Below are 57,671 nucleotides of genomic sequence, written 5' to 3'. Positions count from 1 at the left end.
AAAAAATGATGTCACTATAGTCAATCACAATATGTTTATCGTTCTGAGTAATTGTAAAGGTTCGGGTTATATCATTGTTTAATGATGTATATTTGCTATTTACATCTAAAAGACATTCGTGAATTTTAGCTTTTATATGTTCTGTAGTGTCTTTTATAATAAAATCAAGAGCTTCTGCTTTATATTGAAAAGTCAGGAAACTCATTTCGGAATGAGATGTAATAAATACAATGAAACAACGCGGTTGGATTTGGCGGATTTTTTGTGCGAGCATTAAGCCATTCATATCGGATTTTAAGTCAATATCAAGAAAAAAAAGCCCTGTGTTTTCTGCGTTCGTAAGTTCTTTTAATATCGTGTGCGGATCAGGTGTAGCTTGAATAATTTGCATATCAAATCCTTCCATGAGGATAAAATTAGATATGCAGCTCCGCAAAATATTTAAATGTTTCTTATTATCTTCACAGATGAAAATATCAATCATATCCATTTTACTCCTTTTTTATGTGTTTTATTAAATTATACAATAAACGCTATCATTATTAAAGAAAAAGATTATGCGTTATCTATTATAGAAAAACCGTAGGTGAATTAACAGTTATTCTGTTGATATGAACGGTTATTATAAAAACATAATAGTTTCTTATTATAAGACTATAATTAAATTTATAAAGCGAGGAAGGTGGATAATAAGAATGGAAAAAATAGCAAACCAAATTATAAAATATTTAGATGACGATCGAACCTCCTGGGATGATCTTGATCGGATGCGTATGAATCTAGGGATTCAAGTACTAATGCATAATATTATTATGATTGGAACAATACTTTTGATAGCTCATATCTCAGGAATATTATGGGAGGCAATGTTCCTTCTGTTTTTATATGGAACACTAAAAATGTGTGCTGGTGGAATACATTTTAAACGAAGCTCTTTTTGCCTAATAGGAACTGGTATATTTGTAGAAGGTGGTGTGTTTATATCAAAACAGTTAAATACACCATTATCTTGTATTATTATTATTTACCTGATTTGTCTTGGTGTCTTAGCTATAATTGGACCGCAAGGCACTGAAAATAATCCGATTTCTCCTTTGTTATATGAGAAATTGAAAAAAAGAACTATATTTTTGGTGTTAATATATATGTTAGGAACTATTATCATAGCGGTCAGCATGGATATTATATTATATATACCATTTATTGCCGTAGTATTTGAAACGTTATCTCTTCTTCCTTTGCATATAAAAAGCAGGATTGTTTGATCCTGCTTTTTATATATTTTTTTTAGACACTTGAAGGCGCTGCACAAAATATTTATCTTGTATTTCAGTATCTAAAAATACGTGATTATATTTTGAAATGATTTCATGAGCATTATAGAGTCCAATTCCGCGATTATGCCCTTTTGTAGATACATTTGGTTTTGCTAATGTAGCATACGGAATTCCTTTGTCCAAAAAAGTATTGGAAATAATAAAAATGTATTCAGCATCCAGATTTATTAATGCAAAGCGGATAGAAGGATAAGCTGTTTCTAATGTAGCTTCAATTGCGTTATCAAGAAAAATCCCAGCGATGCGACATAAATCTAATGTATTCATAGGGAGTGAAATTACTTCATCAGTAACTTCTATACTGACATCAATGTTTAATTCTATTGCATATAACAACTTAGATGATAGGATGCTTTTAAGTTCAGTGATTTTAATATTCATAAGTTGATTAATATGTGCAGTATTTTTGGTGATTTTCCTACTCAGTGGAAGAATTTCTTTATTAAAATAGGAACGTAATCCTTCCATATCATTTGCTTCAAAATATTCAGACATAGAAAGCATAATATTTGAATAATCGTGCTTAAAGGAGCGTAATGAAGAATACATGCTTTCTATTTGATTAGTATATTCTTGAAGTCTATTGTAAGAATCCTGTTTCATGTTAAGGTGTATTTTTTCAACATGAGTTTTTACAATAGTTATGATTAAAATAGTACTGATGATGAAATAGCATGCAAATAATATACAATTAAACATTATGATTTTACGGTTGTATCCAATTGATTCTCCGATTATTATATTGAACAAAAAAATAAATAAACAAGTAGCCAGATTTGCCGTAATCAACAATAAAAGTTGTTTGGAAAGCTTCACGTGTATTCTACGTAGAACTAGATGAAAAAGATGGCTTATTATGGGGCAGACACAGGCTAAAAGTCCAATATATGAAATTATATAAATAATATAGTAGATTGTGTGGGATTGTAGGTCTGTAATAGGATATACATAGGTATCCCATAGTAAAGAATATAGATTATCCCACAAAACGCAAAAGAGATAGGTCGCAATAAATATACAGGCGTTTATTAATGGCTCAGGAGCAATCCAGTAAATAAAAATGCATGTACTTAAAATTAATACAATTACACCAATATTGCCGAGAACAAATCCAATCATGAGAATATTTATTAGTAAAATAAAAAAAAGGAGTGCCTTTTGTTTGAATTTTAGTTTGAATGGCAAAAAACAACAAATAGGAATTAAATAGGAAAAAACACTTAATATATATGGAAGTATTTGAATTACGTGCATCTTATTATTACCTTTCAATTTGGATTATTTTGATTAGTTTTATTATATTACTTGGATTTTTTGAAATCAACAGTTATTACTGAAAAATCGTTTGTTTTTGGAGAATATAGCACACTTTTTCTATTGAAAATACATTTTATTCCTAAAATATGAATTTGCTAAAAACATAGGGTATACTTTAGATATCAAATAGAGATTTGAGATGAAAGGGGACAATAACATGAAGAAAAATGTAAAAAGTACTATTGGTAACTTGGCAATTAACTTAGGAAAACATGCAGTTGGAAAATGTATGATTCCAGGTATGTTTGATCCTAAAATTCCGGATGAAATAAAAGGGGACAAACAAAATACACGTGTAGTTTTTAGAAAAGATACATAATTAATTTGCTGACCTATAAATATTTTACTAGAAACGTTTATTTATCAGCAAAGGACATTTTTTCTGATTTTATAGAAAAAATATTTAATTGTTTCTTATGGTAAAAAGCTATTATGACGTCGAGTAGCTTTTTATAAATAATACCTTAGAGGAGGAAAACAATGGCTGAATTAAAAATTGAAAAAATCCAGGAAAAGGAAAAAGTCGAAGTTTTATCACAGTGTGGCTCTGGAACGAGTATTTATTCTGCAAACAATTGTTCTACACAGGCACATCCTTATGGACAGATTGATCCATGCCACAGTGATTGTAAACCGACAAAGAAGTGTAAAAAGTGTGGAAAATGGGCAGCAAATGCGGCAACATCAGCATACTATTAATGTAATGTGACCACATGGTGCCAAAAGTATTATACAAAGATGCGGAAAATTTTAAATACGCATTTCCAGTATATACTTTTGGCACTTCCCATATTTAAGAAAAAGAAGTTTGGTAGGGAGGTAGAAGGCGTATGTTTTCTGTTGATACACGAATTCTAAGGTATAAAGAAAAAAGAATATTACTAAATACTTCTAATGGGTTATGGATTAGAGTTTCTCAAAAGGTTTATAATCTTTTTGTTCTTGTAGAAAAAGAAGGACTTTCATTTAATCAGTTGCTAGAATCTTTATATGATGAAGAAGATAGAGAATATATGAAGTCCGTTTATAATAAAATGATAGAAATTGGCATAGTTGAAAAAACAGAAGGCGAAGTAAGAGGTAATCGTACAGTACTTTTTGAAATCACAAGGAGATGCAATTTGCATTGCCGGCATTGTTGCGTAAACGCAGAAAGAGAAACAGATTACGAAATGTCATTTGATAATCTTGTAATGGCTTTAAATAGAATTATTAACTGGAAACCGAAACAGATATCGCTTACTGGTGGTGAACCATTGGTGAGAAAAGACATATTTGATATTTTGAAATACCTTAACAAAAAATTTAATGGCAGAGTGACATTATCCACAAATGGTACTCTGATTAATGAGGAAAATGTGGGTGTTTTGATTCGATATTTAGATCAAATTGATATCAGCATAGATGGCGTAGATGAAGCAACATGTAGCAGAATCAGAGGTCGGGGCGTATTTGAGCAGATTATTCAGACAGTTCATTTGCTTCATGAAAAAGGATTTTATGAAATAACACTGTCAATGATTTCAGATAAATTTCATAGAAAAATGGAAGAAGAATTCTATCGAATGAATGAAGAACTAGGAACAACTCCGATTGTGCGTTCATTTGCACCTGTGGGAAGAGGAAAAGAATCAGGAGGATTTTTGGAGCATGATCAATATTATAGTCCAATTCCTGCAATAAATAAGCCTGTCATTCAGGCATGTTCCTGTAAAGCGGGAGAAGAAAAACTTCTTATTAATTACAGGGGGAATATTTATCCGTGTCAGTATTTCGTACAGGATGAATTTTGCATGGGAAATATTTTAGAAAATCAGGATTTCCCTTTTGAAATAAATATGAATATGGCTGCAGTGTGGAATTATTTTCCACAGAATTATGAAAAATGTAGCACATGTCCGGTAAATATTTTTTGTTGGCCGTGTCCAGGGGAATTGTATCTTTATTCGGATTTAAATCAGACAGATAATTTTGAAAAAATATGTAAATTCCAAAAGAAGTTTTTGTATAAAAAAATTTGGGATGAGGATGTGTTGGTATGATGAAACTAAATAGTAATGTCGCATGTATAGAATATAAAAACAAGGTGATTCTGGCAAATAAACTAACTGGAATGTGGCTGAGAATTACAAAAGAAATCTATAATTACTTTATTAAAGCATTGGAATTAAATTATGAAAGAAAGGATTTTGTTCGCTCTTTTATGAGAGAGGAAGATCAAATATATATAGGAAAACTGCTAGACAAAATGGAAGAAATCGGTATTCTTGGAGATGCGGAATTTTTTTTCCAAAAAAGTGTTGCATTTGAGATTACAAATCGTTGTAATCTAACTTGCATGCACTGTTGTTTTAGCGCTGGTAAGCAGGGCGAAGAGATGACAACACAAAGAGTTACAGAAATTTTACAAAAGATTATCAAATGGCAACCAGATAAAATAACGATAACAGGTGGAGAACCACTGTTGCGTAATGATTTATTGGAACATCTAAAGTTTTTACGGGAAGCTTTTGAGGGAATTATCATATTAGCAACAAATGGTACCTTAATTCACAAAGGAAATGTATCTGATATTATTCAGTATATTGATCGGATAGATATTAGTGTAGATGGAGTCGATGAGGAAAGCAGCAGAAAAATTAGAGGAAGGGGTGTATTTGCAAAAGTTTTAAAAAGTGTTGAGCTGTTAAAACTGAATGGATTTGATTCAATTTCGTTGTCAATGGTATTAACAGAGGATAACGAGAAGTTGGAAGAGCAATTTCTGGATTTGAATCGGAAACTGGGCACATTTCCTGTTCTCAGAAGAATTTCATGGATTGGCAGGGCATTAGAAAATCAAAAACAACTTACCTCTAGTGGGGTTCTTTATGAACATGGTGCAGAAATCAAAAAAGATGAAAAATGTATGTGTACATATGGGAATTGCCAGAATTTGGTTTCAAAGTATCATATAAGATATGACGGATATGTATATGCCTGCCAGACAATTGAAGACAGAAAATATAGTTTAGGTCATATTGATCAGATTTCAGAGTTCGATAAAATTACAAATAATAATTTAATGCTCATGATTGAAGATTTATTAAAATTCAATCATAAATGTCGCCGGTGTAAGGTAATGCCGTTTTGTTGGAAGTGCCCGGTAGAGATTATGGAATATACCAAAAATGGAAGCATGAGAGAGCATTGCAATACTGTACATGATAATTTGTTTCATGTTATATGGGAGGAATAAAATATGCAGGCATCATTTTGGCTGACATCTTCTTGCAATATGAAATGTGTTTACTGCTATGAAGGTGAAAATAAGAAGAAAGAAAAAATGAATAAGCAGGTAATTGATCAGGCTCTTAAGCTGGTAATCACACATATGAATACAATAAATGATAAGTATTTATGGATTGTTTTACATGGAGGCGAACCCTTTATGGCTTTCCGTGAAATGCAATATCTTGTAGCAAATGCAAAGGCTCTTGCAGCAGCGAGTGGGATTTCTATCAGCTTTTCTACGACATCAAATGGAACGCTATTAAATGATGAAATAATTTCATTTGTAACAGAAGAGATTGATGACTTTACAATAAGCATGGATGGAAAGGAGAGTACACAAAATTATTCAAGACCATTTGTAGATGGGACCCCATCTTTTGAAATTGTCGATAAAAATATAAGGAAAGTTTTACAGATTAAGCCGGATGTAAGAATACGGATGACATATAACCATAAAACAGTTAAAAACTTATTTGAAAATGTAAAGTATTTTGTGGATTTAGGTGTCCATTTGATTGTGCCTGTGCATGATTTCTACGATCGGAATTTTACAGATGAGGATTTGAAAGTCTTGAATTGTGAGATTAGAAAAATATGTGAGACATATAAAAATAACGAAGATTTATTGAATAATTGGAAGATACATAAACTTGGAATTTGTTCTGGCGGGATTACGAGTATGCATATAGATCCCAAAGGGGATATATATCCATGTATGTTAGCAGTTGGTAATCCAGAATTTCTAATTGGAGATATATATCACGGAATTGATACGAAGAAGAGGGATCATATACTTGCTTATTCAGACTGTACTATTCCAGAATGCGAAGGGTGTGATTTGTATAAATACTGTAGTGAAACAAGGTGTAGGATTATTAATAAAGTTGCTAACAATGATTATTTGAAACCATCACCATTAGCCTGCGGAGTAGAAAGAATGAAGTACAGAATATGTATGGAGAGTATGTAACGAAAATAGTATATGAAAGTGAAAGTAGCCGTTATTGATAGTGGAATCGAATTATACCACGAAGCATTTAAAAATAGCCATGTCAGCGGAACTAGGATTATAAAAAGGGGATGCTGTTTGGAAAAGAATGAGGATATTTATGACACAAGTGGTCATGGCACCGCTTGTGCTTCCATGATTGTTAGCGAATGCCCATATGTAGATATTGTGAGTATTGGAATACTGGATGGAAATGGAAAATCAAATCTCGCTGCATTGGAATTTGCATTGGAATCCCTTATAAATAGTGATGTATCTATAATTAATATGAGTTTGGCTTTCAATATATTAGTTGATCAGAAATTATATAGAATCCTGAAAAAGCTATCGGAACAAAATGTTACTATCATTGCATCAATGTCAAATGAAGGGAATGTCAGTTATCCAGCTGCTTATGATAATGTAATTGGAGTACGGGCCGGCATACTTGAAAAAGAATGTGGGTTTTGGTTCTCTAAAAGTGAATCGGTACAATGCATTATGGACTGTGTGACGCCTGTTGTTGCTGTTCCCTCAAATAAGTATATTATGATACCATCCTGCAATAGTATTGCGGCTGCTAGATTAACTGGCATTGTGAGTAAAATGTTTTGGGAGAAAAAAACTAATAAAATCAGTTATGAAACGGTATGTGACTGGTTATATGATAAAGCTTTGCGAAATGAATGGGGAGAGAGTGAGCTTTCCACTAGATTTCGAGTTCCAGAAAAGAATGATTGGTTTGTGGAAAATAACGATTCTATATTAAATGAAATGTATCAGGTTATAGGTCAATATTTTGAAAAAAGATTTTCTGACAAGCAGATTTGCGATATTGAACTGCTGACCAGAACCGGACCACTAAAAATGGAAATGGTTATTCCGTTTTTGGAATATGTGAAGAAAACTATGGATATAAAAATAGACTATTTAAAAGTAAATAGGTATCATTTACTTACGGTTGGAACTTTAGTGAAATACATAAAGTCACTTTGAAGATGGGAGTTACAATGAAAGAAAGCGTATGGTGAAAATATGAAAAAAAGATACAAACTGATTGGAAAATTTCTAAGGGAGTCGTTTAGGCAAAGCAAGATAAAAAGTATAATTTGCTGTCTGATAATGTTTGTGCTTACATTATTGAGTGTATTTTTGCCGATTATTCTACAGCGGATTATAGATGTAGCCATTGGAGGTAAAAATGCCAGTGCTTTATTTGTATACGGTGGGGTATATATGGCCGTTATGATAGCTATTGCCATATTAAATATGCTTCAGCAGTATAATCTTTCATATCTGAAGACAAAAATGACAATTCGGTATAAATATCTTCTTCTAAAAAAATTGAGCACTTTTTCCGGTGCATATTATTCAGAGCAGAAGTCGGGAGAAGTTTTAAATATTATAGATAATGATACCGACATGGTTGAAAATTATGGAATCGATCTTGTTTTTGATTTTGTAAGAAATGTTATTACCTCTCTTTTTGCTTTATCTATGTTAGTCCATATTCAAAGTACTATTTTATGCATCATTATTGGTATTCAGATTATTACCATTGTAGTACAGAGTAAGTTTAGCAGAGTGCTTGCAAACAAAACTGCTGAAGTTCGAGAACAATCAGGGAAAGTATATAACATCATCGAACAGTATATCAGCAACATATTAGAAATTGTCATTCTTAAAGCTCGGCGTTATTTTTTGATTCACTATCTTAAAAATGAAGGAGAGTTTGCAAGGAAAGGAATTCGGTTAGATGTATTATTTTCTGCAAGTAGCCAGTCAGCTACATTTTTATCTAGTTTGACTACTATTTTAGTTTACATTATTGGCGGAATGGAAATTATTAATGGAAGTATTCAATTTGGTGAGTTAATTGCGTTTCAACAGTACACTGCAATGTTCATCGGTCCGTGTATGGGCTTGCTTAAAATAAACGAAAGTATTCAGCGTGTGTGGGTATCTTTGGATAGAATTTATGGATTTCTGGAATCCTCTAGTACGATTGTTCAAAACAATAAGGGACTGAAAATTCCGGATCATGTTACACAAATTAATATGAAGAATGTGAACTTTAGTTATTCTAATAATAAGATTTTAAAAAATATAAATTACAAATTTAGACCAGGTAAAGTTTATGCTCTTGTTGGGGCAACAGGATGCGGAAAATCAACAATCATAAATCTTCTGTATAGACTCTGGGACGTGGAATCAGGAGAAATTACTATTAACGATAAGAATATAAAAGAATATAATTTATACTCTTTGAGGAAAAATATCGCGATTGTTTCACAGAACACTTTTTTGTTTGATGATACCATAGAAAATAATTTAACGCTTAATAATAATAGAATAAAAAAGGAGGACTATATTGAAACTTGTAAACGGATTGGTATTGATGAATTTATATCAAAATTACCGGATGGATATCAGACTCAGGTGGGAGAAAATGGCGTGAAACTCTCTGGAGGACAGCGTCAGCGAATTGCAATCGCACGTATGATTTTACAGTCTAAGGATATTCTTATTTTTGATGAAGCAACCTCTGCATTAGATAATATAACGCAGGAATATATTTTAGACAATCTTCGACAGTATTATGAAAATAGGATTGTTATAATGATAGCGCATAGACTTTCAACAATAAGGAAAGCAGACGAGATAGTAGTTTTGAATCAGGGAAAAATAGTAGAGATTGGAAATCATGAATCATTAATGCAAAAAAAACAATATTATTATCAGCTTGTAGAAGAAAGGAGTGTATAGTTATGAAATTATATTTACGATATATGAAAGAATATAAAAAGAATACTGTAACAGTATTTCTATGCTTTCTGTTAACTGTAGTGTTAATAAGCGGCCTTCTTATTTTAATGCATACCAACCATAGAGTAGAAGCGTTGCAGAATATGCTAACACACACTCCTGCAGACGTTAGAATTACAAGCCTAAATGAAAATCAGGTGGAAATATTAAGAAATGACAGCGATATTTCTAAAATGGCTATCTTTGAGAAACCAGAATACGTACTTTGCGATGAGAACAGGATTTACTTTCAATGTGGGGATGATTTAGGAATCACGCTTACAGGCAGACTTGAAAAAGGAAGAATGCCAGAAAATGAAACGGAAGTGGTTATGGAAAAGTGGGTGCTACTGAACCTTGGAAAAGAACCGGACATAAATCAGGAAATCACTTTGGAAAATGAGAACACAGGGGTCGTTCAAGAATTTACAATTGTTGGAATATTATCGGATGTATTGAGAAATAAACAAGTTGGATTATTGACGATGTATTCCTGTTTGGAAAAAGAATATAATGGTCCCTACATCAGCTATATAAATTATAAGAATAATTGGAACATTGAACATCAAAAAGAGAAAACCGCTGCAAAGCTAGATATTCCAGTGAAAAATATACAAACTAGCCCGGGAAGAGAGAACATGGAGGAATTATTATGTATAGATATAGTTGTCATTACTGCAATTCTTTTGTTCTTCTGTATTATTTTTTCGGGAATTTACCGTATACAGCTGATTGCGAGACAAGAGCAATATGGTGTTTTAAGAGCAATAGGGATTAAAAAAAATATTTTTAAGCAAAATATCTTATTAGAGTTAGGAATTATATATGTAGTAGCAGTACCATTGGGTGTAGGTATAGGCAATGGAATTGCTCGGGGCGTGATGAAACTATCTGGAGACGAAAAACAGATTATTTATTTGTATGGAGAAAGGGTACGCTTTGGAGTGATTGTTCCAGTTATACAGATTATAATTGGATTGCTTCTGCTAGCTGTAGCGATTTCCTGCGTAGGTTTGGTTGCTTGTCACAGCATTTATAAAAAATCAATTATAGAAGTGATTTCTAATGAAGTTGATCCTAATGTCCATAGAAGTAGTAAATTCCTTCGTATTGATAAAAGCAGCAGCAAACTTCGCACTTTTTGGATTTTGTCTTTAAAATATGTACTCCGTGATTTCAAAACTAGCATTTTTATGATGTTGACAATATGTATGGGAGTAAGTTTATTTTATGGGTTGTTTTATAAAGCACAAATAGCACATGATATTCATTATGAAACAAAAGAAATGTACTTTTTTAATGGAGAATATGCTATGAACGTATTGACATTCCAAACGGCAGATTATGGAATCTCAAGAGAGTCAATTAAAGAAATTCTCTCTTTAGATAAGGTCAAAGAGATAGAAACAGCTACAGGGCTTCCAATTCGTGTTGTAGATAATGGGGATGTGGAAAAAAATAATGAATATTTTAATGCTTCAAATGCGAAGAAAAAAGAAATTTATGGGTATTCAGATGATGGATTTGATGGAGAAGATCAAGTCTATAAGTCGGTACTGTATGGATATAATGATAATGCACTTGCAAAATTGCAAAAATATGTTATTGATGGGAAGTTTATTCCCGAAGAAATCAAAGAAAATGAGGTGATTCTTTGTGAAATGCGAGAAAGTGATGACAAAACCGGAATCCAAAAAGTAGGGTGGTATAAAGATGGCGAACCGTTATTTCAATATAAAGTCGGAGAGCAGATCAGTATAAAATATAGGGAAGACATGAAAACAGGTACGCAGGATTATGAAAGATTTTTGGATAATGTATCAGATTACACAACTAAGAAATACAAAATAGTGGCTGTTGTTTCATTCCCATATATTTCTGACGTGAAATATTCTCAATATCCGATTTTCATTACAAAGGATGCCTATATAGAAGGGTTGATTGGGGACTCAAAAATACAAAGTATGTATATAAATGGAAAAGAGAACTTGAGCGATGAAGAAAAAATACAATTAGAAAATCAGCTGATCAATATAGGCACAAAAAACTCCCAGGTTTCAACAAGAAGCTTGATTACTGAAAGAGACAAGGCGGATATGTTGTACCAAAAAGAGATTATTAACATTGTGGGAATTGCTCTGGTATTTTTGATATTAGCATTAACTAATATTGCAAATAATATGAAGTTTCGGGTGCAAACTAGAAAGCGTGAAAACTCCATTTTAAGAGCAATCGGATTAAAATACAAGGCGGTTGAAGAAATTGTTATCTTAGAAATTGCTAACATCTGTTTTGTGTCGTTTATTGGGGGGTATGGAGCTTCACAAATTATCAGCAGATATTTGTATAGTCAATCTGATTTGAAAAACTTTGGATATGTGTATAAATTTGATGTAGCGATTTACTTATTAGTATGCCTGTCTACATTGGCAGTTTGTGCATTTATATCTTATTGGATAGTAAAAAAATCCTCTAGTAAAAATATCATTGAGGACATGAACTATATTGAATAATTGGAGATTAATATTATAACTTTTGTGATTATATAGTTATTAATTAGTATTTTTTTCGGAGGTGAAAGAGTATGAACGTTATCGAAATAAGGAACTTAAGTAAGAAATATTCAAACAGTAGGAATGTTGAAGTTATGGCTTTAAGGCATGTGAACTTAAATATAGAAAAAGGAAGATTTGTTGCAATTGTAGGGCCAAGCGGAAGCGGTAAAAGCACTTTGCTGCATTTGATTGGTGGTTTGGATATGGCTACAGAAGGAAGTATAAAAGTAGATGGATTAGATATTATGAAGTTTTCAGAAAACGAAATGTCAGAATTTCATCGAAAAAAAATTGGCTTTGTTTTCCAAAAATTTAATTTGCTTCCTATGCTGAATGTAAGAGAGAATATAGTTCTGCCTCTTACTCTTGGGGGTGAAACCGTAGATGATGAATATATTGATGAATTGATACAGTTTCTTGGGCTGAGACAGAGAGAAAAGCATTTGCCAGGAGAATTGTCAGGCGGGCAGCAGCAAAGGGTAAGTATCGGGCGGGCACTGGCTACGAAAGCAGAGGTATTACTTGCCGATGAACCTACAGGAAATTTGGATCAAAATACTTCGTATGAAATTATGGAATATTTTCGTAATTTGAACAAAAAATATGGAAAAACAATTATTATGATTACACACGATATGAATCTGGCTCAGAATGCCGATGAGATCATACAAATTGTTGATGGGAGAATTATATAAAACAACAATTTTATGAGATGATTTTTTAGGGAGAAACTTTTAAGGATCTCCCTATTTTTTACGAACGATGTTTAATTTTGATTCTTCAGATTTAAATGTAAAACTATATCTTTACTGTTTTAGCTTACTACACTTATCTATCATGCGGTAAAAAGTTTGGGAATATCTACTCTGTACATAAGCGAAGATTTAGATGCAAATTATGGTGCCTATGATTTTATATACAAATAGTGACCTGAGAAAAGAAATTTTCTATTATTGATTATCGTGTATGAATGGAGCTGTTGAAATGGAATGTAAAAAAGAATGTAGACTGCTGTTAAATGACTTGAACAGTATTCTTTTAGAACAGTGTTTGGAGCAGAGAGTTAGTTGTGGATATTTGAATAGTCTAGTGCAGGAATTAGCAGAGTACATCAATCCATTACTGGACCTTTGCGAAAAGGCAGCGACAAGGACACTGAATATAGACAATGATTATCGCACTATGCGGGCACAATTGCAGAGCAATATCCGAAATCCGCTAAGCTGCATAAAAGCAAGTTGTTTTCTAATCAATTCACTTGCAGAAAAGGGAAATATCCAATCTGAAAAGCTCCAGGAGTATCTTCAAATTATAGAAAAGGCAGCGGAGGATATAGAGAGTACATTAAAATAACTGATAATTGAAGAAGTGCTGGGCGGGAAGTTTTCGTCCAGTATTTCTTTCTGGAATGAGAAAAGTTGAATTTACAAATCAAGAGGAGGCATACACATGAAGTATGTTTTTCCAGAATATAAAGAGAATGTAGTGTTGGGCAATGGGAAATTACAGTTAAATCCAATGTCCTATCAGGTTATCTACGAAGGAAAGGAGATAGACCTGACACCCAGGGAATTTGAAGTTTTATACCTACTGGCTTTAAAGCCAAACTGGGTAATGCCAAAGACAAATATTTATCATTCTGTATGGGGGATTTATTATCATGACGATCAGATACCATATAGAACAGTAGAATATGTGATATGGAAGATAAGAAAAAAGATGGGACATGATATTATCGAAACATTGGTCAATGTGGGGTATCGGTTGAAAAAGCTGTAGTTTCCTGGAGATATAATTGAGATGAAACGGTATGTTATTACGAATGGAGGATATATGATATGAATGAAAATAAGAAAAGTGCGAAACGGTACCACCAATTTATGATTACTGCTTTAAAGAAAAAAGTAAATGACATGAAAGATTCCGCTTATTCAGGATTGTATAGTGAAATAGCGTTTATCATTGGAATAGCAGTTATCATGATAGATACCTTTTTTCCACCAGAGGAAACGAAAGCTAATTGCGTATGGAAGATAATACTGATAGCTGTATCTATAGTCTGTATGTTTTATTTCGCTAAAAAAGTGAAAACAGTGAATGAAGTGGAAGAAGAGAAAAAGTTTTGGCCGAATTTTTTTATTCAATGGGCAACAAGTTTAGGGTATATAAATATGCCTGTAGCAATGATAGCTATTTTGGTAACATTTGATAAGGGCAAAGCATGGACATTATTTATGATGGGGGTTGCTGTAATTTTGACAGGTTTAACTTTAATAGAAGCACTTGTAAAAACTTCTAAAATTGTAAAAAGGTTGTAAGAGAAAATAAAATTGATTAAAAAATTGTATCACGTTTCCCAGCATCTTCACAATGCCATAGAACAGGTATGTGTAATAAAAGGGAACTGGAGTTTGGCGATGAGATGTATCACATAGAGGAAAAATAGAGCAGATATGAGGAGGACATAGCTGCTTTTACTATAGGGACTAATTGAAGATACAGAATTTAAAAAAGTTCATAATAAAGGTTAGACAGATTTACAGGAAATAGAATCTTTACATATCCTGTAAATCTGTTTTTATATCGGTATAAAATAATTTTGGACTTCCGTTTCTGACAATTTTATTAAGGAGCGTTCAGATACATTTTTCCCACAAATACAATACATATAATGGTCTTCTTGCCAGGTATAAAATAATTTAGATAAATCAGGATTTAAAGAGTTGCATTGGGTTGCAGTACCAGTAAGACCGATTCTAAGCATTTTATAATAGGCTTCTTTTTGCGTCCATATTTTGTAAAATCTAAAAATTCGTTCAACATCTGAGGCATTGTTAATGTATTGAATTTCCGGTTGACTGAAAATGAGATCCATAATATCAAATGGTGGATAAGATATTTTTTCTACATCGGCTCCAACTGGAGAATTAGCTGATATACAACTGATTATAGAACCATTTGAATGAGAAATACTGAAGTCATATTTAGGCTTAGATAAAAATAGCGGCTTGTGATTTTGAGAATATGAAAAGTATAATTCGGTATGCTTCAAACCAGATATAGTGCTTAATCCGATACGAGTAATAAGAGCAGAATAAAGAGAAAGTTTTTTGTCAAGTACATGAAAATATTGGTTTATTTTCTTTCTTCGTTCTTTGGAAACAAATTGCATTAAATCAGAATCTATATTTTTCCATTCGAGTGAAATAGTTGATAAATACAGCACTAGCACGAGTAAATCCTCCCTAAGTATAATAATGAGTAGTTTACCATAGGAACAGAAAAATTTCAAATGCAAAATGAGCATCTTATAAGGATAATGCAAAATGAGCATCTTATAAGGATATTTCTGTGTAATAAAGACAAAAATATGCAAGTAAATCCAAAATCGTCTATAAGAATATAAAATATGCTATGTTAAAAAAAGTATAAAAGATAGCGTAAGAAAAGGGAATATTCTATCTAATAATCTTATTTTTATAACATCATGTAATATGGAGGCAAGGAATGAAAACAGAAGAAGTTGTACACTTATTAGAAAATGTATACAAATATAATATATCAGAGCTTAGTATAAAAAGTGGAGATGAGAAGATTATCATCAAAAATGGCATTGATGAAAGGGCAGTTGATACTGTGGAAACTGTAACTGAAAGAATAGAGGGTGAAAGTAAAAATAGAATTGATGAAGAAAATATTATAAAATCACCCTTGGTGGGGCGTTTTTATGCAGCCCCTGCTGTCGGAAGTGATAATTATGTTAAAGTGGGAGATAAAGTAGAAGAGGGGCAAACACTTGCTATTATCGAAGCAATGAAATTAATGAATGAAATTAAGAGTGAATATAGCGGAACTATTAAAAGCATATTAGTAAAAAATGAAGAACTGGTGGAGTATGGACAGCCCTTATTTGTTTTAGTTTGAAAGGAGTTTTTATGTTTGAAAAAATACTTATTGCTAATAGAGGAGAAATAGCTGTACGAATTATAAAAGTATGTAAAGAGATGGGAATTAAGTCTGTAGCTATATATTCAGAGGCAGATAAAGACGCTTTACATACAAAAATGGCAGATGAGGCGATATGTATAGGACCTGCACCGTCAGGAGATAGTTATCTCAATATGGAAAATATTATTAGTGCAGCTGTAGGAACAGGAGCTCAGGCAATTCACCCAGGTTTTGGATTTTTATCAGAAAATAGTCTTTTTGCGGAAAAGTGCAAAGTATGTAATATTACATTCATTGGTCCAACACCAGAAGTGATTTGTAAAATGGGAAATAAAGTTGAAGCACGTAATATGATGAGAAATGCGGGAGTTCCGATTATATCAGGAAGCAGGACTCCCGTTTTTGATGTGTGTGAAGCAAAAAAAGTGGCATTAGAGCTTGGATTTCCAATTATGATAAAGGCAGCAGCAGGTGGTGGCGGAAAAGGTATGAGGATATCCAATACAGAAGATGATTTTAATGAAAACTTTGTAACAGCCCAGATGGAAGCTAATAGTTCATTTAGAGATGGAACGATGTATTTAGAAAGGTATATAGAAGCGCCAAATCATATAGAATTTCAAATACTTGCAGATAAATATGGAAATGTTATACAGTTGGGAGAAAGAGATTGTTCTATTCAAAGGCATCATCAGAAAATTATTGAAGAAGCTCCTAGCCCAAAACTATCGGTAAAATTAAGAAAAGAAATGGGAAATATAGCGATCAAAGTTGCAAAAATTGTAAACTACGAAGGTGCAGGTACAGTAGAATTCTTGCTTGATAAGTTCGGAAAGTATTATTTTATTGAAATGAATACACGTATTCAAGTAGAACATGGAATTACAGAGATGATATCTAATGTTGACATTGTTAAGGAACAGATAAAAATTGCAGCAGGCTATTCGCTTGAGTTTAAGCAAGAAAATATCTTATTGCAGGGTCATGCTATCGAATGTAGAATTAATGCGGAAAATCCGAAGATGGGTTTTGTCCCATGTCCTGGAAAAATTAATAATGTTTATTTTCCAAGTGGTAATGGTGTTCGCATTGATACTGCATTATTTAATGGTTGTAGTGTTTCACCTTTTTATGATTCTATGCTTGCAAAAATTATAGTGTATGATTCAGAACGAAAAAAGGCTATTAGAAAAATGAAAAATGTTTTAAAAAAAATAAAAATAGACGGAATTATAACTAATTTAGAATTTCAAAATGCTATTCTAAATCACCGCGATTTTGAAGAAGGGAATTTTACAACGGACTTTATTGTAGATAAGTTTAGCTGATAATAAAGAAATAAGAGGAATGACATTATGAATGACAAAGATAATCGAACAGATAGAAATAAAGAAAATATACCAGCAGTACCACCTGGAATGTGGATTAAGTGTACGAAATGTGGAAAATTGATTTATAGAAAAGAGTTAGAAAAAAATAAATTTATTTGTATGAAATGTGGAAAATATTTTAGAATGCCTTCGGAAAATAGAATTTTGGATATTATAGATGAAGGATCATTTGTTGAACTGTTTACAGATGTATTGGATAAAAATCCAATTGATTTTCCAGGATATAGTGAAAAAAAAGAGATAATTAAAAAGGAAACTAATTTAAAGGAAGCTGTTATTACAGGAAAAGCGTCAATAGGGCATATAGAGGTTATGCTTGGTGTATGTGATACAAGATATCTGATGGGAAGTATGGGGTATATTGTAGGCGAGAAAATAACAAAATTATTCGAAAATGCAACCAAAGCCCAGCTACCAGTTATTATGATTAATTGTTCAGGAGGCGCACGTATGCAAGAAGGCATCATATCCTTGATGCAAATGGCAAAGACAGTAGATTCGGTAAAACAACATTCAGATGCGGGGTTATTGTATATATCAGTTTTGACAGATCCGACAACCGGTGGGGTGGCAGCTAGTTTTGCTATGTTAGGTGATGTGATATTGGCTGAACCAAATTCATTAATTGGGTTTGCGGGTCCACGAGTAATTGAACAAACTACAAAACAGAAGTTGCCTGTAGGATTTCAAACCTCAGAATTTTTATATGAACATGGATTCCTTGATATGATTGTTATAAGAAGAGAATTAAAGGAACGTATCTATGAAATTCTTAAAGCTCACCAAAAGCCAAAGGTTATAGAAAGAAAACGTAAAACAATTTCTGTGTGCACTTTTTGTGATTATAAGGACAGTTGGAAAAAAGTACAATTATCAAGAAAAATAGATAGACCGACGACAGTAGACTATATCACCCATGTATTTGAAAGATTTATAGAATTTCATGGAGACGGTGAAACCGGAGAGGATCAAGCAATAATTGGAGGTATAGCCTTTTTAGATAATATTCCAGTTACAGTTATAGGACATCAAAAGGGAAAAACGACAGAAGAAAGAATTATTAGAAATTTCGGAATGGCACACCCTGAAGGATATAGAAAAGCAATTCGTCTTATGAAAGAAGCGGAGAAATTTAGAAGACCAATTATAACATTTATAGATACACCTGGTGCAGCATGTGGAGTTGAGGCTGAAAAAAGAGGAGAAGCATCTGCAATAGCAAAATGTATATATGAAATGTTCAATTTAAAAGTGCCGATTTTGAGTATACTTATAGGCGAAGGTGGGAGTGGAGGAGCTTTAGGTTTAGCTGTTGCAAATGAGGTTTGGGCTATGGAAAATTCTACATATTCAATACTTTCTCCAGAAGGTTTCGCTTCTATTTTATGGAAAAATGAAAAACGTGCAAAAGAGGCAGCAAACCTTATGAAAATGACGGCAAAAGATTTATTAGATTTAGGAGTGATTGAGAAAATATTACCAGAAGGGAATGGAGCATCAGAGTTCAAAGTAATTACAGATTTTCTACAAGTTCAAATTCTTGATTTTATATATAATATGTCCCTTAAAAATGAAGATGAAATAGTGGCTTCAAGAGAAACAAGATTTAGAAGTTTTTAGATAGAGTTGATAAAGACTGAAGCGAAAAAAACTTCAGTCTTTATTGATTATTTTAAGTTGCGATTATGTAAAGAGATAAGTGTATTTTTTACTAGGTCATGTATAAAGCATATTTCTTTAGTTGAACAGTTTTTTAAAAGTAGAGAAATTTCTGTTTCATATACATTTGATGCTTGATTAATGCAGTCACATAATAATTCATCGGCAGATACATCAAGAGCATTTGCAATAGAAATAAAGGTTGTTAAACTTAGTTTGGTACAGCCTGTTTCAATATGCGAAATGTGTGTTGTTCCAACATCTGCTTTTTCTGCTAAAGCTTCTTGGGTAAGATTCTGGGATAGGCGTTTTTCACGAATACGTTTACCTAGGTTTACAAAATTGTTATCTTTCATAATTGCACCTCCATGATTATATGTGTATTGTATGTGCAATCAAAATATTTCTTAATAACCTATATGTGCATATAGACTAAATAATGATAGTTTTAAGATGTTTAGAGAGTGTATGAAATAAAGCACATGGAATATATATTATTTAATCGGATTGCACTAATAAGATATGTAAACTATTTGGTAGAATCGCTAAAATCATGTTCACAGAAAGAAAAAAATAAGGCAGAGGTGATAAATATGCCAAGAATAGCAATTGTAGATGATCAGGAAGAGTATTTAGAAGAAATTTGTAATTTAATAGAGAAGTTTTATTTTAAAAATGGAATTCCATACGTTGTGAATACTTTTTCAAATGCACAGTTGTTACTATACGAAATGGAAGAAAAATTGTATTTTGATATTTATCTATTAGATATTGAAATGCCTGGGATAAACGGACTATCTTTAGCTGAAAAAATACGTTCTATGGATGATGCAGGATATATTGTGTTTATCACGTCACATTTAAAATTTTTAATAAATGGATATGATTATTTTGCATATCAGTTTATCCCTAAAAATAATTTGAAAAAGAAGTTGATATCGACATTAGAATCATTACAAAAAAGGCTGGATATTGAAGGAGAAAAGTTTTATCAAATATGTACTAATCATAGATATGAGAAAATTTTATATAAGGATATCTATTATGTGTATAAAGATGAAAAATATGCGATTTTTGTTACCCAAAACGGAAATATACCTATACGAGAAACCTTGAAGAACATTTATAAAGATTTAGAACAAAAAGAATTTATTTTTATAGATAGAGGATACATTGTTAATGTCGTACACATTATGAGTTTATATAAAAATACTATTTACTTGCGTAATAGTAAAAATCTTAAAATTAGTAGAACATATACTGAAGAGGTAAAAAAGAGAATTCACACTTATTGGAAGGAACACACAACAAATGGAAGAGATATACATACTTAATGTACTCCAATATTTACTAGGATATTTTGAGATTTATATGTGTTTTGAGATACTCCGAAAAGTTTATAAAAAGGAAAATACAAAGATAAAACAATGTTTTGAAATATTGATTTGTATAAGTTTGGCAGTAATAGAAGCTATTAATCGTAGCTTTCGATTATATTCTATTTTATTAATTGCTGTTGTTATAATCGTAATAAGTATAACGTTCTCATTGATTTATAAAATCAAATTACGATATACATTGCTTCATACCTCATTGTATTGTTTGAGTTTAGAATTATTAGATCTATTTATCATATTCACAATGGGAATAGTGTTACATAAAGAGGATTTGGGGATTATTATAGGAAGACAAAACAGTATATCCAGAATATTGGCATTGTTTTTGGGAAGAGCTTTAATGTTTCTAATTTCCTTAGCCATAGTGAGGTATAAAGAACTTATAGATAAAAACCGCATAGGATCACTCGTGTTGATTTTGTTATCGGAAATTATCGGAGTTATATATTTTCAATCAGTGTATGCAGGCGATTCTATTCCTGATTTAGCAAAAGGATATTATATGTATTTCGTTATCATTATTTTAGCGATAATGTTTTTTGCTATATATTCGATTTATCGAAGTGCGTTGGAAGAAAGTAAAATTATTAAATTGAGAAATCGAATGTTGGAACGTAATTATGAAGATCTTAAAGTATATTATAATGATTCTCGAACTTTATTTCATGATTATAGAGCCCATATTACTTTGCTGCAAAAATATTTGGAAGAAAATCAAATAGATAAAGCCTGTTTATATCTCAATAGTATTAATAAACCACTTGCGGAATTGGAAAAGAAAATTTATACAGGAAATGCAGTTATTGATCTGGTAATGAATTATAAATTATCAGAACTAAAAGAAAAGAATATTAAAATAGAATATGATATTATGCCAATCGATTTTGGCAACTACCATTTTGAAGAAAGTGATATATTTGTTATTTTATACAACTTGTTCGATAATGCTATAGAAGCTTGTGAAAATATCTACACAAGAGAAAAATGGATTTATTTATCATTAAGGCTTATTAATAATATGTTTATGCTTTGTATACAAAACAGCTACGAAATCGAGCCTAAATACGAAAATGGAGAACTTTTAACTATAAAAACAGATAAACATTTTCATGGAATTGGTATGAAGAGTGTGAAGAAAATTGTTGAAAAATATGAAGGACAGTTAGAATATGATAATAAGCAAAATATATTTGAAGTTAGCATAACCCTTTTCTGAAGGTCAAAAAATTGTAAGTTAAGACATAATACTGACAAAATCTAAAAATATGGTATTATTTTAATAATCAAAGGAGGAGAAAAAATGAAAACATGTTCAGAAAGAAATGAGCAGCGGATAAATAGTTTACAATTATCAGAAAGTTTGGAAGACGAAATAAAGGAACTTGATGGAAAGAATGTAGAAGCAGGAGATGTTATTTTTACTACAGATACATCTTCATTTCTTACAATAGTTTGCTGCTAAAATATTTTCAAATAAAAGGAGATATTAATATGGAAAATGAATTTACCGGTTTTAATTGTTTTATGGAAGAAAGTAGCGAAGTAGGTAAGGCATATATTGACATGATTTTGCAGCAGGAAAAGGCAAGTGCATTGGATAATAAAACACGTGAATTAGCGTATATTGCAGTGCTTGCAGCTACAGGAATTATGGGTGGTTTGCTTTATCATGTACAATCTGCTAAAAAGTTAGGCGCAAGTCGTGATGAGGTAAAGAGTGCAATACTGGTGGGATTACCGGCTGTCGGATTGACCATTATTGATCCGTTGGAAGCCGCTCTTAAAGCCTTTGACGGAAAATCAGACCAAATCCTTTGATTAAAAAGAAGAAGAGCCTATCACATAGTGATAGCTCTTCTTCTTTTGTTTCTATAGAATTTTAAAAGTTTTAAGATATACGAAAAATTGCCCATCTTGTTTCTGTGAAGGTTATTCAATAAAATGGATCCGGGACAGTAAGAACATATGGTAAGGTTGAGGATTATTCTTAAAATTAAGTAAGTGACAAATGGGGGAAGGTTTGTGGTTTCTTCCTGGAATATTTGTTTTTAAAAGACGTTTGGTAAAGTGGCAATCCAATTTTCAATTGCTTGGACTAATATAAGTTGCTGTTGTAGAACGGCCATACCTGCAGTTGGAATTTCAGGTTTTTGCTCTTTGGAATTAATATTATCTTCTAAATATGCTTTCAGTATTTCAATGTTATTTTTTATATCAGAAAGGCATTTTTTTTGCTTATCAGGAGAAAGATTATTTATATTTACTATTACTGCATTAAAATCCAGAAAGATATGAATTGGTTTAGAAGAAATATCAAGCATTAACTTCTCAAATTCTTTCTCCCCTGTATCTGTTAAAGTATAAATAGCCTTTTCTGGCATTTTTCCTTCTTTAATCGTAGTTCCTTTTATAAGGCCTTTTTCCTCTAATTGAAGAACTTTTTTATATATAGAAGGGGTACTAATTTTTACCCATTTGGATATATTACGATATTCTACAAGTTTTTGAATATCATAAGCGCTTAAAGCTGATGTCTTTAACATACCTAATACAATTAAATCAATGGTTGCCATGCTGACCTCCTATCCTTGACATATACTATATATTATAGTAGTATAGTTGTTGATTTGGTTATAAATTATACTACTATAATTTTACGGTGTCAATACAAATAGAAAATAACAAATGATTTATTGGGTGAATATAAATGAGAGAACGCTATTTATTTGAAAGAAAATATATAAGAAAAGATAATGAGTTAAAAATTCCTTCTAAATGGGAAAAATTAATAGGAGAAGATACAGTTAAGATACTTTGCAAAGAGTATAAAGAGATTTCTTCTTTTTTTTCTGAAAATACTCAATATTATGAACAGGAAGCTCCCTCAAATGTTGAGTATATGGAAATTTTAGAAATGTATTTAGCAGGGAGTTATAAAAGCGAAATCATTATAGAAAATACAATGAAAGATAAATTGTTTTTTACATTTTATATACCATTTTTTAAACTAGCCCGATATTATTCAAGAAAAAAATATGGAGATATTTTAGAAAAATATTTTTCTAAAGGAATTTATGAGGAGTTATATTTGGCCTTAGCTTGCGTGGCAACCAGGGTTTTAGTTAATGAAATACAGTTTCTTGAAAACAAATTGGTAGGAAAGAACGCAAATGAAAAATATTCTACATATGTTAAAATGTATTTAAGTAATGATGAATATATAGAGGAGCTTTTTCAGTTTTACCCTCTGTTATTAAGATGCATTTTAGAGAAAATTTGTAGTGTCGTAGAGTTTTATCATCAATTGATCAGTAGATGGGAAAAAAATGTAATAGAAATAAAAAAATGTATAAATATAGATAATACCGAGATTACAAAAATTAAGAAAGTAGGGGATAATCACAGAAATGGAAAGCATACGGTGAAAATTTTTTTGAAAAACGGAAATGCTGTATTTTATAAACCAAGAAATTTGAGGATATCAAAAATTTATTATGAATGCTTAAATATATTATATGAATATGTAGGATTGTCATGTTTTAAATATAGAATAGCAGATTTTGGAGAGTATGGTTGGGAAGAAGAAATAAAATATCAAAAATGTAAAAATAAAGATGAAGTAAAAAATTATTATATTAGAATGGGGTGTCATATTGCACTGAGTTACATATTAGATATTCAGGATTTCCATTATGAAAACTTGATTTCTCATGGGGAATATCCTGTGTTTATAGATATTGAAGTGCTCTGTGGACATATCACAAAAAATTATATTCCATTGACCGCTAACGAGAAAGCAAAATTATTTGTAGAAAATTCAGTATTAGGAAGTGGGATTTTACCAAGGGGAAATAAGGAGATGGATATATTTTGTGCTTTAAGCGGAAAAGGCGGAATGAAAACTGGGAGAAAAAGATTGCTCCTGATAAATTCCAAAACTTCAGATATGAAATTTGTATACAAAGATGCAAAAACGAAGAAAGGATATAATAGTCCACAGATAAATCATAAAGAATATAGATATAATGGATTTGTAGATGAGATTTGTCTGGGATTTAGGAAAAGCTATGAATATATCTGGAAAAATAATAAGATTTTTGAGGGACGATTTCAAAACTTTAGTTCCAGAATGTTGTATAATCATACTCAAAACTATTCTAAACTTATTCAATTATCATATCACCCTATGTTTATGACAGATGGAGGAGAAAGACAGCTAATCCTTTCAAAAAATTTCTTCTTCCATATACAAATTAATCCAAAAAATGGAAAAGATTTATTTGAATCAGAGCTATATGCTATGCTTAAAGGAGATATTCCTTACTTTAGTTTTTTATCGAATAAAAAAGAATTGTATATGGATAATCATCAAATGATCAAAGAATATTTTACCATTACACCAGAGCAGTATATTAAAATGCGGATTAAATCATTATCTAGCCAGGATTTATATATTCAACAATATTTATTAAATAACGCTATAAAAGGATCAACAGTTCATTTGGAAAATCGAATGGATTATATGCATGATACAAATTTTTCCGTTATTAAAATATGCAAACAGATTGCTGATTATCTTATGAAAATAGGGATAAAGAATAGTTTAAAAACAGATATTAATTGGATTATTTCCTTGACTGGTACCATACATATATCAGATATGTTTTTATATGAAGGAATTGCTGGCATGATAGTTTTTTTTGCAGCATTAAATGAAGTAGCACCAACAAGAGCATATTTTGAAGTACAGAATATTTTATTGAATAAGTTGCTAGAATATACAATGAATAATTCTTCTTCAAAGGCGTATTCAGGTGCATTTTGTGGTGAGGCATCTATTATTTATACATATTTGGTATTATATAAGATAAGCAACGAAGAAAAATATATAAAATATGCAAAAATACATGAAAATAAGTTGTTTGCTAGTTTGGAAAAAGATAGGATGGGAGATTTGCTATATGGTAATGCCGGTGCTGTCATAATATATTTAAATATGTATGAATTAACAATGGATAAAAAATATATTTTGCGTGCTGAGATTGCGGCGAATTATATTTTGAAAAATTTGAAAGAAACGTATAGCATATTTAATAATATTGAAGGTAATAAAATTTCTCGGCTGGATAGGGGGATTGCACATGGAGGTAGCGGATATAGTATTTGTTTTACAAGATTATTTGGAAAGACAAAGAAGAGGAAATATCTAAACATTGCATTGGAGCTATTAAAGTATGATATTATAAAAAATAAAAAAGAGAATCAAAGAAGTAGAAAGATATATTGGTGTCATGGGGCAGCAGGAATAGTATTGGCGCAGCAAGAAATATTAAAATATATTGAAGATGGTTCATATCAGCATATTTTTGAAGATTATCAGACAAAAATTAGCATGATAGAAAATAATTTTAATATAGAACTGGATAGTTTATGCTTATGTCATGGGATTTTAGGAAATATTATGATTATACAACAATTAACAGGAAAAATTCCGTGTGTACCTTGGACAAGCACTCTGAGTAAATTAAATTATTTTATAGAAAAAAATCTGTGGACAAATTTAGAAAATGGTAATCCAGGATTCATGATGGGATTGGCAGGAATTGGATATGCAGTGCTGTATTTAGATGAAAATTCTAAAAAATTTCCTAATATTTTAAAACTAGAACTCTAAAAAACTCTTCAAGAAATTAGAAAATTTCTTGACTACTACTATAAATTATAGTATTATAATAGATGTCGCTATAATTTATAGTATTAGAAAAGGAGTGAAAAAATGAAAGGACATAACAAAAAAATGGAATTATTAGGGAGTGCACCGATTCCAAAAGCGTTATTGGCAATGGGAATTCCAACTATGATAGGAATGATGATCAGCGCAATTTACAATTTGGTAGATGCCTATTTTGTTGGAGGCTTGGGAACGAGCCAAATGGGTGCGATTTCAGTAACGTATCCTTTAAGTCAGGTGATTGTTGGGTTAGGACTATTGTTTGGTAATGGCGCAGGCTCATATATTTCTAGGCTGCTAGGACGTGGGAATAATGATGATGCTAAAAAAGTTGCGAGTACAGCCTTATACAGTGGTCTTTTACTTGGAATTATTTTCATAATTGGCACGTTAGCTTTTCTTGAGCCAATTCTGAAGTTTCTTGGTACAACAGAAAGTATCATGCCATATGCGATTAAATATGCAAGAATTTTTATTGCTGCATCTATTTTTAATATTTTCAATGTGATGATGAATAATATTATAACAAGTGAAGGTGCGGCTAAAATATCTATGTTTGCAATGTTGTCAGGCGCATTATTAAATATGATTTTAGATCCTATTTTTATAAACGTATTAAATATGGGCGTTACAGGAGCTGCTATTGCTTCAGCTATTGGACAGGCTCTTTCAACAGTTGTTTTTCTTTCATATATTCTTATGAAAAAAAGTATTTTTACATTTAAGATTAAAGATTGTTGTTATTCTAAGGAAAATATGAAGGAAATTTTGAAGATAGGAGTACCAACATTGGTATTCCAGTTATTGACAAGTTTATCAATAATTTTAATTAATAATCAGGCCAATGCTTTGAGTGTAACACATACAAAAGAATATGTAGATTCAGTAATTGCCGGAATGGGAGCTGTAACAAGAATAGTTTCTATGGGAAGTTTAATGGTATTTGGATTTATTAAAGGTTTTCAACCGATTGCAGGATACAGTTATGGAGCGAAAAATTTTAAACGTCTAAATGAATCAATTAAAACATCTATTTTGTGGTCAACAGTGTTTTGTGCGCTTTTTGGATTGATATTAATTTTATTCCCTGCAACAATTATTTCTAAATTTACAGCAGGAGATATGGAACTTGTTAGAATAGGGCAGGCTTCACTCAGAGCAAATGGATTTTCTATTATGCTTTTTGGATTTTATACGGTGTATTCTTCTCTATTTCTTGCCTTAGGTAAAGGTTTAGAAGGATTTATTTTGGGAGCTTGTAGACAAGGGATTTGTTTTGTACCAATTATCTTGTTATTGCCGAGTTTGGTAGGAATAAGTGGTATCTTATATGCACAGCCAATTGCAGATCTTATTTCTGCAATTATCACAGTGTTTATGGCCATAAATTTACACAAAAGTTTGGAAAAGGAAAGACTTTCATATATTAAAAATAAAGAATAATGATAGACTATGCCTTATTATTAAAAAATTGAGAATTAATAAAAATTAGCAGGATATAATTTTCCATAGTTATATCCTGCTAATTTTTTGTACAAATAATAAATATGCCATATACAAAATAGAGTAAAATACTTTCTCTTTAAAAAATTTCATTAATTTTTGCTACGAGAATAAATGAGTATCCTGAATGATTTTTCAACACCAGTCTGGTGATATAAAAATCATGTTTGAGGATCATTTTTTGCGTTCTAAATTTTCATGAAGAAATGGCTTAAGGTTGCTATATAGTGCAGATATGATAAGACATGGATATTCATCTCATATAAATGTATTAATGATTAAGTACAAAAAGGCAATTTTTGAGTATTAGAATTTTGATTATAAATTTCCGGATCTATGATTTCGAGTCATCAAATATTCAATAAAAGAGTGACAATGCAAAGTGTTTTATAGACACAATAAGTTTTTTCATGAAAAGGACAATATATTGCAGATTAGGACATTTTTACCTATATATAAAAAAATAGTGATATTTTTTAGTGGACATATAGTATTGTTCAAAGAAAACTATTCAGAGAAATATATGGGAAGAGGTAAAAAAATGTCTAAAGTATTATTTTTGAATATTCCTTCACATGGGCATATAAACCCAACATTAGGTTTGGTGGAAGGATTAGTGAAACAGGGAGACGAGGTTTTATATTTTACGACAGAAGAGTTCAGAAAGAAAGTAGAAAGTATGGGTGCAACATTTATAAGCTATGGCTCGAAATCTGATTTTTTTGTTCCTAAAAATAAGAAACCAGGAAAATCAATTCTTGATGATTTGCTGAATAGAATAGATGAGGTCCTGAATAGAGCTGATATTATCGAATATATTTTAAAACAAATTCAAGGAATGAAATTTGACTATATTATCTATGGCTCAATGTTTCCATATGGAAATGTAATATCTCAGATATTAAACATCCCGGCTATCTCTTCTTTTGCCGTATTTGCGAAACCAAAAGTTTTTATGGAAAAAGGAAATGAAGAGTTTATAAAAAATCATAAAGCTACGGACACATACCAGAAACTCTATATGAAATTAGAAACTTTATATGGGATACAGATGCCCCCCATGTTAGATCTGTTTTTTAACAAAGGGGAATTAAATATTGCATATACATCTGAATTATTTGTTTCTAACATAAAAGAAGAATATGATGATAGTTTTCTTTTTATTGGTCCACCGGTTTATAATAGAAAAGAGAAAATTGAATTTCCATTTGAAAAAATAAACGGTAGAAAAGTAATATATATTTCTTTAGGAACAGTATTTAATAGTATTGACACCAAACTGTATGAAACGTTTTTTAAAGCATTTTCTGACTATGATGGGATAGTCGTAATGAGTGCATTTAAAATGGATATATCAAAATTTCATATACCAGAGAACTTTATTGTACAAAATTATGTGCCACAGTCAGAAATACTTAAATATGTGGAGGGGGCAATAACTCATGGAGGAATGAATAGCACAAGTGATTTAATATATAATAATGTACCATTTGTGACAATTCCCATAGGCGCTGATCAAAGATATATTGCTAGTAGAGTTTCAGAGCTAGGAGCTACTATTTGTTTAAATAAAGATAATATATCGCCCCAATTACTATCGGACTCCATGAAAAGAGTAATTACGGAAAGAAAATATAGAGAAGCGGTAGAAAAAATTTCTATTTCTTTTAAAGATGCAGGAGGATATAAAAAGGCATTAATGGAGATAAGTAAATTTAAAATTTTACATAGTATAGAATAAATAAGGTAAGGTGTTACGTATGCAAAAATCCTCAGAAGATCTTACAATGGCGCATGAATACTACAGGGAACAGGATTATAAAAATTGTTTAAAAGTATATGATATATTGTTTCATAAAGGAGAGCAGCTTTCAATAAGTGAGCTAAAAGAATACGCAATTTCTCTGCAAAAGAATATGAGATATTTTGAGAGCATTGAAATAGCAAGAAAAATTTTGGATAAAAAAAGAGTAGATATAGATATATTTTTAAACATGTGCATTTGCTTAGGAAAAATTGGAAAATATCCTGATGCGCTTGAGTATTATAATAAAATCTTGAAAATAAATAAAAATTATAATATTCAGATTGGCTATTATGCATATTTGTTAGGACAAGTGGGAAAAAACGAAATGGCAGATTTTTATTATAAAATTGCTATTGATATAGAGCCAGATAATGCATGGTATATAAGTCATTACGCATTTTTTCTTCAAAAAATAAAAGAATATAGTCGGTCAGAGTATTATTATAAAATAGCGCTAAACAAAGATAAAAATAACAGTTGGCTATCAAAACGTTACGCATATTTTCTTAAAGAATTAAAAGGAAAAGAAAAAGCGTATTCCTATTATGAGCAGTTGTTTTGCGAGAATCCTTATAATTATAACTATTATATAAATGCAGCAGAATTAGCATTTATATCAAATGATATAGAAGAATCTTTAAGGTATCTGGAAAAGGCAAACTCCATTAATAAACCTAAAGTTATGGAAATTATACTTCGATTTTATTGGGCAATATATTATATTTTGTCTGATGATTTGAAAGAATTCGAGAAAGAAACATTAGCACTAAAATCTTTGCGCAGACAATATACAGGGTTTATTCATAGAGATTTGACAGATCTCAGTTTTTATATTTCAAACAATCTGAATGAGATTAAAAAACAAAAATATGAATATATTTCTAGTATTTTGTATAAGGGGGAATAGCAGTATGAAAATAATAGATCTTAGTTTTAATGTTGAGCCAAATCTTTCTGAACCTATGTCAATCAAAATAAAAACAAGACCACATTCAGGGGGCTCTAAATTTGGAAGAAAAATAGTATTTATGGGAAAACGTAGTTTGAAAGATAAGGCAATGGCAGTGATTCATTATATGTCAGGGAAAGAACGTATAACTAAAAAAAGCTTTCCTGATCAAGAGTTTATCAACGAACAAAGGATTTCATTGTCTGTTCATACAGGAACACATTTAGATGCTCCTTCACATTTTGGAACAAGATGTGAAGGAAAAAGACCTAAAACAATAGATGAAATACCATTGGAATGGTGTTATGGAAATGGAGTTGTATTGAATTTTTGCAATAAAGGTCCATGTGAAGAGATTAGTGTTGAAGATGTAAAAAAGGAGTTAGAAAGAATTGAATATTGCCTTCAAGAAAACGATATTGTTCTGATAAGAACAGATACGGATAAAAAGTGGGGTAAGCCAAATTATTTTTATGAAGCTCCTGGCATGTCAAGAGAAGCAACAAAATTTTTAGTTGAAAGTGGTGTGAAAATAATAGGTATAGATTGTTATTCATTAGATAAACCATTTATGGCTATGGTAAAGCAGTATTATAGAACGAATGACAAAAAATGCTTATGGCCAGCTCATTTTTATGGACGAGAAAAAGAATATTGCCATATTGAAAGGCTTACAAACTTAGATAAGATCCCAATGAATTATGGGTTTAAGTTTTGTTGTTTCCCTATTAAATTAAAAGAAATGGGAGCTGCATGGGTTAGAGCGGTAGCTATTATTGAATAGTGAGATTTAACTGATTCTTCAGTTAAAATATATAAAAATGGAGGTATAAAAATGGAACAAAAAATTTACGAAATTTTAAAAGAGAGGTTTGGTATTGAAGACACAATTAACTCAGATACAGATTTAGTTAATCAATTGGGATTTGAGTCTATTTCATTAGTAGAGTTAGCAAGTGTCTTATCAAAGGAAACTGGCGTTAAAGTTACTCATAATCAAGCAATAAAATGGACGACAGTTAAATCTATTCTGTCAACACTTGCTGCAACTAGTAAAGATAACAATGCATAAGGAGGTTTTTTATGGGATATACAGTTAATTCTATCATAATAAAAAAAGAGATAAACGAACTGTTCGAGATTATTAATGATGTTAGAAATTGGCCGGAATTACATAACTATCAAGATGTAAAAATACTTGAAAAAAAGAAATTGCTAGATGGAAGGAGAAAGATTGTTTTTCAAGTTACGGGGAATAAAGAAGAGGAACCGGTTGAAATTTGGACATCTCAGAGAATTATAGATGTTACTAATATGTGTGCACGAGGGGTAAGACTAGAGCCTATGTACCCATTTAGACATTGGATACTTGATGTTGTTTTATCAGTAGAAAAAGAAGGAACAAAAATGACCTGGATACAGGACTTTAGTATGGATAAAAATTCAGGATTTACTGAAGAGGCTGTTGAAGAAATGATTAATAAAGGTAGTAAGAAAGAACTTCAAATTTTTAAGGAAAAAATTGAGAGTGGCATAGTTAGCAGCAAGACAGAATTATAATAAAATATCAATAAAATGGCAAGGAAAGATTTGTGAATTGTGCTTGGAATTTTTTGAAAATCTTTTATGCCATTTTATTATTCTGTAAATAAAGATATATTATAAGGAGATTCAGATGAGAAGAGTTGTCGTAACGGGGATAGGACTAATTACGCCTATAGGCATAGGAAAAGAAGAATTCTGGAAAAATAATAAAGACGGAAAAAGTGGTATATGCGATATGCCAGAACTGGAAAAATTCGGTTTTGAATCTAAGGCTTACGGTTATGTGAAAAATTTTAAGCCAGAGCAATTAGGATTAACATTACGTGAAATTAGAAGAATGGATAGGATTACTCAATTTGGAGTTTTATGTACAGATCAAGCTGTTAAAGATTCAAAAATAGATTTATCTAAAATAGACAAAAATAGAGTAGGCGTTAATATTGCAAATGCAGTAGCAGGCACAAAATTCATGGATGAAGAATTTTCAGTTTTAACCAATAATGGAAAAGAGGTGGTAAATCCGGAAGATATATCACCTTATGCATATGCACGCTCTATGCCTAATACAACTTCAAATGAAGTATCATATCGTTATGGTTTTAATGGAACCTGTTGTACAATGGCAACAGGATGTACAACAGGAATTGATTCTATAGGATTTGCGTATGATCAAATACGGTGTGGGGAATTGGACGTAATGATATGCGGAGCGGCTGAGGCTCCAATAACACCTATAACTATTGCTGCCTTTGAAGCAATAGGAACACTTTCTACAAATAATAATCCGCCAGAAAAGGCCTCCAGACCTTTTGATGATACGAGAAATGGATTTGTTTTAGCGGAAGCAGCAGGGATATTAGTTTTAGAAGAACTTGGACATGCTTTAAATAGAGGTGCACATATCTACGGAGAAATTGGGGGATATGGTTCAGTAAATAATGCCATGCATATGACAGGTTTGAAGCCAGATGGTGAGGATTTATCAAGAGCAATAAAAATTGCAATAGAGGAAGCTAATATCACACCATTTGAGATTGATTATATCAATGCTCATGGTAGTGGAACCAAACAAAATGATATAAATGAAACAGGCGCCTATAAAAAAGTATTTGGTGAGCTGGCCTATAAAATACCGATGAGTAGTACAAAATCAATGACAGGTCACCCTCTTGGTGCGGCTAGTGCAGTAGAAGCAATTGTTTGTTGTCTGGCATTGGAAAATAATTTTATGCCACCTACAATTAATTATAACAAGAAAGATGCACTATGTGATTTGGATTATATACCCAATTGTGGAAGAGAAAAAAATTTAAATGTTGTTTTAACAAATGCCAGTGGATTCGGTGGACTTCATGCAGCCATGATTCTAAAGAAATATATAGACTAATTGATAATAGTTGTTATTGAATAAAAAGGAGTATACAGATGAATAGACGAAGAGTTGTCATAACAGGATTGGGAGTGATTTCACCATCAGGAAATGATGTGGAAACATTTTGGGAATCGTTAAAACAAGGTAAATCAAGTATAGGCCCAATTACGAAATTTGATACAAGCGATTTTGATGTAAAAATTGCTGGGGAAGTAAAAAATTTTGACATTAAGAAATACGGATTTCCATTTATGCTTACTAGGCAATTAGATGAATTTACACATTATGCTATGGCTGCAACAAAGATGGCTTTAGACGATTCTATGATAAATCTTGAAATGGTTGATAGAACCAGAATGGGGGTTTTTGCAGGCAATTGTCTTGGAGGAGTTGGGTTTGGTGAGAAAGAATTGTATAATTTATATAGAGAAGGTTGGCAGTGTGTAAGTCCCTATCAGTCTATTTCATGGTTCTATACTGCACCACAAGGACAAATCTCAATTTTTTACAAATTAAAAGGTTATAGTAAAACTTTTGTAGCAGATAGAATAAGTTCTGATGTTGCACTGGGGTATGCATATCAATCGATTATGTTGAATCGTTTAGATACTTGTTTGGTTTGCGGCACAGAGGCTGGAGTATTTCCATACGGAATGTCACTGTTTTCAAGTAGTGATGTTTTATCAAAAAAACGAGATGCTTGTTATTGTCCATATGATTTAAAAAGAAATGGAATGATTCTTGGGGAGGGGGCAGGTACCTTAGTAATTGAGGAATTAGAACACGCATTAAAGCGCAATGCGCCAATATACGGTGAAATTCTTTCCTTTAGTAATAATTGTGATGGGGTTCATCATAAAGAAAAAAATAAAAATGGAAAAAAATATAAAGAGGTAATAGAATCTTGCATTAGAAAAGCAAATATATCGTATGATGAAATTGATTATATTAATTTAGATGGTGCTGCTCTATGGGAAGATGATGTCATTGAAACAAATGTATTAAAGGAAATTTGGGGAAAAGAAATTGGTACAGTATCTTTAAGCTGTCCTAAATCAATGTTTGGAAACACTTTTGGGGCTGCTGGAGCATTAGATGCAATTATTAATTGTTTGGCAATCAAAAATAACACAGTACCTCCCACAATAAATTATGAGGATCAGGATTCAAATTGTGATTTGAATTATACACCTAATAAAGCTTTGCATAGAAATATCAATACAGTATTACAAATTGCAAGGGGGAGAGGGGGAATTAATAGTGCTATGCTCCTTCGTGAATTTAAAGAATAGTATAGAAATTGGCATGTTATAGAAAAGAGGTTATGGAGAGTGCCTGTAATAAAAAAGGAGATAATTTTAAAAGGTACAACAAAAGAGATATTTAAAAGAATGTCTGAGTATAGCTTTATTCAAGAAATGAATTCGTCTGCAAATGTATGTACAAAAATTATTTTTAAAAAACCAAGAATCATCAGATATGGTATAGAAGTAAAGAATATTGGGTATTGGGAATCTGAAAGGGTATTTATACCAGAAAAAAATGTAATTATTACACAGCGTAAAGAACCGATGGGACCATTTAAATATTTAGTTGTTATCTATATTTTAGAAAAAGATAATCAGGGAACAAAATTTACATATATTGAAGAATTTGACGTATGTGATAATTATCAAAATGAAGTAGAAAAAATTTATTCTGACATTTCAAAAAAAGTAAATCCCATTTTACAAAAGATCACAGATTATTTTAATTTGGAACATATTTTGCAATAAGTACTATTGATAAGAGGTATTGGTAAATATGGAATAATAAAAACTCTTGTATTGTAGATGAAGCAATACGAGAGTTTTTATACATAAGAGTATAGGAGGTTCGTTATGGCAAAAAATATTGCATTTGTTTTTCCGGGACAAGGTGCACAATATTCTGGTATGGGAAATGATTTTTATAATCAATATGAAAAAGCAAAACAAATTTATGATTATGCATCTGAAATTTGTAATATAGATGTAAAAAAAATCTGTTTTGATAGTTCTGACAGTAGAATTCATGAAACAAAATATACACAAATTGCAATTTTTACTACGTCATTAGCAATTTTAGAATGTGTACATGAAATGGGTGTCACTTCAACTGTTAATGCTGGGTTAAGCTTAGGTGAGTATACTGCATTGGCAGCATCAAATGTGATTGATATAAAAGACTTATTTTTATTAGTCAAAAAAAGAGGAAAATATATGCAAGAGGCTTTCCCGACAGGCGGTGCAATGGCTGCGGTTATTGGCCTTTCTGAAAGAGAGGTGGTGGCAATTTGTAATCAGATGAATGGTAATATATATATTGCTAATTATAATTGTCCCGGACAAATAGTCGTAACAGGGGAAAAGGCTGTAGTGGAAGCATCGTATGAAATATTTCAAAAAAAAGGAGCAAAGATGGTTTTACCGTTAAATGTTAGTGGACCATTTCATTCGCCATTATTAGAAACGGCTAAAAAGAAACTTGAAATTAGTTTGAAAGATGTACAAATTAATAATTTTATCATTCCCTATGTATCAAATGTTAATGCAAAATATATTAATTATAGTTGTGATATTAAATCATTACTTTCTGAGCAAATTGTTTCTTCTGTGAAATGGCAACAGAGTATAAAAGAAATGATAAGACAGGGGGTAGATTTGTTTATTGAAGTAGGTCCGGGATCAACATTGACAAATTTGATTAGAAAAATTGACCCTGGCGTAGAAGTGCTAAATATTCAAGCTGTGGGAGATATGAAAACTTTGTTGAAAGTTAATTGAAGTTATTATAGAAAACAATAGTGTAATAGAGGAAGAAAAATGAGAAATGTTTTTCCAGAATATAAATCTGAAATTGTATTAGGAAATGGTAAATTTCAACTTGATCCCATGTCATATACTGTTATTTATGAAGGAAAAGAAATCAGCTTAGCTCCCAGGGAATTTGAAGTTCTGTATCTTTTAGCCCAAAGGCCAAATTGGGTTATTCCAAAGAAGAATATCTATTGTTCGGTCTGGGGGAGTAATTATTATGATGATCAGATTCCGTACAAAACAGTGGAACATGTAGTATGGAAGATACGAAAAAAGATGGGGTATGATATTATAGAAACATTGATCAATGTAGGATATAGACTAAAAAAGATGTAAAGGCGAGATAGTGTGAGTAAAAGTTTGTATATTCTGATTGAATTTTTGGGAGATACGCCATATAATATTGGCAACTATAAGAAGGTGCGTACATACGTCATTTGACTAAATATCACGTTGTAACTAGAAATTGAGATAAACCCTTACAGAGCTTTTGTGGATAATCCAAAGAAAAGGAGGCTGACTATGAACGTATATGAAGAAATAGATCAGGAAACAATGATGTTGCTTTTAGATTCCTTGTGTAAACGGACAGTGGAGGGAAAACAGATATGGGAAAATATGGAGTATAATCCTATTTCCTTTTTACAGAAAGATATTTATGAAAAAGAAGGTACCTGTATATCACAAATGTTTGAAGCAACGACAGTGTTCAATAACATTGAATATGAATTAGAGCTTTCAGAGTCAATCGAACTTCCTTCTGGCAAAGGAGATATTTTTGGAACAATTTCTTATGAAACAGAAGACGGAAAAGAGAATACGTATGATTTCTCTTTGTCTTTTGATGTAGAGAAATATGATGATGCGAATGCGGAAGAATTGCAGGGGATTTTTGGGAGCTCAATCATTGTACAGTTTACAGATGCAATAGTGGGAATATTTGAAAATTCAGATGCGGTAGCTAAGGGATTTGCTTATGCAAGATACTATCATCAAACAGGAATTGATTCGGAATGGGAAACCAATCCTCTTGTGAAACTTGGTGAGAAACTGATGCAAGAGCACGCAATGCTGGATTTTCATAAAATAGTATTGGATACAGATTATAGAAGGAGATTATTAAAACAGTAATTAACGTGATAAAACAGGATACAAATTTGGGGAAACTATTGATATTTCTTAGGGTATCGCATATAATATAGTTAAGCCAAAAGGTTTCGTGTAGCGGCACGTAAAAGCTGTACTGTGCCCGGGCAGGGTAATTACTGGGACTATTTGATACTCGGAAGGGTATTACGCCCACACCAGGGAGATACGGTGAGTCCGCGCCGGGGACTCAATGATACCGGCGACATTTTAGACATTCGGAAGGATGTCGCGGCTGACAGCCAGCATAAAACCGCTTTTTAAGATTATGGGCGCTGGATAACAAAAAAGTTGTCCAGTGCTGTTTTTTTATACTATAGTGATGATTGGGAAAAGATAGATGGGAAAACAACAGGATAGAGAGAAAATTGTACAGGAGATTAAAGTGGCTGCTAATCTGTATAGGAAGCATTTAGTAGGTAAAAGATTTCTATATGTATTTGAAGGCAGATATATTGAGGTGCTTTATAAAGCTGCCAATTTTAGGCACTTGACAGGTGTGGCCACGAACCTTTCAGCAAAAAAGTTTTATAGTTATGCAGCAAAAAAGATGCTTCAGGCTTCGCAGATATTTTTTACACCGCAGCACCCTTTTTCATTGTGTAAGCGTAAGATTAAGCATATCGGACAGATTGCAATGCTGGCTGGCTCAGAAGGATTTATGCTGGAAGAGATTGTCACAGACACGAGAACTTATAAGTTTGGCACAACAGATCTTAATTTTACTCTATGCTTAAATAAAGAGTATGATGATAATGGGCAGCAAAAGGGCGATTGCTTTGTAGTAGAATCGCTGCGAGATGAAGATTGCTTTTCTAAAAGTAGAACAGCATATACAGTAACTCATATTTTTTCAGCGCCGAATGATGCGAAAAAATATACAAATTTATTGTTTTTAGATGAAAATGCAACGATAGACGGTCTTCCAGATGAAATTAAAAACATGCTGGATCAAACTTTATTACATAAATAAAAATGGAGCGTACAGGTCTTGGCGTATAGAAAATACTGCAGGATCTTCTTACGAAAGAATTTTTTAAGATATGAGAGAAAAGAGGTGCTTTCTATATGGCTACATCAAGTATCCTTACAGAGCTTGTGATTGAAGACCCCAAAAAGGCAGAAGCATTTATTAACGCACTGGAAATGTCCAGTCAAGATCCAGTATGCAGCCCGTCTGCCCCGTCCATTCCCATATTAGATAGTGTGGAAGAGATACGGAGGTTCCTGGAAAGAAAAAAACAAGTAAGCCTATGTATTGGCAAATATCTTAGATGAATAGAAGCTATAGGAGAGGAGTCGATATGTGACGTTCTCTCCTTTTTTATGCCTAAATGAAGAGATAATGCAGTGCTTTTTCGTAAATGGTGCAAAAATCGTTTTCAACTCGTTCAGATATAATAAATCTCTAAAACCAAAAAAGGAAAGAAATGGTAATGAAACTGGGAAATCTTGCCTCCATAGTCCATTACCAGGGAAAGGATTTGTAATTATAATAGAGCCTGTAATCAACGAGGAGATAAAAGAATGCAGAATGAACTTTATATTGTAGCAGATGCTATAAAAGCCTTGCGGGAATCCAGGGGACTGACTCAGGAGCAGCTTGCAGAGAAAGCGGATATTTCTGTATCCCATCTGGCCAAAATCGAAACACATGCCAGAGCTATGGGTATGAAAACCTATATCCGGCTGTTGGAAGCTATGGATATTCCCATAAAAGAACACTTTATACACATGGGGACAGCGAAAAAAGATATGATGCTGAAAGAAAAAATCTGGTATCTGGTACAGGATTGTGATGAAAGGGAAACTAGCCTTTTGATTTATTCCATAGAGGGAATTAAGAAAGGGCTAAAGAAATATCAGCAAGACAGCAGGAAGTGAGAATACAGATAGGGAGGAAAAGGGAAATGTTATCAAGAGAAAAGGTGGAAGCAGTATTATTTAAAATGGGAATGCCTGCCAATGTAAAAGGATTTGGTTATATCGTAGACGGTGTTTTGCTTCTGGAAGAAGACAGCAAGATTAAAACGACATATCTGTATTTTAAGGTGGCCCAGCAACATGGCACGACAGGACAGAGGGTAGAACGGGCAATCCGTCATGCGTTTGATATTGTCCGAAGTTGCAGAGGTGATTATGATGTGGTGAACCATTATATCGGTTTTATCAACTGTGCCAATTCCCCTTCCTTATCCATGCTTACGATGAAAATACGGGAAGAAGCACTGGAAGTACAGGAACCAAAACCGGAAAAGAAAGAAGAAAATGTAATTACAGGAATTACCGAAGCCCGGCTTCTGGAGTTAATGCGGCAGGCATACACAGAATTCTGGGCAGATATGATTATCCGGTTAAAGAAATAAAGAGAAATGCAGACAGAAAACAGTCTGCCAAAACACATCAGGGTTATGGTGTCTTTTGGCAGGCTGATGTTTTCAGCCGGAGAGAACCTTGAAAACTGAATATCGGTATGGTGATATTTTTTTGAAACAAACGTGTCATTTCTGACGCTAAAATATAGAAATATCTTAAAGGACACAAAACATTTCGGCACATTCTATTTTGTGTGATGCAGGGTCATGAGCTGTGCGAAGATACATTTGTCCGCAGTGGCAGCAGGTAAGGCAGAAAAGAAGCGGATCAAACAAGGAATCGTAGAAGATGAAGGAAAAGTGTGAGCAGCGCCCAGACATAGGCTGTTGGTGGCAGGCAGCCTGAAAGCCGAATGATAATGATACCTTTGCATAAAAACACTGCAACCAGGGTAGCGTCTGGGACATGCTGTAGCGAGAAAGGGGGCTGCAGGGTGTCAGGCGGCCAGCCGGGCCGGTCCTACATGCTCCCGTTCACACCGGGGTGAGAAAATGAAAAAATCATGCTGGCAGGGAAAGCCCTGCCGGTATGGTGTGTGAAACAGGTTCATTTTAGGGCTATGGGGAAACAACAGGTTTCCTTATAGCCCTGGAATGAAAACAGGAGCAAAAGAAAGAGGAGGCAGAGCAATGAAGAGAGAGAGGTTACAGAAACTGTTTTCAGAAGATAAAGAGATCTTTCAGGGAGGAATGCTGTTTCCTACATGGATCTGCAAAGGAAAAGAAGAGATAGAAAATAGGAATATTCCCCAGCGTGCGGCAGTGTATCTGGATATTCCCATTCCCTGTGCCGGGCTTTTGTATTATGAAAAAGAAAAAAGCCTACATTACTGTGAACAGCAGACATACCAGGTGGTTACTTTGTTGGAAGGTGTAGGGTGTGATTATTCCATAGAAAAAGAAAACTGGCAGAGGCTGGCAGTGCTTGCACGAAAAGGCATGATTGATGTGATTGTGGTATCCGGACTCAGCAGGTTATCCTATTGTCCGGAAGAAATTTTACAGACAATGGAAATGCTCCAGTCTTTCCAGGTACAGATAGACTGTATCGGTTATGGGATTTTAGATTATGCCAGACTGAAACAGTATTTAATGCACACCTGGGAGAAACAGGAACAGTTTGAGCAGGAGTTAGATGCGTATCTGTGCAGCTGCTGTACTAGGGAAAGGATATAATGCTCTCGCGGGCAGAACTGCTGAAGATGAGGGAAATGACATTTGAGGACATTGACCCGAAAGAGATACAAGATGTAGAGAAACTGAATATTGATGTAAAAAAGAGCAAACCGGAGAAGATCCGGGAAATCCTGGAGTCCGGAAAGAACCCTTATTTTCTGAAATATAAGGGGATCACCATAAAGATTGGGTTTGCTTCTACCAACCGTACCATAGAGGAAGCCATGCAAAGCCTTGTGCAGATGAAATGGTAAAGCCACGACAGGGATAGGGAACAAAGCGGATTGTTGGCAGATTACAGGGTGGACAAACCTTCTGGACTATGGTAGGATGATGGCAAGGACCCAGTAGCCTCTATCATTTAGGGAATCGGCTGACGAATCTAAATGATAGGAGCGAATACAATGAAAAATCAAATACTTAAAAAAATCTATCGTGCGGTTGTTTACCTGCGCCTTTCTGACGAAGATGGTGATAACAGGGAAAGCGACAGCATATCAAACCAGAGGATACTAATCCATAGCTTCTTAAAGAGCCACCCTGAAATTCAGGTGGTAAAAGAATGTGTAGATGATGGATATACCGGCACAAACTTTAACCGCCCCGGTTTTCAGGAAATGCTGCGTATGCTGGAAGAGGGGAAAGCAGACTGTATTATTGTCAAAGACCTTTCCCGTTATGGAAGGGACTTTTCCGGTGTTTTACAGTATGTGGAACGTATCCTGCCGAAAATGGGTGTGCGCCTGATCCTTGTCAATGACAATTATGACAGCCTCACGCCAAATCGTGATTTCCTTACCCTGAGATTTAAAAGTTTAATCAATGACCTTTATCCTGCGGATACCTCCAAAAGTGTGCGCTCTCATTTGTATGTCAAAATGACAGCCGGGCAGTGTGTAGCGCCTTTTGCTTTTTATGGTTATCTGAAATCCGAAGAGGATAAACATAAGCTAGTTATGGACGAAGTGGCTGCTTCTGTTGTACGGGATATTTACCACATGAAAATGCAGGGCTGCAGCCTAACGGATATATCCGAAGAATTAAACCGGCGTGGGATCTTGACGCCTCTTCGGTATAAGCAGGTATATTTAAAACAGAAATTAAAGACAGGGTTCCGCTTGACGGAAAAACCGGTCTGGATGCCAACTATGGTACGCCGTATCCTTCTTGATGAACGCTATACCGGAGTGCTGATACAGGGAAAAACAACAACGCCAAACCATAAAGTAAAGGTTGTGATCCACAAAGAGGAAGCCGAGTGGATACGGTATGAAAATGCCTTTGAGCCGGTTATCAACAGACATCAATATGAAGTGGTAGGCAACCTGATGAAAATGGATACCATGAGGGGTGCAAAGGGGCTGGCGCTTCTTTCCGGCCTGGTAAAATGTGGGGACTGTAAAGAAAGCATGGTACTGAAAAGCCCGGATAAAGTCCACCACTATTATGTATGTTCGACTTCCCTTTATGAAAAGCAGTGCAGTTCCCATAGTATCAGTGAGAAAAAACTGGTAGGAGCTGTGACAGAGGCAATCCTGCATTATATTTCTGTTCTGGTGGAGCTGAAAGAGATACTGGCGTATGTAAAAACTGCCTCAATCCCAAGACAGCGGCTTTTGGAAGAAGACAAAAAACTGGAGATGCTGGAAAAGGAGAGCCAGAGGATTTTAAACATTAAAGTAAAACTGTATGACAGTTTTGCAGAAGAAATCCTGGACCGGACAGAATTTGAAACCTTCAAAGCAAAGTATGACCAGTCTTTAGAGGAAATCCGGCAGGCAATGGAGTGCCAGCAAAGGGAAATCCGAAACTTGCAGGAAACCCTTGAAAAACAGCAGGAGTGGCTGGAATATTTTCTGGAATACCGGGACCGGACGGAAGTGGACCGCTTAATGCTGGTAAATCTGGTCAAGCGGATTGAGGTATATGAACAGAAGCGCATTATCATTCATTTTTGGTTTGAAGATGAATTTGAAAAGGTATTGGGACTGCTGGAAACGGTAAACAGGGCAAAGCCGGACCGGCGTGTGGAAGCCTTCCTGAAAGGAAAGGGGGCGGAAGCAAGTGCCTAAGGTAAGCAAAAGAGGACAGAGAAGACAAAGCAGCAAGCCAGAAGTTAAGTATCTGAGAACCTATATTTATGTAAGGCTTTCCGAAAAGGACGGAGGGCATGGCAGAAGGGATTCCATTTATATCCAAAAACAGATCTGTGAAGACTACGCAAAGAAACACCCGGAAATGCTGGTGGTAAAAGTCTATGCGGATAATGGTGTGACAGGTACAACGTTCCAAAGGGACGCATTTGAAGAGTTGATGGAAGATGTGGCAAATAAAAAGGTTGACTGCATCATTGTAAAGGATTTTGCCCGTTTTGGAAGGGACGCCTTAGATGCTGTAGATTTGATTGATGTGATTTTCCCAACCTTAAATATCCGGTTTGTTTCCGTTATGGACGAATATGACAGCGCAAACCCAGCTTGTGTAGAAAACAGGACCACCAATATTTTGAAACACTTTATGAATGATTATTATGCCAGGGAAGTTTCAGAGAAACTGGTACAGGCGCACCGGCTGTCCAGGGAACGGGGAGAGTTTTGGGGTTCCAGACCTCCTTATGGATACCAAAGAGCAGAGGAAAACAGTAAGAAGCTGGTGCCGGAACCAGAGGAAGCAGAAATAATCCGGCAGATTTTTTACTGGTATGTGTTTGAAGAAATGTCAAGCTATGATATAGCAAGGGAACTGAATGGCAGAAAGGTATTAGGACCGGAGGACAGCTACCAGAAAAGGAAACAGGGAAAGGAGCCGGAAAAAAGGCGGTTATGGAGATCAGACGGTATCAGGAAGATTTTACAGAACCCCGTTTATATAGGTGCTGCTGTTTATGGGAAAACAAAACAGATGCTTGCGCAGAATATTCCCCTTCAGATGATACCAAAAGAGCAGTGGGAAGTGTGTGAAAATGCCTGGGAAGCAGTTGTGGAACGGGCGATTTATGAGAAAGCACAGGAAATTGCAAAGGAACGCTGGAAAGATACGTTGGATAACTGGGCTGCAAACCCAAAAGAAAAACAGGGGGCAGATGGCCCTTTTAAGGGAAGGATTTTCTGCGGGCATTGCGGAAGACGTCTTGGAAGGAGCAGGAGCGGAGGCAATGAGAAACACAAATATATGGTTTATAAATGCCCTTCCTTTTCCCTTACCGATCATACGGAATGTTTCCGGACGGTGAATGAAATCTACATCAATCAGGCAGTCAAGGCAGCACTCCGCTACCAGATCCAGCTTGCTGTAGAAAGTAAGAAAACCTATGGTGCAGAGTTTTATCAAAAGCTGGAGCAGGAGGTAGCAGAAAAAATAAAAAATGCCAGACAGAAGTATGAGAAATATGGAAGAAAACTGGAAACCTTGTTTGAGCATTATGCTACCGGGCTGTTGGACTGCAAGGAATATCAGGAGATTAAATCAATCTATCAGGAAGAACAGCAAGCAGCCAGGCAGAATATGAAGCAGATACAGCTTCGTGGACAGCACCTGTTAGATCAGGTGAAGGCAAGAATGGATTGGACAGAGGAACTTCTAAAGTACCAAAGATTTCAGAAGATAGAGAAAGGAATTGCGGACCGTTTTATTGAAAAGATTACGGTATATTCCAAAGACTATGTGGAAATCGTGTTCTGGTTTGGGGATTTATTTGAAAAGGAGCTGGAAAAAGAACTGGACAATATGGAAGGAGGTCTTCCGTATGCAGTGTGATTTTGTTTTTGCTTATCTGCGTCTTTCCAGAGATGATAAAGAAAAAATGGAGGAAAGCAACAGCATTAAAAATCAGAGGCTTTTAATTCAGCACTTTGTAGAAAACCAGCCGGAGTTTGCAGGGGCAAAGCTTTTCTTCTTTGTAGATGACGGTTACAGCGGTACAACGTTTGACCGCCCGGAATTTAAGCGCATGATGGGGCTGATTACCAGGAGAAAACGGATCTGTATCATTGTCAAAGATTTGAGCCGCCTGGGAAGGGATACCATAGAAACACAAAACTATATCGAAAAAATATTTCCGTTCCTTGGGGTGCGTTTCATTTCAATCAATGATTTTTATGACAGCAGCCAGAAACCTTCCGAAAGAAAGGATACGGAGATTAAATTTAAGAACCTGATCAATGGGATTTATCCCCAGATTTGTTCCGACAATATCAAAAAAGTTATGAGGAAACAGGCTGAAATGGGACAATATCATGGTTCAATCCCAACATACGGATATTGCTTCCATGACGGTGTTCATACAAAACTTCATCTGGATATGGAGGCAGCTTCCGTTGTAAGGGGGATTTTCGACCAAAGGTTGGAAGGAAAGACCTATGCAGACATTGCCAGGGACCTGAATAAAAAAGAAGTTGAAACACCTACCGTATATCTTCAAAGGAAAGGCTGGGCGCCGGAAGCAAAGAAATCTGTGAAATTCTGGGACGGAAATTTAGTAAAGCTGATTTTGTTTAATCCGGTTTATGCAGGACTGACGGTAAGAGGGAAAACAGAAACCAGGGTTCCGTCAAAAAGAGAGTACCGATATATTTCAAGAGAGGATTGGATTTGCGTAAAAGGAGGACACGAAGCGATTGTAACGGAACAGGAGCTTCAGGAGATCCAGGACATGGTACAGAAGGACAGAAAATATCATGGGTCTACACCGTCTTCTGAGAATATTTTTGCAGGCTTGATCCGTTGCGGGCATTGTGGTCGGAAAATGCGGATACGGACAGAATACAAAGAAAAGCCGATTTATTGTAAAAGTGTTACGACAGCCCCCAATGCTTCCTGTTATCCAAAGAAATATAAGCAGAAAGAGTTGGAAGAACTGGTGCTAATTATGATAAGACAGCAGGTAGCCCTTGCAGAGGATACCATAAAGCAGTTAAAGAAAGCCAATCAGACTTTGAATATTCCGAAACTCCGATATCGAAAAAAGCAATATGAAAAGAAGTTGGCACTTTGTAAACAGGAGAAAATGGAACTGTATGAACAATATGCAGAAGAACAGATTTCCCTGAAGGACTACCTGGCACGAAAACAAACTTGTATGGAGAAAATAGCAGCTTATCAGCAAAAGATACAGGAGATAGAAGCAAGAATTTTAAAAGGGGAGGAGGAAAAACAAAAGGAGAAATCAGAAGGATTACAACTTTTTGTAAAATATCAGGGATTAGAAGAGCTATCTTATGAAGTTCTGCATGAGCTGATTGAAGTCATAAATTTTTATGATCCGGAACATATTGAAATTGTATGGAAATACAGGGACGAATTTCTGGAAACAGCAGGATAAAAAAGAAAGAACCAGGAGAGCTTATTGTCCTGGATTCCAGTAAAGGAGATTTCATAAAAGAGGAGGAAAACGCTGCGGTGTCTTCCTCTTCTTTGTATTAGGAGAAAATTTGGCAAAGAAGATGGGGGAAGAGCCATGTATCTTGAAACATATTCTATGGAAGAACTGATGGAACTGATAGAAGAGAAAGGGTATTGCTCTGTGGAGGCAGTAGAAATCCTGAAAGAAATGGAACAGGCAAAAAAAGGGTATGATTTTTTACTCCGGGATTGTGAGGAAAAGTCCTGGAAAACAGACCAGGTGGTAGTTGATTATTACCGGCATCTCTTAGAAGAATTGCGGAAAGCGTTGCCCTATGATGCTATGGGAGGGCAGCACACGATTCCGATTTTGGTGTTGCAGGAGTTCCGTAAACCGGACATTGTAGAAAAAATCAGGGATTTTATTGGTTGTCCGGCTGGATTTTCCGATCATGCTCTGTTACAGGAAATACAGAAATTTATGACCGTACATCTGGACCCGCAGGGAATTATCCTCTATATGGACGTATTGGGAAACCAGCCGGCGGCAAGGAATGTTTACAAACAGGGAGGACAAATGTGGTAAAAGAAAGAGTATTAGCAGTTCCAGATACAAGCATTTTTATTGCAGAGTTGCCGGAAGCAACCAGAAATATTATACGGAAAGATTTAGAGGAACATGCAAGGGAACATCATTACCGACTGGAATGGGACCGGGAAAGTAAGGATTATGTGGCAATGAGCCGGAGATTTTGCGATATGGAAAACATTTATACGGATACATATCTGCATTTCTGCGAGACAGGGGAAGATATAGACCCCTATGAAAAAAGCCTGAAGCGAATTGTTTCTATCAGGTTGTATCAAGATGAGGTAGAAGAGCTCTGTAGGAAGTCTGGAAAAGTTGGGCTATCAATTGGTGAACTGTTTGAAAACTTTGTTGCAGATTTGATTTGTGGTACACATACCAATGGTTCTGATGAACGCATGTATATTGAGCAATGGTTTGATCGGTGCTATTTCAGTATTATGCCAGAGGAAACATTTTTATCTTATCTGCTTGAAATGCGGGAGATAGACAGAGTTTTGGAATGCTGGGAAATCTTGCAGGAGTTGAAGGAACTGGAAGAGCCGGATTGTTATGATAAAGAGGAACTGGAGATACAGCAGAACACTTTGGAAGAATATTTTCAGGAATATAGAACCTATACAAGAGAACCGGTAGAAGATCAGTTGGAAGCTGCTATGGAAAAGGTGCTGGAATGGAATAAAGAAAGAGAGCATTTATTGGAGGGAAATGTTCCAGAGAAATCTTTGGGACGGTAGCCGGATTGGAGAAAGGAAGAAAACAGTGATAAGTAATGCGGAGAGAATTGTGTTAAGAAATATGTACCCACCGGGGTGTCGGGTAGAGTTGGAAGATATGGAGGCTGATCCGTATGTAAAACTGAGTCCCGGTGATTTAGGAACCGTACAGTTTGTAGATGATGCCGGACAGATTCATGTATCCTGGGATTGCGGACACAGCCTTGCTATGGTATTTGGTGTAGATCATTGCAGATGTATTATGAGAGAGGAACGTTTGCAGGAGATATTACAAAGAGTACAGGCTATGCCATTTGAGAGTTTGGAAAAAATGGAACTGTATATTACAGAAAAATTATCCGAGGCTTTCCCTAAAATCAGCTTTCAGGAGAAAGAAGGGCAGGAGGTTCTTGCGGATATGGGAGTTGCTGCATTTATGAAAAAAGATCTTGGTGTGGCAATTCAATATGAAACTGACAGTCAGCAGCACATCTTCATAAAAAAGATGGAAATGCAAGGACAGGAGTTGGAAAGGAAAAATTCTTTTCCAGTACAGAAGAAGCGATAAGAATGGTTTCTTTTAATTGCAAAAATCGACAATTTTTTTTGGATATTACTTGACAGGATAGGGCAAATCTACTTGTCTTAATTTAATCGGTGGTCTGGATAATCCGACAAGTGGACAGATTTTTATAAAGAATAAAGAGATTGGTTCTCTTTCAAGAAAAGAACTGACGATTTTCCGTAGAAGAAATATAGGGTTTGTATTCCAGAATTATAGTTTAATGCCTGTGTTGAATGTGTATGATAACGTGGCATTGCCGGTTACATTTGACTGTGGAAAACATATTAACCGCAAATATATCGAAGAATTGTTGCGGGAACTGGGCATTTGGGAGAAACGCAAGAAATATCCAAACGAATTATCCGGCGGTCAGCAGCAAAGAGTTGCAATCGCCAGAGCTTTGGCAAATAAACCGAGTATCCTGCTTTGCGATGAACCGACAGGTAATTTGGACTCAGCCACAACCATTGAGGTTATGGGGTTATTAAAAACGAGTTGTCGTAAGTACAATCAGACGATTCTCATGGTAACGCATAATGAAGCCATTGCACAGACTTGCGACAGAGTAATTCATATTGAAGATGGTCAGATTGTTACAGGAAAGAGAAGATTTCCGGCAAAAGGCGGTGATGTCGTATGTTAAAGCTGGCATGGAAATATATGCGGTATTACAAGAGCCAGACATTTGCAATTTTTGCGAGTATTTTATTAACAGCATCATTGCTTTCCGGGATTTCTTCTTTGATTTACAGCAGTCAGAAAAGTGATCTGGCGAACAGCAAAACTATTTACGGAGACTGGCATTATTATATTGAAACGGATAAGGAACTTTTTAATTCTGTAGAAAGCGGTGAGAAAGGAAAAGGATATACGCTGGAACAGTGTGGAAAAATGGAAATCCGTGACGTTGTGGCAGAAGAATTTATGATCTGTTTTATCCATGCCGATGAAACTTATCGTCAAATGGCACACAGAGACTTGTTGGAAGGAACATTCCCTGAGAAAGAAAATGAAATTGCAGCGGATGGATTTGTGCTTAGTAATCTTGGATTTTCAGGGAATTTAGGAGATTCCCTTCGCATTGGTGAAAAAGAGTATATTGTTACTGGTGTTCTGAAAAGCGAATGGGCGGCAAGTTCCAGTGAAATGGAAGTTTTTGTAAGTGATTCTTTTAAAGGTCGAGGAAGCCAGACGTTTTTATATCTCAGTTTTAATGAAGATGAGAAGTTATATAAACAGTTGGATGCTTTTTTACAGGAACATAAATTATCTTCTGAATCGGTAGCAGAAAATGATGAAGTAATACAGTATCTTGGCGGAGAAGCACCAAGCAGCATTTCTGAAATCGTGAAATTTGGTCTGTTTGAAGAAGAAGGAAACTTCACTTATATCGTTTTGAAATTGCAGAGCGACTACAATCTGGCTTACAACGGAATGATTTTCCTGTTATGTCTGTTCAGTCTTTTCGTAGTTTACAGCGTATTCAGTATTTCTGTATCGAAGAGAACTTCTGAGTACGGAATATTACAGACATTAGGTATCAGTGAAGCGCAGATTGGTGGCACCTTACTTTTGGAACTTTGGACGTTATTTTTCATTGGATATCCGTTAGGATGTCTTTTAGGAAATGGTGTTTTAAGCCTTATGTATCAGAAATTTAGCGGTGTATTTGGTGGAAAAGGAATCAGTGGAGCAGGGAATGGTCTTTCTGTTGCGGACCATACGTTAGCAGAAGGAGAAAATACAGTAGAGTTTTTTGTTTCAAAGGAAGCTGTTGTGTTTGGTTTTGTATTTCTACTGATTTCGTTAGCACTCGTTGCCTTTCTCGTGGTTCGTTCCATGCGGAAAGATTCGCTGAAAACTGTGATGAGTGGAGATACTTCTTTTGTAAAAAGAAGAAAAATATACGCTATGCGAAATGTTAATATGGCAAATGTAGTGGTGCGGAAATTCATGTTTGCCAATAAACGAAAGGTAATAGGGATTTTATTATCCTTGTCTATCGGCGGTTGCATTTTCTTATGTACCACCTATATGGTAGAAAATTTGAAGGTTCACGCAGAACTTTCGCTGATATCGGATGATGGGCTTGGTTCTGAGTACCGTATTTCTTTAAAATCTGACTCGCTGAAGGATACGATTCCGGAGGCGGTAGCAGATAAGATTAAAAACATGCCGGAAACAGAGAATGTATATGCGACAAAGTATACGATGGGGGAATTACAGATTTCCAAAAACGAATTTTTGTCAGAAGAAGAATGGAGTGACTATTTCAAATATCAAAATCAGGAGCCGTATTATATCCAGAGATATGATGGGATCTGTAAGCAGCAGGAAGATGGAAATTATCGGATTAAATATAATGTGTACGGTTACGATGAAGCGATGATAGAACAGCTTCGGGATTTTATTCTGGAGGGAGAGATTCAGCCGGAAACAATAAAGAATAATAATCAAGTGATTGTGACGGCGAATATGGACGGTCAGGGAAATTACTTTTTTTATGGAAAGAAGCCGGGCGATACCATTACTCTTCGAGTACCAAAGACAGAAAACTATACAGATGAACTGTTAAAATTCCAAAGTGGCGAAGAAAACTATATTGAAAAAGAGTTTGAGATTGCGGCAATCGTAAACAGACCGTTGGCGCAGGAGAAAGATTTTCTGAATACAGAAGTCTGGAAAAATGCGCAGAGTGTGATTATGACAGGCGAACAGATGGAAGAAAACTTTGGAATTACAGATTATAGTTTTATCAATGCATCGCCGGCTGATAGTGCGGATGCAAAGATCGTGAGCAATCAGTTATTACAAGTAATCCGAGATGTTCCCAAGGCAGTATTGCAGGATTATACGACCGCAATTGCAACACAGAAAGGTTATCTTGGACAGCAGCAGATCTTCTTTTCCAGTATTGCAGTGATTCTGCTGATTATCAGCCTGTTCCATATCGTAAACAGCATGAGTCATACGATTCTGACCAGAAGAAGAGAGTACGGGATTATCAGAGCAATAGGGATTACGGACGGCGGATTTTACAAGATGATTTTACAGACAGGTATTCTGTATGGATTGTTGGCGGATGTATTTATCTATCTTATTTATAACAGAGTTCTTCGCAGAGTGATGAATTATTATCTGGCTCATGTGCTGCAGTTTTTACATTATACTACTAATATTCCGAATCTGGTTCTGAATGGAATTATGGTGCTGAATGTAGTGATTGCAGTAGTGGCAGTAATGTTTCCGGCTTGGAAGATGGGAAAAGAGAATATCATAAGTGAGATTAGAAGATAGATTTATAATCAGGATTTTTAGAATTTCTTTAGTGGTTAGTATCATTGGATATAGCAATAGAATTAGAGAGAATACCCAATCTTTATAAGTAACCAGAGGGCGACAGTAAAATACTGCCGCCCTTTCTTTTATCGGTTTGTCCAGTAAAGAGTGTTCAGATAACACCGGATTCCAAGATATATTCCCTGTATAAATAATAAAAGAAACAAAAGATTTATGGGCATTACTTTTTTGATTGATTCTCCAAAATAAATGATGACAACAGCACTTGTCAGTATCATTAGTAGAGTAATAACATCCCAACAGTTTTTCTTATATAATTCTATAATCTTTATTTCTATCAGTATCGCAAGTATCCCTGTTCCTGCTACGTATATTCCAACAACTAATATCAGCAATAACCAATATATGATTCCGGCTATAAACGCATTGGGAATTTTTGTACTGATCTGTGCCACAGATTGCCCAGCATCAATCGTCCATCCGATAAAAGTTTGTATGAATGACGCTGCATCATGGAAGAATGATTTACAATCGGAAAGGAGCACATCTGACTGTACTGCCTGAAAAAGAGTGGTTGTCAGCGAATACCATGCAAGAAGGAACAAGGTTGTTTGGAACATTACCGTTTTTGCTTTATATTGTCCTGCAAGTCGCTCTTTTTGTGTTTCGTATTTTGCTTTTGCATTCTGATAGTCTGTCCGGTCACAGGCTTCACATTTTTCATAGAGTACCGGCTTTTCTACCGGTATCTCTACGATTTTCTGATGTGTCCGGGCATAATCCCGTTGTTGTGTTAAGCATCGTATTTTATCTTGACATTCCCCGATCATGACGTTTGCGCTTCGCAGCTTCTCTTTCTCGATCTGCAATGCTCTGTCTGCCAGCTTCAAGTCGTTCTTTAATGCTTGAATATTCCCGGCTTTGTTCTCTTTGTTTAATTTCTCGTTCAAGGTCAGAGATTCGCTGAGCTGCGTCTTCAGTTCCTCGATAAGCTGGTCTTTCTGTTCCAGTTCTTCTTGTATCTCCTCGGTCAAGAGCAGAAGTTCTTCCAACTGTTCGGCGTTCTTTGATTCTCTGGATTCGTTCATCTATATCACGTCCTTTCCTTATTTGCTGTTCCAGTTCAGCAATTCGGTGTTCTGTTTCAGCAATAAACTGTTTTCGCTGTTCAGAGTCTGTGCCAATTTCTGCCATTACTGATTTTCGTTTTCCAAAAGTTCTATCTTCGTTTTCTGTTCTTCCATCTTGGAAAGCAGTTCCTCGGTATTTGGCAAAATGTTGAGCAGCTCGGATAACTCGCTGTTTAATTTTTGCAATTTCTGATTCTGTTCCTGCATAAGAGAGAGTTGGGTGTCCCGGTTCTGCATTTCCAGAATCATTTCTGCCATTAAGGTCTGCTGTTCTTCGATTTGCCCAATCATGGATTCCATTAAGGGTATAATTTCCCGGCTTTCTTCTAATGTCATTTAATCGCTCCTTCCATAATGATAATGCACCCGATACTTTTCCAAAGGTGTCCAGTATCTTTTGCAATAACGTGTTTTGTTGTTTTATGATTTGATTTTCCGCTACTTTCCACGAACCTTTTATTTCCTGCCCGGCAAGAAACTTTTGTTCAATCTTTCTTGCGTCAGCGCCTTCATGGATGGTAGGAATCTGGAGTTTTCCCTGTTTTTCATAAGAACGGTGATCGACCTGATTATGCAAAGGAAGATGTTCATTACACACCTTTGCCCATTCACTCCGCCACAGTTCACAATTTTTTGGATTGTTCCATCCGGTAGCATCGGTCAGCACCCGTTTCCATTGCAGGCGGTTTCTTGCACCCATCTTCTGAATTCCGTTTTCGTCTAATACAGGGATACGGATTCCATGACGGTCAGGGTTTTTCTTATCCTGCCACCAGTTCGGATGGGATTCATCAATCACGATATTTCCGTTTTTATCTCTGAGAAAATCCCAATCCTTGACTTCTTTCTTTCCCCAAGAATGATCCGGGTTAAAAGGACGCATAGTCAGAAGCAGATGGACATGGGGGTTGCCATCCCCTTTATCGTGGATACTCCAATCAGCACACATTCCTCTATCTACAAAAGTTTTTTGAATATAGTCAGTTGTATATTGAATTTGTTCCTGTCTGTTCCATTCTTTGGGAAGGGCAAATTCAAATGACCTGCCAAGTTGGGCATCTGCATTTTTTTCAATCTTCAATACCTCATTCCATAACCTTTGTTTCTGAAATGTGATTTTAAATTTTTCTAAAGCAGCTTCTTTATCTTCTGATCTTTTGTATCGGACAGATTTTTGAAAGCGTTTTATATTTTCTTCTGGTACTATCTGCCATTCAGGAGGTGCGTTTTCACACATCATCAGCCGAGTGTAGACCACTTCTTTTTTAGAAGTGTAATAACTGATTCTCCCGGTTTCCTCGTTTTTCATCACATCCCCATTGAGATATGCGGAAGCGGAGATAACAGATTTCCCTTTACTTCGTCCGACTATTTTGACTGTGTAATGAAAAATCGCCATGTCTGGATTCCTCCTTTCTGCACATCCGGCATAGATTTCCGGCAACATTGCTTTCGGTTTTAGGAAAAGCAGCATTGCCGGAACGCCCTCTGCGTAAGAGTGCCCTGCGCATAGCAGCCTGCATGGAATGCGCCTCTCTGGCGAAGAGTGCCTCCTGCGGCATGAGCAGGTCTGGCTGAAAGCCCCGCCGACGGAACGAGCCCGGCAAGCGTGAACGCAGACCGGTTGCCACTTGTGGCAAACTTATTGGGACGACCTCTGGTTGTCCATAAGTGCGCCCTTCATGAAAAAGCAATGAAGGGAATGAAAAACTCATCCCCTCCGCCATTACACTTCCTCCATATCGGTATTGACTTCTTTCTGCATTGCCTTTGAGAAAAATTTCCCGTTGGCTTCCTGCCTTTTCAGAAAACCAATCAGCTTTGGGATGTCTTCTTCCTCAATAGGCGCACCGAGAACGGATTCCACCGCACCGCCAATCTGACAGAGCCTATGGGTTCGTTTTTTACTTTCTTCGGCTTTCTTTCGCTTCAGAAGTTCTTTCTTCTGTGCCGCATATCGTTTCGCCTTTTCAAGGCTTTCCTGCTCTTTCTTTTCCATTTCAAGCATTCGTGCTTCATAACTTTTTGTTGATTTTGCCATTCTTACATTCTCCTTTCCTTCACAAACATAAGTTCTTGGTTGCGTATCAGAAGAAGCACATGGTATAATCTTCTTGCGTGTAGGTATATCATGGCTTCGGTCTGATAGAACCTTTGGCGGTTTCTTGGGAAGCCGCCTTTTTAATTTGCCGCAGTTCTTGTTACGGCTTTTACATTTCCTCTATCCCTCAAATCACGACCTTCATTCGCTTCCATAAACATTTCCAGAATATCGGTTTTAATCAGGACTTTACGACCAACCTTTAATACCGGAAGTTTCTTCCATTCTACAAGCTGTCTTAAGGTGTTTCTGCCGATTCCCGTATAGTCGGCAGCTTCTTCGATGGATAATGCAATTTTTCTTTGCGTCATATAATCACCTCCTTATAAATTGCATTATGCAATTCCTGTGATGTAAGTATATCCTTTTCACATCTTTTTGTCAAGCGTTACGAAATGTTAAAAATAAATATTGCATTGCATATTGCAATTTCGGAAAAACAATGCTATAATTCATACATACCGAAAAAGGAGGCAGTCAGCATGAAAGATAAAGAATTACGCAAGCTGATAGGCAGCAGAATAAAACAGCGCCGTCTGGAATTGAATCTGACACAGCCTTATGTCGCAGAGAAGATGGGAGTTACCGCTTCTACAATCCTGCGTTATGAGAATGGTTCGATTGACAATACGAAAAAAATGGTGCTGGAAGGTCTTTCGGAAGCACTCCATGTATCTGTGGAATGGCTCAAAGGGGAAACAGATGAATATGAAACCGACATTACGGATAAGAGAGAATTACAGATTCGTGATGCGATGGGAGATATTCTGGAACAGTTACCGCTTGCCCTTACCAAAGAAGAAGATGCTTTTTCAAAAGATTTATTACTGCTGATGTTAAAACAATATGGTCTGTTTTTGGATTCCTTCCAGTTCGCCTGCAAAAACTTCAAGGGAAATGCTGGTCAGACGGATATTGCCAAAACAATAGGGTTTGAATCGAATGAGGAATATAATGAGATTATGTTCTTAAGGGAAATCACTCATACCATCAATGCTTTTAATGAGATGGCAGACATTGTAAGGCTCTATTCCAAGAAACCAAAAACAGCAGAACAAAGGCTTGCAAATCTTTTATCAGAAGTCTTATACGAAGATTCCGAATCGGTATAGTAAGACAACCGGAGTTATGATATACTTACACGCACGAAGCATTTCATCAGTTCCGATTGTCTAATATCGAAAGGAGACATACGATTATGGCAAAAGGATCTGTAAGAAAAAAAGGAAAGAAATGGTACTACCGCTTCTATGTAGAGGACGCAAGCGGCAATCTTGTTCAGAAAGAATGCGTTGGAACAGAAAGCAAAAGTGAAACTGAAAAACTGCTCCGTCAGGCAATGGATGATTATGAGAAAAAGAAATTTGTTGCCAAAGCGGATAATCTCACAGTCGGACAGCTTTTGGATGTGTGGGCAGAGGAGGAATTAAAAACAGGTACGCTCAGCAATGGTACGGTGGAGAATTACCTCGGAACAATCCGAAATATTAAGAAACACCCATTGGCAGAACGTAAACTGAAAAATGTAACCTCTGAACATTTGCAATCTTTCTTCGATTTGCTTTCCTTCGGGGGAGTTCATCCCGATGGAAAAGAGAGAAAGGGTTACAGCAAAGATTACATCCATTCTTTTTCCGCAGTCATGCAGCAATCATTCCGCTTTGCAGTATTTCCAAAGCAGTATATTACGTTCAATCCTATGCAGTATATTAAACTGCGGTATCAGACGGATGAAGTGGATTTGTTTTCTGATGAGGATATGGACGGAAATGTCCAACCAATTTCACGAGAAGATTATGAAAGACTGCTTGCTTATCTGCAAAAAAAGAACCCAGCCGCAATACTTCCAATCCAGATAGCCTATTATGCCGGGCTTCGTATTGGAGAAGCCTGTGGTTTGGCATGGCAGGACGTAAATCTGGAAGAACAATGCCTTACCATAAGACGCAGCATCCGATATGATGGCTCAAAGCGCAAATATATCATCGGACCAACCAAGCGGAAAAAAGTAAGGGTTGTTGATTTTGGAGATACACTGGTAGAGATTTTCCGTAATGCCCGGAAAGAGCAGTTAAAAAATCGAATGCAGTACGAAGAACTTTATCACACGAACTACTACAAAGAGGTCAAAGAGAAAAACAGAGTGTACTACGAATATTATTGCTTAGACAGAACGCAGGAAGTCCCGGCAGATTATAAAGAAATTTCTTTTGTCTGCTTAAGACCGGATGGTTGTCTGGAACTTCCGACTACTTTGGGGACGGTATGCAGAAAGGTGGCAAAAGCATTAGAGGGATTTGAAGGCTTTCATTTCCACCAGTTACGTCACACCTATACAAGCAACCTTTTAGCAAATGGAGCAGCCCCAAAAGATGTACAGGAATTGTTGGGACACTCAGATGTCAGTACCACAATGAATGTCTATGCTCACTCCACAAGAGATGCGAAACGAAAATCGGTTCGGCTTCTTGATAAAGTGGTAGGTAATGACTAAAAAAATTCCCTTATTTCCCTTGTGATTATCTCATAAGGGCAAAAATAAGGGAAACTACATATCATTTCACTAATGGACAGGCGGAAAGGCCTGTAAAATGGGGAAAGTTAGAGGAATAATTATATAAATTCCAGTTTGGAGAATTGAAAAAAAACGGAATTTACCTATTAAGACATATAAACTGTTGACAATAAAGCTCCTATATAGTATGTTTTTAATAAACTACTATATAGGAGCTTTTGTATGGAAATGAATGGAGGATTTCTTGTTACCAAAATAAAACAGCTTGGAGACCGGATTTTCGAGAAGATTCTCAGTGAAAAGA

At 34.8% G+C, this 57,671-nt stretch carries 58 protein-coding genes and 2 pseudogenes (1 of these 60 running past the window's edge); 50 read left to right on the top strand and 10 right to left on the bottom strand.

Annotated features, from left to right (window positions below; translation table 11 throughout):
* Window positions 1-484: the 5' portion of a LytR/AlgR family response regulator transcription factor gene (locus LJE11_RS04995; protein ID WP_025577498.1), read on the bottom strand. The gene continues 251 nt to the left of window position 1, outside the view; 484 of the gene's 735 nt are visible here — the first part of the coding sequence; the start codon lies at window positions 482-484; its stop codon lies beyond the left edge, outside the window.
* 211 nt (window positions 485-695) lie between these two features.
* On the opposite strand from LJE11_RS04995, the gene LJE11_RS04990 reads away from it, so the two are divergent.
* Window positions 696-1,265, top strand: coding sequence for an accessory gene regulator ArgB-like protein (locus LJE11_RS04990; RefSeq protein ID WP_025577500.1), 570 nt, complete (start codon window positions 696-698; stop codon window positions 1,263-1,265).
* 9 nt (window positions 1,266-1,274) lie between these two features.
* Here LJE11_RS04990 and LJE11_RS04985 read toward each other — a convergent pair whose 3' ends face one another.
* On the bottom strand, window positions 1,275-1,940 hold the full coding sequence (locus LJE11_RS04985; protein ID WP_227198751.1) for a sensor histidine kinase: 666 nt from the start codon (window positions 1,938-1,940) through the stop codon (window positions 1,275-1,277).
* A gap of 871 nt (window positions 1,941-2,811) precedes the next feature.
* On the opposite strand from LJE11_RS04985, the gene LJE11_RS04980 reads away from it, so the two are divergent.
* The 12 genes from LJE11_RS04980 to LJE11_RS04925 all read left to right on the top strand — a co-directional run bounded on the left by LJE11_RS04980 (window position 2,812) and on the right by LJE11_RS04925 (window position 14,593).
* The gene (locus tag LJE11_RS04980; protein WP_161234116.1) at window positions 2,812-2,973 is read left to right on the top strand and encodes a hypothetical protein; all 162 of its coding nucleotides are present in this window, start codon (window positions 2,812-2,814) and stop codon (window positions 2,971-2,973) included.
* A 161-nt stretch (window positions 2,974-3,134) separates the two neighbouring features.
* The gene (locus tag LJE11_RS04975; protein ID WP_161234115.1) at window positions 3,135-3,353 is read left to right on the top strand and encodes a hypothetical protein; all 219 of its coding nucleotides are present in this window, start codon (window positions 3,135-3,137) and stop codon (window positions 3,351-3,353) included.
* 131 nt (window positions 3,354-3,484) lie between these two features.
* Window positions 3,485-4,696 carry a radical SAM/SPASM domain-containing protein gene (locus LJE11_RS04970; RefSeq protein ID WP_025578764.1) on the top strand — a complete coding sequence of 404 codons (1,212 nt, stop codon included), beginning with the start codon at window positions 3,485-3,487 and terminating at the stop codon, window positions 4,694-4,696.
* Window positions 4,693-5,892 carry a radical SAM/SPASM domain-containing protein gene (locus LJE11_RS04965; RefSeq protein WP_025578766.1) on the top strand — a complete coding sequence of 400 codons (1,200 nt, stop codon included), beginning with the start codon at window positions 4,693-4,695 and terminating at the stop codon, window positions 5,890-5,892. Before LJE11_RS04970 ends, LJE11_RS04965 begins: the two co-directional genes overlap by 4 nt.
* 3 nt (window positions 5,893-5,895) lie before the next feature.
* Window positions 5,896-6,897, top strand: coding sequence for a radical SAM/SPASM domain-containing protein (locus tag LJE11_RS04960; RefSeq protein WP_025578768.1), 1,002 nt, complete (start codon window positions 5,896-5,898; stop codon window positions 6,895-6,897).
* A 12-nt stretch (window positions 6,898-6,909) separates the two neighbouring features.
* Entirely contained in the window at window positions 6,910-7,911 is a 1,002-nt protein-coding gene (locus LJE11_RS04955; RefSeq protein WP_025578770.1) for a S8 family serine peptidase, read from the top strand.
* A gap of 39 nt (window positions 7,912-7,950) precedes the next feature.
* Window positions 7,951-9,681 carry an ABC transporter ATP-binding protein gene (locus tag LJE11_RS04950; RefSeq protein WP_025578771.1) on the top strand — a complete coding sequence of 577 codons (1,731 nt, stop codon included), beginning with the start codon at window positions 7,951-7,953 and terminating at the stop codon, window positions 9,679-9,681.
* A 2-nt stretch (window positions 9,682-9,683) separates the two neighbouring features.
* The gene (locus LJE11_RS04945; RefSeq protein ID WP_025578772.1) at window positions 9,684-12,233 is read left to right on the top strand and encodes an ABC transporter permease; all 2,550 of its coding nucleotides are present in this window, start codon (window positions 9,684-9,686) and stop codon (window positions 12,231-12,233) included.
* A gap of 71 nt (window positions 12,234-12,304) precedes the next feature.
* Window positions 12,305-12,970 carry an ABC transporter ATP-binding protein gene (locus tag LJE11_RS04940; protein WP_025578774.1) on the top strand — a complete coding sequence of 222 codons (666 nt, stop codon included), beginning with the start codon at window positions 12,305-12,307 and terminating at the stop codon, window positions 12,968-12,970.
* 289 nt (window positions 12,971-13,259) lie between these two features.
* Window positions 13,260-13,628 carry a hypothetical protein gene (locus LJE11_RS04935; protein ID WP_025578775.1) on the top strand — a complete coding sequence of 123 codons (369 nt, stop codon included), beginning with the start codon at window positions 13,260-13,262 and terminating at the stop codon, window positions 13,626-13,628.
* 96 nt (window positions 13,629-13,724) lie between these two features.
* Window positions 13,725-14,054, top strand: coding sequence for a winged helix-turn-helix domain-containing protein (locus tag LJE11_RS04930; protein WP_025578777.1), 330 nt, complete (start codon window positions 13,725-13,727; stop codon window positions 14,052-14,054).
* Window positions 14,055-14,113: 59 nt separating this feature from the next.
* Entirely contained in the window at window positions 14,114-14,593 is a 480-nt protein-coding gene (locus LJE11_RS04925; protein WP_025578779.1) for a hypothetical protein, read from the top strand.
* A 260-nt stretch (window positions 14,594-14,853) separates the two neighbouring features.
* Here the strand turns inward: LJE11_RS04925 and LJE11_RS04920 are convergent, their stop codons facing one another.
* On the bottom strand, window positions 14,854-15,507 hold the full coding sequence (locus tag LJE11_RS04920; protein ID WP_025578781.1) for a 4'-phosphopantetheinyl transferase family protein: 654 nt from the start codon (window positions 15,505-15,507) through the stop codon (window positions 14,854-14,856).
* 275 nt (window positions 15,508-15,782) lie between these two features.
* Between LJE11_RS04920 and LJE11_RS04915 the strand changes: the two genes are divergently transcribed.
* The 3 genes from LJE11_RS04915 to LJE11_RS04905 are packed head-to-tail and all read left to right on the top strand — an operon-like array spanning window position 15,783 to window position 19,234.
* Window positions 15,783-16,199, top strand: a complete 417-nt coding sequence (locus LJE11_RS04915; RefSeq protein WP_025578783.1) for an acetyl-CoA carboxylase biotin carboxyl carrier protein — start codon at window positions 15,783-15,785, stop codon at window positions 16,197-16,199.
* A gap of 11 nt (window positions 16,200-16,210) precedes the next feature.
* The gene (gene accC / locus LJE11_RS04910) at window positions 16,211-17,551 is read left to right on the top strand and encodes an acetyl-CoA carboxylase biotin carboxylase subunit (protein WP_025578784.1); all 1,341 of its coding nucleotides are present in this window, start codon (window positions 16,211-16,213) and stop codon (window positions 17,549-17,551) included.
* Window positions 17,552-17,578: 27 nt separating this feature from the next.
* Window positions 17,579-19,234: an acetyl-CoA carboxylase carboxyl transferase subunit gene (locus LJE11_RS04905; RefSeq protein WP_025578785.1), complete on the top strand. Its 1,656-nt coding sequence runs from the start codon at window positions 17,579-17,581 to the stop codon at window positions 19,232-19,234.
* A gap of 47 nt (window positions 19,235-19,281) precedes the next feature.
* Here the strand turns inward: LJE11_RS04905 and LJE11_RS04900 are convergent, their stop codons facing one another.
* Entirely contained in the window at window positions 19,282-19,629 is a 348-nt protein-coding gene (locus LJE11_RS04900; protein WP_025578786.1) for a helix-turn-helix domain-containing protein, read from the bottom strand.
* A gap of 237 nt (window positions 19,630-19,866) precedes the next feature.
* Between LJE11_RS04900 and LJE11_RS04895 the strand changes: the two genes are divergently transcribed.
* From LJE11_RS04895 to LJE11_RS04880, 4 genes are all read left to right on the top strand, one after another.
* Entirely contained in the window at window positions 19,867-20,607 is a 741-nt protein-coding gene (locus LJE11_RS04895) for a LytR/AlgR family response regulator transcription factor (protein WP_161234113.1), read from the top strand.
* Window positions 20,585-21,886: a sensor histidine kinase gene (locus LJE11_RS04890; protein ID WP_025578789.1), complete on the top strand. Its 1,302-nt coding sequence runs from the start codon at window positions 20,585-20,587 to the stop codon at window positions 21,884-21,886. The genes LJE11_RS04895 and LJE11_RS04890 overlap by 23 nt, the downstream gene beginning before the upstream one ends.
* A gap of 84 nt (window positions 21,887-21,970) precedes the next feature.
* Window positions 21,971-22,132, top strand: coding sequence for a hypothetical protein (locus LJE11_RS04885; RefSeq protein ID WP_159430639.1), 162 nt, complete (start codon window positions 21,971-21,973; stop codon window positions 22,130-22,132).
* A gap of 29 nt (window positions 22,133-22,161) precedes the next feature.
* The gene (locus LJE11_RS04880) at window positions 22,162-22,488 is read left to right on the top strand and encodes a carboxymuconolactone decarboxylase family protein (protein ID WP_025578791.1); all 327 of its coding nucleotides are present in this window, start codon (window positions 22,162-22,164) and stop codon (window positions 22,486-22,488) included.
* Between the two features lie 230 nt (window positions 22,489-22,718).
* Here LJE11_RS04880 and LJE11_RS04875 read toward each other — a convergent pair whose 3' ends face one another.
* Window positions 22,719-23,243 carry a PadR family transcriptional regulator gene (locus tag LJE11_RS04875; protein ID WP_016289315.1) on the bottom strand — a complete coding sequence of 175 codons (525 nt, stop codon included), beginning with the start codon at window positions 23,241-23,243 and terminating at the stop codon, window positions 22,719-22,721.
* Between the two features lie 134 nt (window positions 23,244-23,377).
* Here LJE11_RS04875 and lanM point away from each other — a divergent pair, with 134 nt between their 5' ends.
* From lanM to LJE11_RS04740, 27 genes and pseudogenes are all read left to right on the top strand, one after another.
* Window positions 23,378-26,344, top strand: a complete 2,967-nt coding sequence (gene lanM, locus LJE11_RS04870; protein ID WP_025578793.1) for a type 2 lanthipeptide synthetase LanM — start codon at window positions 23,378-23,380, stop codon at window positions 26,342-26,344.
* 102 nt (window positions 26,345-26,446) lie between these two features.
* Window positions 26,447-27,844, top strand: a complete 1,398-nt coding sequence (locus tag LJE11_RS04865) for an MATE family efflux transporter (protein ID WP_025578795.1) — start codon at window positions 26,447-26,449, stop codon at window positions 27,842-27,844.
* 601 nt (window positions 27,845-28,445) lie between these two features.
* Window positions 28,446-29,645 carry a macrolide family glycosyltransferase gene (locus LJE11_RS04860; RefSeq protein WP_025578796.1) on the top strand — a complete coding sequence of 400 codons (1,200 nt, stop codon included), beginning with the start codon at window positions 28,446-28,448 and terminating at the stop codon, window positions 29,643-29,645.
* 19 nt (window positions 29,646-29,664) lie between these two features.
* Window positions 29,665-30,618: a tetratricopeptide repeat protein gene (locus tag LJE11_RS04855; RefSeq protein WP_227198752.1), complete on the top strand. Its 954-nt coding sequence runs from the start codon at window positions 29,665-29,667 to the stop codon at window positions 30,616-30,618.
* Window positions 30,619-30,622: 4 nt separating this feature from the next.
* On the top strand, window positions 30,623-31,444 hold the full coding sequence (locus tag LJE11_RS04850; RefSeq protein WP_025578799.1) for a cyclase family protein: 822 nt from the start codon (window positions 30,623-30,625) through the stop codon (window positions 31,442-31,444).
* Window positions 31,445-31,495: 51 nt separating this feature from the next.
* Window positions 31,496-31,732, top strand: coding sequence for an acyl carrier protein (locus LJE11_RS04845; protein WP_025578800.1), 237 nt, complete (start codon window positions 31,496-31,498; stop codon window positions 31,730-31,732).
* A gap of 11 nt (window positions 31,733-31,743) precedes the next feature.
* Complete coding sequence (locus tag LJE11_RS04840) at window positions 31,744-32,220, top strand: hypothetical protein (protein WP_025578801.1); 477 nt, start codon at window positions 31,744-31,746, stop codon at window positions 32,218-32,220.
* A 115-nt stretch (window positions 32,221-32,335) separates the two neighbouring features.
* A complete protein-coding gene (locus tag LJE11_RS04835; RefSeq protein ID WP_025578803.1) occupies window positions 32,336-33,592 on the top strand; it encodes a beta-ketoacyl-[acyl-carrier-protein] synthase family protein in 1,257 nt (418 codons plus the stop codon).
* Window positions 33,593-33,630: 38 nt separating this feature from the next.
* Window positions 33,631-34,869: a beta-ketoacyl-[acyl-carrier-protein] synthase family protein gene (locus tag LJE11_RS04830; protein WP_025578805.1), complete on the top strand. Its 1,239-nt coding sequence runs from the start codon at window positions 33,631-33,633 to the stop codon at window positions 34,867-34,869.
* Window positions 34,870-34,908: 39 nt separating this feature from the next.
* The gene (locus tag LJE11_RS04825; RefSeq protein WP_227295601.1) at window positions 34,909-35,352 is read left to right on the top strand and encodes a hypothetical protein; all 444 of its coding nucleotides are present in this window, start codon (window positions 34,909-34,911) and stop codon (window positions 35,350-35,352) included.
* 105 nt (window positions 35,353-35,457) lie between these two features.
* On the top strand, window positions 35,458-36,381 hold the full coding sequence (gene fabD / locus LJE11_RS04820; protein ID WP_025578808.1) for an ACP S-malonyltransferase: 924 nt from the start codon (window positions 35,458-35,460) through the stop codon (window positions 36,379-36,381).
* A gap of 39 nt (window positions 36,382-36,420) precedes the next feature.
* Window positions 36,421-36,750, top strand: coding sequence for a winged helix-turn-helix domain-containing protein (locus LJE11_RS04815; RefSeq protein ID WP_025578809.1), 330 nt, complete (start codon window positions 36,421-36,423; stop codon window positions 36,748-36,750).
* Window positions 36,751-36,936: 186 nt separating this feature from the next.
* The gene (locus tag LJE11_RS04810) at window positions 36,937-37,545 is read left to right on the top strand and encodes a hypothetical protein (protein WP_227295600.1); all 609 of its coding nucleotides are present in this window, start codon (window positions 36,937-36,939) and stop codon (window positions 37,543-37,545) included.
* Window positions 37,546-37,900: 355 nt separating this feature from the next.
* Window positions 37,901-38,533 (top strand): PBECR4 domain-containing protein, encoded by a 633-nt coding sequence (locus LJE11_RS04805; RefSeq protein WP_161275799.1) that lies wholly within the window; start codon window positions 37,901-37,903, stop codon window positions 38,531-38,533.
* A gap of 95 nt (window positions 38,534-38,628) precedes the next feature.
* The gene (locus tag LJE11_RS04800) at window positions 38,629-38,838 is read left to right on the top strand and encodes a hypothetical protein (protein ID WP_161275800.1); all 210 of its coding nucleotides are present in this window, start codon (window positions 38,629-38,631) and stop codon (window positions 38,836-38,838) included.
* Window positions 38,839-39,087: 249 nt separating this feature from the next.
* Window positions 39,088-39,444, top strand: a complete 357-nt coding sequence (locus LJE11_RS04795; RefSeq protein ID WP_117467681.1) for a helix-turn-helix domain-containing protein — start codon at window positions 39,088-39,090, stop codon at window positions 39,442-39,444.
* Between the two features lie 26 nt (window positions 39,445-39,470).
* Window positions 39,471-39,926: a sporulation initiation factor Spo0A C-terminal domain-containing protein gene (locus LJE11_RS04790; RefSeq protein ID WP_117843860.1), complete on the top strand. Its 456-nt coding sequence runs from the start codon at window positions 39,471-39,473 to the stop codon at window positions 39,924-39,926.
* A gap of 639 nt (window positions 39,927-40,565) precedes the next feature.
* Complete coding sequence (locus tag LJE11_RS04785; protein ID WP_025578821.1) at window positions 40,566-41,111, top strand: recombinase family protein; 546 nt, start codon at window positions 40,566-40,568, stop codon at window positions 41,109-41,111.
* Window positions 41,112-41,137: 26 nt separating this feature from the next.
* Window positions 41,138-41,365, top strand: coding sequence for a DUF6870 family protein (locus LJE11_RS04780; RefSeq protein ID WP_161275801.1), 228 nt, complete (start codon window positions 41,138-41,140; stop codon window positions 41,363-41,365).
* A 150-nt stretch (window positions 41,366-41,515) separates the two neighbouring features.
* On the top strand, window positions 41,516-43,183 hold the full coding sequence (locus LJE11_RS04775) for a recombinase family protein (RefSeq protein WP_161275802.1): 1,668 nt from the start codon (window positions 41,516-41,518) through the stop codon (window positions 43,181-43,183).
* The gene (locus tag LJE11_RS04770) at window positions 43,176-44,867 is read left to right on the top strand and encodes a recombinase family protein (protein ID WP_161275803.1); all 1,692 of its coding nucleotides are present in this window, start codon (window positions 43,176-43,178) and stop codon (window positions 44,865-44,867) included. The genes LJE11_RS04775 and LJE11_RS04770 overlap by 8 nt, the downstream gene beginning before the upstream one ends.
* Window positions 44,857-46,431 (top strand): recombinase family protein, encoded by a 1,575-nt coding sequence (locus LJE11_RS04765; RefSeq protein ID WP_161275804.1) that lies wholly within the window; start codon window positions 44,857-44,859, stop codon window positions 46,429-46,431. Before LJE11_RS04770 ends, LJE11_RS04765 begins: the two co-directional genes overlap by 11 nt.
* Window positions 46,432-46,566: 135 nt before the next feature.
* Window positions 46,567-47,037: a hypothetical protein gene (locus tag LJE11_RS04760; RefSeq protein WP_161275805.1), complete on the top strand. Its 471-nt coding sequence runs from the start codon at window positions 46,567-46,569 to the stop codon at window positions 47,035-47,037.
* Complete coding sequence (locus tag LJE11_RS04755) at window positions 47,031-47,777, top strand: hypothetical protein (protein ID WP_161275806.1); 747 nt, start codon at window positions 47,031-47,033, stop codon at window positions 47,775-47,777. The genes LJE11_RS04760 and LJE11_RS04755 overlap by 7 nt, the downstream gene beginning before the upstream one ends.
* Before the next feature lie 49 nt (window positions 47,778-47,826).
* Window positions 47,827-48,324 (top strand): DUF4314 domain-containing protein, encoded by a 498-nt coding sequence (locus tag LJE11_RS20740; protein WP_412384076.1) that lies wholly within the window; start codon window positions 47,827-47,829, stop codon window positions 48,322-48,324.
* 73 nt (window positions 48,325-48,397) lie between these two features.
* A pseudogene (locus LJE11_RS04745) lies at window positions 48,398-48,964 on the top strand (ABC transporter ATP-binding protein); the annotation flags it as partial.
* Window positions 48,958-51,618, top strand: a complete 2,661-nt coding sequence (locus tag LJE11_RS04740) for an ABC transporter permease (protein ID WP_008707471.1) — start codon at window positions 48,958-48,960, stop codon at window positions 51,616-51,618. The pseudogene LJE11_RS04745 and the gene LJE11_RS04740, both read left to right, overlap by 7 nt.
* A gap of 128 nt (window positions 51,619-51,746) precedes the next feature.
* Here the strand turns inward: LJE11_RS04740 and LJE11_RS04735 are convergent, their stop codons facing one another.
* The 5 genes from LJE11_RS04735 to LJE11_RS04715 all read right to left on the bottom strand — a co-directional run bounded on the left by LJE11_RS04735 (window position 51,747) and on the right by LJE11_RS04715 (window position 55,163).
* Window positions 51,747-52,451: a DUF6040 family protein gene (locus LJE11_RS04735; protein WP_044952226.1), complete on the bottom strand. Its 705-nt coding sequence runs from the start codon at window positions 52,449-52,451 to the stop codon at window positions 51,747-51,749.
* Window positions 52,429-54,150 carry a MobA/MobL family protein gene (locus LJE11_RS04730; RefSeq protein WP_227295599.1) on the bottom strand — a complete coding sequence of 574 codons (1,722 nt, stop codon included), beginning with the start codon at window positions 54,148-54,150 and terminating at the stop codon, window positions 52,429-52,431. Before LJE11_RS04730 ends, LJE11_RS04735 begins: the two co-directional genes overlap by 23 nt.
* On the bottom strand, window positions 54,107-54,478 hold the full coding sequence (locus LJE11_RS04725) for a hypothetical protein (RefSeq protein WP_015529843.1): 372 nt from the start codon (window positions 54,476-54,478) through the stop codon (window positions 54,107-54,109). The genes LJE11_RS04730 and LJE11_RS04725 overlap by 44 nt, the downstream gene beginning before the upstream one ends.
* The gene (locus LJE11_RS04720) at window positions 54,478-54,792 is read right to left on the bottom strand and encodes a hypothetical protein (protein ID WP_006859613.1); all 315 of its coding nucleotides are present in this window, start codon (window positions 54,790-54,792) and stop codon (window positions 54,478-54,480) included. The genes LJE11_RS04725 and LJE11_RS04720 overlap by 1 nt, the downstream gene beginning before the upstream one ends.
* 140 nt (window positions 54,793-54,932) lie before the next feature.
* Window positions 54,933-55,163: a helix-turn-helix domain-containing protein gene (locus LJE11_RS04715; RefSeq protein WP_004843519.1), complete on the bottom strand. Its 231-nt coding sequence runs from the start codon at window positions 55,161-55,163 to the stop codon at window positions 54,933-54,935.
* 171 nt (window positions 55,164-55,334) lie between these two features.
* On the opposite strand from LJE11_RS04715, the gene LJE11_RS04710 reads away from it, so the two are divergent.
* From LJE11_RS04710 to LJE11_RS04700, 3 genes and pseudogenes are all read left to right on the top strand, one after another.
* Window positions 55,335-55,964: a helix-turn-helix domain-containing protein gene (locus tag LJE11_RS04710; protein WP_015529844.1), complete on the top strand. Its 630-nt coding sequence runs from the start codon at window positions 55,335-55,337 to the stop codon at window positions 55,962-55,964.
* An 86-nt stretch (window positions 55,965-56,050) separates the two neighbouring features.
* A complete protein-coding gene (locus LJE11_RS04705) occupies window positions 56,051-57,346 on the top strand; it encodes a tyrosine-type recombinase/integrase (protein ID WP_006859611.1) in 1,296 nt (431 codons plus the stop codon).
* Between the two features lie 243 nt (window positions 57,347-57,589).
* Window positions 57,590-57,671 (top strand): annotated as a pseudogene (locus tag LJE11_RS04700) (MarR family transcriptional regulator); the annotation flags it as partial.

This window comes from Blautia sp. DFI.1.216, from assembly GCF_020594215.1.
GTDB classification, from domain to species: domain Bacteria; phylum Bacillota; class Clostridia; order Lachnospirales; family Lachnospiraceae; genus Blautia_A; species Blautia_A wexlerae.
This window is presented reverse-complemented; position numbering and strand designations above follow the sequence as displayed.

Coding starts and splice junctions, on each gene's coding strand:
- LJE11_RS04990 (WP_025577500.1), top strand. CDS start 696: ATGGAAAAAATAGCAAACCAAATTATAAAATATTTAGATGACGATCGA.
- LJE11_RS04985 (WP_227198751.1), bottom strand. CDS start 1,940: ATGAAACAGGATTCTTACAATAGACTTCAAGAATATACTAATCAAATA.
- LJE11_RS04980 (WP_161234116.1), top strand. CDS start 2,812: ATGAAGAAAAATGTAAAAAGTACTATTGGTAACTTGGCAATTAACTTA.
- LJE11_RS04975 (WP_161234115.1), top strand. CDS start 3,135: ATGGCTGAATTAAAAATTGAAAAAATCCAGGAAAAGGAAAAAGTCGAA.
- LJE11_RS04970 (WP_025578764.1), top strand. CDS start 3,485: ATGTTTTCTGTTGATACACGAATTCTAAGGTATAAAGAAAAAAGAATA.
- LJE11_RS04965 (WP_025578766.1), top strand. CDS start 4,693: ATGATGAAACTAAATAGTAATGTCGCATGTATAGAATATAAAAACAAG.
- LJE11_RS04960 (WP_025578768.1), top strand. CDS start 5,896: ATGCAGGCATCATTTTGGCTGACATCTTCTTGCAATATGAAATGTGTT.
- LJE11_RS04955 (WP_025578770.1), top strand. CDS start 6,910: ATGAAAGTGAAAGTAGCCGTTATTGATAGTGGAATCGAATTATACCAC.
- LJE11_RS04950 (WP_025578771.1), top strand. CDS start 7,951: ATGAAAAAAAGATACAAACTGATTGGAAAATTTCTAAGGGAGTCGTTT.
- LJE11_RS04945 (WP_025578772.1), top strand. CDS start 9,684: ATGAAATTATATTTACGATATATGAAAGAATATAAAAAGAATACTGTA.
- LJE11_RS04940 (WP_025578774.1), top strand. CDS start 12,305: ATGAACGTTATCGAAATAAGGAACTTAAGTAAGAAATATTCAAACAGT.
- LJE11_RS04935 (WP_025578775.1), top strand. CDS start 13,260: ATGGAATGTAAAAAAGAATGTAGACTGCTGTTAAATGACTTGAACAGT.
- LJE11_RS04930 (WP_025578777.1), top strand. CDS start 13,725: ATGAAGTATGTTTTTCCAGAATATAAAGAGAATGTAGTGTTGGGCAAT.
- LJE11_RS04925 (WP_025578779.1), top strand. CDS start 14,114: ATGAATGAAAATAAGAAAAGTGCGAAACGGTACCACCAATTTATGATT.
- LJE11_RS04915 (WP_025578783.1), top strand. CDS start 15,783: ATGAAAACAGAAGAAGTTGTACACTTATTAGAAAATGTATACAAATAT.
- accC (WP_025578784.1), top strand. CDS start 16,211: ATGTTTGAAAAAATACTTATTGCTAATAGAGGAGAAATAGCTGTACGA.
- LJE11_RS04905 (WP_025578785.1), top strand. CDS start 17,579: ATGAATGACAAAGATAATCGAACAGATAGAAATAAAGAAAATATACCA.
- LJE11_RS04900 (WP_025578786.1), bottom strand. CDS start 19,629: ATGAAAGATAACAATTTTGTAAACCTAGGTAAACGTATTCGTGAAAAA.
- LJE11_RS04895 (WP_161234113.1), top strand. CDS start 19,867: ATGCCAAGAATAGCAATTGTAGATGATCAGGAAGAGTATTTAGAAGAA.
- LJE11_RS04890 (WP_025578789.1), top strand. CDS start 20,585: ATGGAAGAGATATACATACTTAATGTACTCCAATATTTACTAGGATAT.
- LJE11_RS04885 (WP_159430639.1), top strand. CDS start 21,971: ATGAAAACATGTTCAGAAAGAAATGAGCAGCGGATAAATAGTTTACAA.
- LJE11_RS04880 (WP_025578791.1), top strand. CDS start 22,162: ATGGAAAATGAATTTACCGGTTTTAATTGTTTTATGGAAGAAAGTAGC.
- LJE11_RS04875 (WP_016289315.1), bottom strand. CDS start 23,243: ATGGCAACCATTGATTTAATTGTATTAGGTATGTTAAAGACATCAGCT.
- lanM (WP_025578793.1), top strand. CDS start 23,378: ATGAGAGAACGCTATTTATTTGAAAGAAAATATATAAGAAAAGATAAT.
- LJE11_RS04865 (WP_025578795.1), top strand. CDS start 26,447: ATGAAAGGACATAACAAAAAAATGGAATTATTAGGGAGTGCACCGATT.
- LJE11_RS04860 (WP_025578796.1), top strand. CDS start 28,446: ATGTCTAAAGTATTATTTTTGAATATTCCTTCACATGGGCATATAAAC.
- LJE11_RS04855 (WP_227198752.1), top strand. CDS start 29,665: ATGCAAAAATCCTCAGAAGATCTTACAATGGCGCATGAATACTACAGG.
- LJE11_RS04850 (WP_025578799.1), top strand. CDS start 30,623: ATGAAAATAATAGATCTTAGTTTTAATGTTGAGCCAAATCTTTCTGAA.
- LJE11_RS04845 (WP_025578800.1), top strand. CDS start 31,496: ATGGAACAAAAAATTTACGAAATTTTAAAAGAGAGGTTTGGTATTGAA.
- LJE11_RS04840 (WP_025578801.1), top strand. CDS start 31,744: ATGGGATATACAGTTAATTCTATCATAATAAAAAAAGAGATAAACGAA.
- LJE11_RS04835 (WP_025578803.1), top strand. CDS start 32,336: ATGAGAAGAGTTGTCGTAACGGGGATAGGACTAATTACGCCTATAGGC.
- LJE11_RS04830 (WP_025578805.1), top strand. CDS start 33,631: ATGAATAGACGAAGAGTTGTCATAACAGGATTGGGAGTGATTTCACCA.
- fabD (WP_025578808.1), top strand. CDS start 35,458: ATGGCAAAAAATATTGCATTTGTTTTTCCGGGACAAGGTGCACAATAT.
- LJE11_RS04815 (WP_025578809.1), top strand. CDS start 36,421: ATGAGAAATGTTTTTCCAGAATATAAATCTGAAATTGTATTAGGAAAT.
- LJE11_RS04810 (WP_227295600.1), top strand. CDS start 36,937: ATGAACGTATATGAAGAAATAGATCAGGAAACAATGATGTTGCTTTTA.
- LJE11_RS04805 (WP_161275799.1), top strand. CDS start 37,901: ATGGGAAAACAACAGGATAGAGAGAAAATTGTACAGGAGATTAAAGTG.
- LJE11_RS04800 (WP_161275800.1), top strand. CDS start 38,629: ATGGCTACATCAAGTATCCTTACAGAGCTTGTGATTGAAGACCCCAAA.
- LJE11_RS04795 (WP_117467681.1), top strand. CDS start 39,088: ATGCAGAATGAACTTTATATTGTAGCAGATGCTATAAAAGCCTTGCGG.
- LJE11_RS04790 (WP_117843860.1), top strand. CDS start 39,471: ATGTTATCAAGAGAAAAGGTGGAAGCAGTATTATTTAAAATGGGAATG.
- LJE11_RS04785 (WP_025578821.1), top strand. CDS start 40,566: ATGAAGAGAGAGAGGTTACAGAAACTGTTTTCAGAAGATAAAGAGATC.
- LJE11_RS04780 (WP_161275801.1), top strand. CDS start 41,138: ATGAGGGAAATGACATTTGAGGACATTGACCCGAAAGAGATACAAGAT.
- LJE11_RS04775 (WP_161275802.1), top strand. CDS start 41,516: ATGAAAAATCAAATACTTAAAAAAATCTATCGTGCGGTTGTTTACCTG.
- LJE11_RS04765 (WP_161275804.1), top strand. CDS start 44,857: ATGCAGTGTGATTTTGTTTTTGCTTATCTGCGTCTTTCCAGAGATGAT.
- LJE11_RS04760 (WP_161275805.1), top strand. CDS start 46,567: ATGTATCTTGAAACATATTCTATGGAAGAACTGATGGAACTGATAGAA.
- LJE11_RS04740 (WP_008707471.1), top strand. CDS start 48,958: ATGTTAAAGCTGGCATGGAAATATATGCGGTATTACAAGAGCCAGACA.
- LJE11_RS04735 (WP_044952226.1), bottom strand. CDS start 52,451: ATGATCGGGGAATGTCAAGATAAAATACGATGCTTAACACAACAACGG.
- LJE11_RS04730 (WP_227295599.1), bottom strand. CDS start 54,150: ATGGCGATTTTTCATTACACAGTCAAAATAGTCGGACGAAGTAAAGGG.
- LJE11_RS04725 (WP_015529843.1), bottom strand. CDS start 54,478: ATGGCGGAGGGGATGAGTTTTTCATTCCCTTCATTGCTTTTTCATGAA.
- LJE11_RS04720 (WP_006859613.1), bottom strand. CDS start 54,792: ATGGCAAAATCAACAAAAAGTTATGAAGCACGAATGCTTGAAATGGAA.
- LJE11_RS04715 (WP_004843519.1), bottom strand. CDS start 55,163: ATGACGCAAAGAAAAATTGCATTATCCATCGAAGAAGCTGCCGACTAT.
- LJE11_RS04710 (WP_015529844.1), top strand. CDS start 55,335: ATGAAAGATAAAGAATTACGCAAGCTGATAGGCAGCAGAATAAAACAG.
- LJE11_RS04705 (WP_006859611.1), top strand. CDS start 56,051: ATGGCAAAAGGATCTGTAAGAAAAAAAGGAAAGAAATGGTACTACCGC.